The organism is Thermocrispum municipale DSM 44069, from assembly GCF_000427825.1.
GTDB lineage: Bacteria > Actinomycetota > Actinomycetes > Mycobacteriales > Pseudonocardiaceae > Thermocrispum > Thermocrispum municipale.
In genome coordinates, this window is the sequence record NZ_ATYT01000006.1 from 169,870 (window position 1) to 226,909 (window position 57,040).

Consider the following 57,040-nt stretch of genomic DNA (forward strand, 5'->3'; position numbering starts at 1 on the left):
AGGCCGAGGCGTGCTGCCGTCTTCATCCGGCGCGGACCGCCGAGTAGCCGGCCTCCTCGACGGCCGCCAGGACCTGCGCGTCGTCGATCACGCCGTCGGCGGTGACCACGAGCTTGCCGGTCTGCGCGCTGACCTGGATATCGGTGATGCCGGCGAGCTCGCCGACCTCCTCGCGGACCGACATCTCGCAATGCCCGCAGGTCATGCCCGTCACCTGGTACTCGTTCGCAGTCATCGATTGCCTCCTTGGTGGAGATACCCCCGGTGGGTATCATGTGCGAGCAACCGCATACCCCTGCTGGGTATTCCCGCAAGGCGGGTCGGGGGCGTCGAGGAGTGATCCCGATTGATAGACGGGATACGCCACCGGGGTATGCTGTGGAGCGTGGAGACCGCGACCGACGAGCCCTGCCGCAGCCGGCACTGGTTGCAGCTGTCCGTCCTCACGGCGCTGCTGATCGTCGGCCTCCTCGGCATGCACGCGCTCGTCAACGGTGCCGGGGTCATGGCCATGAACGCTTCCGTGGCTTCGATGGGGCACGCGTCCCCGGCGTCGCCCGGCATGACCGACGCGGCGGCCATCGCCTCCTCATCGTCGGCATCCGGACCGCATGGCATGGGCCCCGGCTCCAGCGGATGCGCAGAAGCCATGGGCAGCGTCGGCGGCTCCACCTGCGTCCCCGGGCCGACCGCCAAGAGCATTCCGGCCCTCCCGGCTCCGCTCCCCGCGAGCCTGCCCTATCTCGGCCCCGCGCCCGAGCCGGTGCCACCGCCCGAGACGCCCCGCCGGCTCGCTCTCTCGCACCTGGAACTGTCGATCTATAGAATGTGAGCAGCGAGGAGCGTCGACGCGGCGCTCCTCGCCCTTCGGGGCAAGTCGATGACCCTGCCCCACATGCGACGACATCGCGCCCTCGTGTCCCTGACCCTTTTCTGGGGGCCTACGAGTCCTGCGTCTCCGATCACCCGTGATCGTCGAGCACACCGGCTCGATGCCGTGGCCCCGCTCACCATCGACACAGAAGGACTTATCAGCCATGCACTCCAACCTGAACCGCCGCCAATTCCTCGCCCGCAGCGCCCTGGCCCTCACCGCCGCCGGCCTCGCCGGCTGCAGCTCCAGCAAAACGACCTCGTTCGTCAAACCCGGTAGCGCCGCGGTCAAAGCGGCCGAGGCCGAGCGCCGCCGCACCGGAACCGTCGTGCAGCGCGCGCTGACCGCCGAGCCGGTCACCCTCGACCTCGGCGGGAAAACCGCCAAGACCTGGGCCTACCGCGGAGCCTCCTCCGGACAGCCGCTGCGCGGCAACGTCGGCGACACCCTGAAGGTCGCCCTCACCAACGACCTGCCCGACCCGACCAGCGTGCACTGGCACGGCCTGGCCCTGCGCAACGACATGGACGGTGTCCCTAACCTCACCCAGAAAACCGTCCAGCCCGGCGGCTCGTTCGCCTACGAGTTCATCCTGCCCGAACCGGGCACTTTCTGGTTCCACCCGCACGTCGGCGTACAGCTCGACCGCGGCCTGTACGCGCCGCTCATCATCGACGATCCCAACGAGAAGGCCGACTACGACAAGGAATGGATCATCGTCCTGGACGACTGGCTCGACGGCGTCACCGCGACCCCCGACCAAGTCCTCAAGGAACTCAGCCAGGGCATGATGGATCACGGCGGCATGGACATGGGGCCGATGCGGATGGGCAACACCCTGATGGGCGCGACCTCGCCGCTGCTCGGCGGCGACGCCGGCGACGTCTACTACCCCCTCTACCTGATCAACGGCAAGCCCGCGAACGACCCGCAAACCTTCACAGCCAAGCCCGGGGAGCGGATCAGGCTCCGGATCATCAATGCCGGCGGCGACACCGCCTTCCGATTTGGCGTCGCCGAGCACCCGCTCACGATCACCCACTCCGACGGGTTCCCTGTGGACCCGTATGAGGCCGAGAGCGTCGTGCTCGGCATGGGGGAGCGCTACGACGCGGTCATCACCGCCGGCGACGGAGCGTTCGCCGTCATCGCCGAGGCTCTCGGCAAGCAGGACCAGGCCCTCGCCGTCCTGCGCACCGGATCCGGCACCGCCCCGACGACGAAGACGAAGCTCCCGCAGACCAAGATCCCCGCCACTGCGGGTGATCTCAGGGCAGCGAGCACGGTCGCTCTTCCCAAGCGCGACGTCGACCGCACGGTCGCGCTCGAGCTGACCGGGGGCATGGAGAAGTACGACTGGGCGATCAACGGCAACCGCATGGACATGGAGCAGCCGATGCGCGACGCCCTCGGCATCAAGGAGGGCGAGCGGGTCGCCCTCGAGTTCAAGAACTCGACCACGATGTGGCATCCCATGCACCTGCACGGGCACACCTACCAGCACCCTGACGGCGGGCCCCGCAAGGACACCTCGATCGTCCTGCCCGGCAAGACGCTGCGCGTCGAGTTCGACGCCGACAACCCCGGGCGGTGGCTCACGCACTGCCACAACGTCTACCACGGGGAAGCCGGGATGATGACGACGATCGCCTATCAGGAGAACTGATCGGCCAACCGGTGCAGTAGCGCCGTTCGTCAAGACCTTGATCCGAGTCGTCGAGCTGAACGATGCCTTCGGATGGACAGCTCATGAGGAGCATGTGCGCAAGATTCGTGCGACGGCAGGGCCGCTGACGATCGAGCAGAAGATCGCGATCCGCAACGTGTTCCTCGAGCAACCTCCTGGAGCGCGAGGCGAAGAAGAGGAGGGTCAGGACAGATGGGGAAACGGCCTAGAGAGTTCAGCAGGTCTTCTCTCAGGATGGTTGTCTCAAGGACAGATGCTCACGCCCAGGGTCTGTAGCCTGGACCGCACCACGTCTGGCCCAGACAGTCTGCGAGTGCGAGTCGAATCCCCATTGAATCGCCAGTCGACTGCTGAGTCGACTCATCATTCATAAATGTCACGAACGTGTGGAGTCGGGCTACTTCGACCGCTCGCTCAACGTCTACGGGTGCGAGGGGGAGCCGTGTCCTCGCTGTGGCTCACCCATTCGACGGGAACGGTTCATGAACCGTTCGTCGTATTCATGCCCGCGTTGCCAGCGGCGCTCGCCGCGGCGATGACCTGGTCGTGCCAGCCGGCATCTGGCTGAGCAGCAGCCCACGCATCTAGCCGAACGGCAGCCGCAGCCCTCGAGCTGCGGCTGCCGGCTTCGAAGCCGGCTTTCGGGACAGCCGACCTACCGACCCGTGCCCGCGCCACCGTCGGGCGGCGTCTCGGGGCTGGACGCCGTCGACGAGCCGCCACCCGGCGGATCCTCCGGATCACACGGCTCCTCCGGGCACTCCGGCTCGCTCGGTGTGGCGGTCGTCGTAGTCGTCGTTGTGGTGGTCGTCGTCGTAGTCGGCTTGCTGGTCGTCGTCTTGGTCGGTTTCGCCGAACTGGTCGTGCTCACGTCGTCGTCCGACGTGGGCAGATCCTCCGACGTGCTGTCCGGGGCATCCGTGGTCGCGGTGTCCCCGGGCGTCGTCGTGGTCGTTGTGGTCGTCGTCGGCGTTCGGTCGCCACCGTGCGCCGCCCCGCTGATCTTGATCGTGGTCTGGTCCGGGGACGGGTTGCCCGCGATCAACCCACCACCGGTCTCGCCGTTGGGCTCGCGCTGGAACTGCTGCACGTTCTGTTCGGCGACCGGGGTCGTCGAACCGGCCAGCACCGCGATTCCGGCGAAAGCCGTCGCGGTGAACACGCCGCTGGCCAGCAGCGCCAGATAGCTCGCGCGCCGGGGCCGGGTCTCCTCGGCGGGCGGTGCGACCGACACTTGCGTCTCGCCGGTTGGCCCAGACGGGCTCATAGGCTGCTCCTTGTGGCGGCTAGGCTGAAAGCGGGGGAACTGTATCACTACCGGGTGAGCACAATTCCTGCCCCGTGTGCTCGAGCCGCTCCGGAGCGTTACCACTGGAGGAGACGAGGATGCCCGAGTCCGGTGACCGCACGCGCTTGACCGCATGGGTGCGCGGCCACGTGCAAGGCGTCGGATTCCGGTGGTGGACGCGGTGCCGCGCGCTCGAATTGGGCCTGGTGGGGACGGCTACCAACCTCGCCGACGGCCGTGTCGAGGTCGTCGCCGAAGGTCCGCGGCAGGCATGCGAGGAACTGCTCGCCGCGCTGCGTGGCGGATCGACACCTGGCCGGGTGACCTCGGTGGTGGAGCAGTGGTCCGAACCGAAAGGCGGCTACCAAGGCTTCACGGAGCGTTAATCGGTGAGCACTTACCGTCGTCGGCCTTGGTGGCGTTCACCCACACGACGCCCGACACGCCGCACGGTTCGTTCTGCCGGAGAACCCGCAGGTACCATTCCGCAGTTGAGGTCGCCCCGGCCACGTTGACACGTTCGCCGGTGCGCGAACCGGCACACGATGAAGGGGCCGCAGCTCGTGCACCTGAAAAGCCTGACGCTGAAGGGCTTCAAGTCCTTCGCTTCGGCTACCACGCTGCGCTTCGAGCCGGGCATCACGTGTGTGGTCGGCCCGAACGGCTCGGGCAAGTCCAACGTGCAGGACGCCCTGCGCTGGGTGATGGGCACGCAGGGCGCCAAGGACCTGCGCGGCGGCAAGATGGAGGACGTCATCTTCGCCGGCACCGCGGGACGGCCCCCGCTCGGCCGCGCCGAGGTCACGTTGACCATCGACAACTCCGACGGCGCCCTGCCGATCGACTACACCGAGGTCTCGATCACCCGGCGGATGTTCCGCGACGGCGCCGGCGAGTACGAGATCAACGGCTCGAGCTGTCGGCTGCTGGACGTGCAGGAGCTGCTGTCGGACTCCGGTATCGGCCGCGAGATGCACGTGATCGTCGGCCAGGGGCAGCTCAGCGAGATTCTGCAGGCCAAGCCGGAGGAGCGGCGCGCGTTCATCGAGGAAGCCGCGGGCGTGCTCAAGCACCGCAAGCGCAAGGAGAAGGCGCTGCGCAAGCTGGACGCGATGCAGGCGAACCTGAACCGCCTGAATGACCTCACCGCGGAACTGCGCCGCCAGCTCAAACCGCTGGGCAAGCAGGCCGAGATCGCGCGGAAGGCGCAGGCGGTGCAGGCCGAGCTGCGGGACGCGCGGCTGCGGCTGTACGCGCACGACCTGGTCACCCAGCGCGAGGCGCTGGCCAAGGAGCAGGCCGACGAGGAGCGGATCCGCAGGCAGCGCGCCGAGGTCGAGCAACAGCTGCAGGTCGCCTCCCGGCGTGAGGCCGAGCTGGCCGAGGCGCTCGCCGAGGACGAGCCACGACTGGCCGCGGCGAAGGACACCTGGTACAAGCTCAGCGCCCTGGCCGAGCGGCTGCGCGGGACCGTCCGGCTGGCACTGGAGCGTAAGCGGCATCTGTCGACCGAGATCGACGACGGCTCGAGCGGCCGCGACCCCGAGGAACTGCTGGCCGAGGCCGAGCAGGCGGAGGAGAAGGAGCTCGAGCTCAACGCCGCCGTGGAAGTGGCTCGTGCCACGTTGTCCGAAGCCGTCACGCATCGCGAGGAACTCGAGCAGGCGCTGCAGGCCGCCGAACGAGCGCACATGGCCGCGGTGCGCGCGGTGGCGGATCGGCGCGAGGGCGTCGCCAAGCTGACCGGCCAGGTCGAGGCGCTGCGCAGCAAGACCGGTGCCACCGCGGAGGAGATCGAGCGGTTGACCGCGGGCATCGACGAGGCGGTGGCACGCGCCGAACAGGCCGCCGAGGAGCTGGAACTGGCCAAGGCGGAGGGTGGCGACTCCGATGTGGACGGGGCGGAGGCCGCTGAGCGACTCGAGCAGTGCATGCGCGCCAACGACGCCGCCAAACAGCGCGTCGAAGAACTGATCGCCGCCGAGCGCGCCACGGAGAAGGAAATCGCGACGCACCGGGCCACTGTGGAGGCGCTGTCGCGCGGGCTACGCCGCAAGGACGGCGTCGGGGCGCTGTTGAAGGCAGGCGACGAACTTCCCGGCGTACTGGGTTCGGTGGCGGCGTTGCTGACCGTCGAGCCAGGCTTCGAAGCGGCGATCGCCGCAGCGTTGGGCCCGGTCGCGGATGCGGTGGCGGTGCAGGCAGGCGAGGACGCGGTGTCCGCGTTGGAGTACCTGAAGACGCACGACTCCGGCCGCGCGGGCATCTTGCTGGGCGGCGCGGACGATTCCGGCTTGCCGGGTCGGCCGTCGTTGCCGTCCGGCGCGCGGTGGGCGGTGGACGTGGTACAGGCGCCGGAACGGCTGCAGCCCGCTGTGCGTGCCGCGCTGCACGATGTCGCCGTCGTGGAGGGTTTGGTCTCGGCGATGGCGCTGGTGAGCGAGCATCCCGAGCTGCGCGCCGTGACCACCGAAGGCGACGTTTTCGGGGCGCACTGGGCCGCAGGCGGGTCGAAGGCGTCCACCGAGTCGGTCATCGAGGTGCAGGCCGCCGTCGACGCTGCCCAGGACAAGCTGCTCGCCGCCGAGCGACGCCTGCAGCGCACCGCGGCGGAGTTGGAGGGTGCGCGCGCCGAGCAGCAGCAGCGCAAGGCCGAGGTGGCCAAGGCGCGTGAGGCGGTCGGCGAGGTCAAGGTGGCCAAGGCCCGGTTCTCCGAGCGGTTGAACCGGTTGCAGCAGGCGTTGCGCAATGCCGAGGCCGAGGTCGAGCGGTTGCGGACACAGCGCGCGAAGGTCGAGGCCAGCCGCGAGGAGGCGGTGGCCAAGCTGGCCGAGCTGGAACAACGGCTGGCCGCGGTGAGCGAGGATCCGATCGACGAGGAGCCCGACACCTCCGAGCGCGACGAGATCGCCGCCGCGCTGGCGGAGGTTCGCCAGCAGGAGGTCGAGGCCCGGCTGGCGCTGCGCACGGCCGAGGAGCGGGCTCGCCAGATCGCGGGCAAGGCGGAAAGCTTGCGTCGTGCCGCGGAGGCCGAGCGTCAGGCGCGGGAACGTGCCGAGCGGGCCCGGGTGGCGCGCCGGCGTGGTGCCGAGATCGCCGCTGCGGTCGTCGACGGCGGCGAGATCGCTCTCGAACGCATCGAGGTGTCGCTGCGCCGGGCCGCCGCCGAACGAGATGCGCTACAGCAGGCCCGCGAGGAACGCGAGGCGATGCTGGCCGGCGTCCGGACGAGCGTGCGCGAGCTGACCGGCCAGCTGGAGAAACTGACCGATGCGGTGCACCGCGACGAGTTGGCGCGCGCCGAGCAGCGGATGCGGCTGGAGCAGCTGGAAGCACGCATCGCCGAGGAATTCGGCATCGGGCTCGACGATCTGGTCGCCGAGTACGGGCCGGATCAGCCGGTGCCGCCCAGCCCGGCGGAGATGGCCGAGTACGAGGCCGCCAAGGAGCGCGGGGAAGAGGTTGCCGAGCCGCAACCGATCCCGTTCGACCGGGCGACCGAGGAGCGCCGCGCCAAGCGCGCCGAGCGCGACCTGGCCCTGCTCGGCAAGGTCAACCCGCTCGCGCTGGAGGAGTTCGCCGCGCTGGAGGAGCGCTACAAGTTCCTGTCCACGCAGCTGGAGGACCTGAAGGCCACGCGCAGGGATCTGCTGTCGGTGATCGAAGAGGTGGACGACAAGATCCTCGAGGTCTTCACCTCGGCGTATCACGACGTGGCGCGTGAGTTCGAGACGGTGTTCGGCACGCTGTTCCCCGGTGGTGAAGGCCGGATGGTGCTCACCGACCCGGACGACATGCTGACCACCGGGGTCGACGTCGAGGCGCGGCCGCCGGGCAAGAAGGTCAAGCGGCTGTCGCTGCTGTCCGGTGGCGAGAAGTCGCTGGTGGCGGTCGCCATGCTGGTGGCGATCTTCCGCGCGCGGCCGTCGCCGTTCTACGTGCTCGACGAGGTCGAGGCGGCGCTGGACGACACCAACATGCGGCGGCTGATCGGCTTGCTCGAGCAGTTGCGGGAGACCTCGCAGCTGATCGTGATCACGCACCAGAAGCCGACGATGGAGATCGCGGACGCGCTGTACGGCGTGAGCATGGCCAACGACGGCATCACGCGGGTGATCTCGCAGCGGCTGCGGTCTGCGGAGAAGGCGTCAGCGTAACCCGTCGAGCGCCTGCCCTGCGACGATGGTGGTCGGCGCGGATGCGAGGATGACGAGCGTGACGGACAACGTGTGGTTCTGGGTCATCCTCGTCGTCGTTGTGCTGCTGACCGTGGCGCTGGTCGCGGGGCTCACGCTTTCCCGCCGCCGCAAGATCCGCCTCGCCGAGGAACGTTCGGCGAAGGAGGAGAAGCCGGCCGGCGGCAGATACACCGCGGGCGGTGGCATCGCGCTGGCGCCCGGTGGCGTGAAGGAGCACCAGCCACCGGAGCACCCCGCCGGCGAACGCACGGAGGTCGACGGCCAACCCGGCGTGGGAGACGACGCCTCGGTGCCGCGCGACAGCCTTCGCCGCGGGATCGTCGACGTCAAGCTGCCGGAGGGCACCGAGGGCGCCGCGGCTGAGGGAAGCGCAGCGGCTCCGAGCAAGACGGAGGCCCCGGCCAAGACGGAGGAGCGCGACGCCGGTCCTGCCGCGGTCGAAGCCGAGCCGGAGCCGGCCGCGAAAGCCGGGCCGGCAGCCCCGGAGGCTCAGCCGGCACAGGCCCCGGTTTCGACCGAGGAGCCCGCACCGGCCGCGGGACGCATCGAGCGGCTGCGCGGACGGCTGGCGAAGTCCCGGTCGGCGTTCGGCCAGAGCCTGCTGGGCCTGCTGGGCGCGGGCGACCTGGACGAGGATTCGTGGCAGGACGTCGAGGACACCCTGCTGGTCGCCGACCTCGGCGCGGCGACCACCACGGAGATCGTCGAACGACTGCGCACCGAGCTGGTCAGTCGCGGTGTCCGGACGGCCGATCAGGCGCGCGCCCTGTTGCGCGAGGTGCTCATCGACGCGCTGAACCCCCAGGCGGAGAGGGCCGTCCGGGCCTTGCCGCACGAGGTGGACGGGAAGAAGCATCCGGCGGTGGTGCTGGTTGCCGGCGTGAACGGCACCGGCAAGACGACCACGACCGGCAAGCTCGCGCGCGTGCTCGTCGCGCAGCAGCACCGCGTCCTGCTCGGTGCGGCTGACACGTTCCGTGCGGCTGCCGCCGATCAGTTGCAGACGTGGTCCGAGCGGGTCGGCGCCGAGGTCGTGCGCGGCAAGGAGGGTGCGGACCCCGCCGCGGTGGCGTTCGACGCGGTCAAGCGCGGCATCGACAGCGGCGTGGACGCGGTGTTGATCGACACCGCAGGCCGCCTGCACACCAAGTCGACGCTGATGGACGAGCTCGGCAAGGTCAAGCGTGTCGTGGAGAAGCAGGCGAAGGTCGACGAGGTGCTGCTGGTGCTGGACGCCACCACCGGCCAGAACGGACTGACCCAGGCGCGGGCGTTCCGTGAGGTCGTGGACGTCACCGGCATCGTGCTCACCAAGCTCGACGGCACGGCCAAGGGTGGCATCGTGTTCCAGGTCCAGCGCGAGCTCGGGGTGCCGGTGAAGCTGGTCGGCCTCGGGGAAGGACCTGACGACCTGGCCCCCTTCGAGCCGGAAGCCTTCGTCGACGCGCTGCTCAACTGACCGGCGGCGTTCTGGTCAATCGGCGAGCGGCGCCATCAGGGACGCGCTCTTCGACTGACGAGCGGCGCTATCAGGGACGGGCTCTTCGACTGACGAGCGGCGCTACTAATGATGCGCAGCCCGCCGCGCGGCGCTATCAGTGACGCACTGCTCGACTGACCAGCGGCGTTACCAGCGATGCGCTGCTCGACCGACGGGCGGCGCGCTGCGCTGGTGCGGCGTGCCTTCGTGCGTCGCGAGGGGCGGCCTCTGTGGAGAGCTGCCTCCCGATGTGGGCACTTTGTGCCCGGTCTCGTCGGACCATGCGAACACCGCTGATGCGGCTCGGCCGGCTCCCGACCGGCACATCGTCGCCCTTCAGCCGCCGCGAAGCGACAATCGCCGGCGCATTCTGTGAATTTCGGCGATTCCGATGCCCTGCTGGCCCGCTGCACCGCTGCAGGGCGGTGTCCCGCTGCGCTGCCGCCGCGCCGCTGCAGAGCGGGTGTGTCCCGCTGCACCGTCGTACTGCTGCAGAGCGGGTGCGCCGTTGCCTTCCCCCGCGGCGTCGCAGTGCCATCCAGGCCACAAAGAAGCTCGGTGGGACGAGCTCCCTCGTCCCACCGAGCCACGAAGTCCGGCTACTCCTCGCCGCGACCACCTTCGACCGCGAGCCGTTCCTCCTCCTCGTCATCGAAGGCGCTGGCCTGGGCGCCCCGCGACTGCGGGTCGAACAACCACGTCAGTGCCCACAGCACGATGCCGAGGCCGATCATGCCTGCGGCCACCAGGTACTCGTCCGGGTTGCGCTCGGTCCACGGCCCGACCAGAAAGGCGCAGGCCAGCGCGCCGAGCACCGGGATGAACGTCGGCGCCTTGAAGTGCTTGTGCTTCACCGGCTTGCGGCGGAGCACCAGCACGGCGATGTTGACCACGGTGAACACGCCCAGCAGCAGCAGCGACGTCGTGCCGCCCAGCAGCGAGAGGACGTCGCCCGCTTCGTCCTCCGGCGTCGCCGGGTCGTCGGTGAGCACACCGGTCACCACGATGATCAGGGCGAACGCGATCAGCGTGGTGAAGATGATGCTGATCCACGGGGTACGGCGGAACGGGTGCACGGTGGCCAGCGGCCTGGGCAGCACCCGCTTCTTCGCCATGCCGTACAGCAACCGGCTGGCCATCAGCATGTTGATCAGCGCCGAGTTGGCCACCGCGAACATCGTCATGAACGGGAAGATGTCCTCGATCGGCAGGTCAGGCGCACCCGCCCGGACCACCTCGAGCAGCGGCGTGTCACTGGCGGCCAGCTCGCCGACCGGCACCACGGCGACCGCCGCGATGGACACCAGGATGTAGATGACGCCGGTGATGCTCAGACCGCCGAGCATGATCTTCGGGAAGATCCGCACCGGGTCCTTGGTCTCCTCGGCCATGTTCACCGAGTCCTCGAAGCCGACCATGGCGAAGAAGGCCAGCGTGGTCGCCGCCGTAACGGCGATGAACGCCGACTTGTCGTCGGCGGTGTCGAACACCGTGACGCGGCTGAAGTCGGCGTTCCCACCGCCGATGGCGATGAAGCCGATGACGATGACGGCCAGCAGACCGAGCAGCTCGACCAAGGTCAGGAAGACGTTGAACTTCACGCTCTCGCCGACGCCGCGCAGGTTGATCAGCGCGACGAGCGTCATGAAGCCGAGCGCGAGAAACATGATGCCGGTGTCGCCCCAGTCGAGGCCGACGCCTTCGGCCAGGTTCGCCGCGAACGACCGGGACGCGGTGGACGCCGACGTGATGCCGGAGGACATCACGGCGAAGGCCACCAGGAACGTCACGAAGTGGATGCCGAACGCCTTGTGGGTGTACAGCGCTGCACCCGCCGCCTGCGGGTACTTGGTGACCAGCTCCATGTAGGCGAACGCGGTCAGTGTCGCCACGATGAACGCCACCAGGAACGGGGCCCAGGCCGCGCCGCCGACCTCGGCGGCCACATCGCCGGTCAGTGCGTACACCCCGGTACCCAGGATGTCGCCGACGATGAACAGCAGGAGCAGCTTGGTGCCCATGACCCGCTTGAGCGGAGGCTGGCCGCCCGGCCCTCGCTCCGTGGATGCCGCCGTATCGCTCACGTCATGCCTCCCTCTTGCCGCACAGATGCGGGGGACACCTTATGTGATCACCGCAATACCCGATATTCGACGCCAGCACTCTTTACCCATCTGCAAGGGTCGGCATTTCGATACCCGGACTTCGGCCGACGAGAACCCCGCGGGTCAGCGACTCCTTGCCGTACTTCTGCCAGATCTGATCCATCGCCTCGTCCACCGATCCGTCCGAGCCGGGAAACAGCGGCAGTTCCAGTTGCCTGCCGCTGCCCCCGTCGAGGTTGGCGACGGTGATGCCCAGCAGCGTGATGCCGCGATCCACGATCATCGGCATCGCCTCGGCCAGCAGCCCGCGCAGCACCGTCAGCAGCGTTTCGCCGTGCGCGGTCGAGATCGGCAGGGTCCGCGACCTCGTCGCGCGGGTGAAGTCGCCGAAGCGCAGCCGGAGTACGACCGTGCGCCCCGTCCGGCCCGCCGCGCGCATCCGTCTGCCGACCCGGTCGACCAGTCCGACGAGGATCGCGTCCAGCTCGTCCGGCGATCGGGTGCGGCGTCCGAGTGCCCGCTGCGATCCGATCGACCCCCGCCTGCGCCGCGTCACGACTCGCCGCGGGTCACGGTTACCGGCCAGGGCGTGCAACTTGTTACCCACCGCCACGCCGACCTGGTGTTTCAGTGCTGTCCGCGACGCCCGGTGCAGGTCGCCGATCGTCGTGATTCCCATGCCGCGCAGCTTCTCCGCAGTTACCGGACCGACGCCCCACAACCGTTCGACCGGCAGCGGGTGCAGGAACGCCTCTTCCTCGCCCGGCTCGACCACCAACAAGCCGTCGGGTTTCGCCTCCGCGCTGGCCACCTTCGCCAACGACTTGGTGCGGGCGACGCCCACCGTGATCGGCAGCCCCACTCGGCGGCGCACCTCCGCTCGCAGACGCTGGGCGATGTCCCGCGGCCGCCCCGCCACCCTGGCCCGCCCGCTGACATCCAGGAACGCCTCGTCGATGGAAATGCCTTCGACCACCGGGGTGGTGTCCCGAAACACGTCGAACACGGCCTTGCTCGCATCGACATAGGCCTGCATGCGAGGCGGAACCACGACGGCGTCGGGACACAGCCGCTTCGCCTGCCTGCCGCCCATCCCTCCGTGCACCCCGCACGCGCGTGCCTCGTAGCTGGCGGCCAGCACGACACCCCCTCCGACGATCACCGGGCGATCGCGCAGGCGGGGGTCGTCGCGTTGTTCGACGGAAGCGAAGAACGCGTCGAGATCGGCGTGCAGGATGGAAGCAGTCATCGAACATATGTTCGCATGGATGGGCCTTCGATTCAGCGTCTGATCGAGCGACGGTGGCAATCTGACGTCGTGAATGACGCATTCATGTCATCCCTGCCGACAGCGGGGCGCGCCACCTGGGGAATCAGCGTGGTCGACGTCGTCTCAGGCCGGCGGTTGGCCGGGCGCGGCGAACACCGCAGGCTGGCCACGGCCAGTGTGGGCAAACTCTTCCTGCTGCTCGAGGTGGCCGACCGGCTCGTGTCGGGTCAGCTGCCGCCGCACCATCTGCTCGACCGGCGCGCCGTGGAGCCGGTGGCGGATTCGGGTCTGTGGCAGCACTTGGCGACCGACCTCCTGCCGGTGGTGGACGCGGCCGCCCTCGTCGGCGCGGTCAGCGACAACCTGGCCACCAACGTGCTGCTCGACCTCGTGGGGCTCACAGCAGTCCAGGAGTGGCCGAAGCGCCTGGGCCTCACCGACACCGCCCTGCACGACCAGGTGCGGGACATCCGACGGCCGAGCGATCCACCGACGCTCTCGACCGGCACGGCGGCCGAGCTCACCCAGTTGATGCGCGTGCTGCACACCGGTGACCTCCGCGCGGCTGCTCGGGTGCTCGAGTGGCTCGAGCTCGGCACGGACCTGTCGATGGTCGGGTCGGCGTTCGGGCTCGACCCACTGGCGCATCAGCGCCCGGACCGTGGCGTCCGCTTGATCAACAAAACCGGCACGGACGACGGCATCCGAGCAGATGTCGGCCTCGTTCACGGTCCACGGCGCACCGTGGCCTACGCGGTGCTGGTGAACTGGACGCCCGACGGCCCGAACGACCCACACCGCGACGCCGTGCTGGCAGGTATGCGCGAGGTCGGGGCGCACCTCCGGGCCGACGTCTGACCCATCAGCCCAGCAGCCGGCGGATGCGCCGCGCTCGCTCATCAGGGTGTTGGTTCGGGCACGAGGCGCACGTCGTCCCGACCGGGGTGCGATCGATCAGGCAACACGATGCGCGACGGACCACCAGATGCGGCCCGACCTCGGCGAAGCGCGGCCTCGGCAACTCCGGTCCGACAGCCTCGGCCACCTCTGCCGCCAGCCGCACGGCCCGCTCCTGATCAGCAGCAGCTTGCCCGGCGGACAACAACCTGTTGGCCACCGAATCGGTCGCGATGGCCCACAGTGCAGGTTCACCGGCCCCGGAGACAGCGGCCACGGTCTTCGTGACAGCGCCGAACACGGCATGCAACCGCCGGCCGAACTCTCCGACGCCACCCGCCAACGGCCGGTGCGAGGAGGCCTCGACGAACCGACCGTCCGGCAGGATCCGCAAGGTCATCGCCTCCAGCGACGGATCGACCGGAACACCGTTGAACAGCCGCTCGAGCGGTTGCGCCAGCAACACCGACGACACCGAGTACCACCACACCGTCCCCAGGACCCGCTCGGGAGCCTGCCCGTAGAGCCGTCGCGCGAGGTCCAGCTGGGCGCGCAGCCACTGGTGGTCCACCACGATCGAGGCCGGCTGGATCTCGCTGATGACGCCCTCCCGGTCACCTGTTCGGCGGTGGTGCGAGCACGCACGAAACCTGGTCGTAACAGCATGCCGCCCGTGGTTCACACGCGAGAAATCGTCGATGCGTTCAGGCGCAACACCGACCTCGCATGCTGACGGCCATTGTCCGGTACGCGAGTGTCGCGAGGAGACACCATGGAAGGAAACACCGCCTGGTTGCTCACCAGCGCAGCGCTGGTGCTGCTGATGACGCCAGGCCTGGCGTTCTTCTACGGCGGCATGGTCCGCTCGAAGAGCGTGCTCAACATCATGATGATGTGCTTCGGCGCCATCGGGCTGATCGGCGTGTTGTGGGTGCTCTACGGGTACGGCCTGGCCTACGGCGACGACGTCGGCGGGCTGTTCGGATGGTCGAACGACCTGCTGGGGATCACCGGCCTGCTCGACTTCGATCCGGAGGCCGACCCGACCGGCGGCACGGTGGACGTGGCCTTCCAGGCGATGTTCGCCATCATCACGGTGGCGCTGATCGCGGGTGCGATCGCCGACCGTGCGCGGTTCGGCCCGTGGCTGCTGTTCGCCGGCCTGTGGGCCACGCTGGTCTACTTCCCGGTCGCGCACTGGGTGTGGGGTGACGGCGGCTGGATCGGCGAGATGGGGGCGCTGGACTTCGCCGGTGGTACCGCGGTGCACATCAACTCCGGTGCGGCCGCCCTGGCGCTGGCGATCGTGCTCGGCAAGCGCAAGGGCTGGCCGAAGGAGCCGATGAAGCCGCACAACCTGCCGTTCGTGATGTTGGGCGCCGGCCTGCTGTGGTTCGGATGGTTCGGCTTCAACGCCGGCTCCGCGTACGCCGCCGACGGCGTCGCCGGTGTCGCGTTCGTCAACACGGTGACCGCCACGTGTGCGGCCATGCTCGGCTGGCTGCTGGTGGAGCGGCTGCGCGACGGCAAGCCGACCAGCCTGGGTGCCGCTTCGGGTATCGTGGCCGGTCTGGTGGCCATCACGCCGTCGTGCGCCTACGTCGACACGTGGGGCGCACTGGCCATCGGCGGGCTCGCCGGCCTGATCTGCCCGCTGGCGGTCGCGCTGAAGTACAAGCTGGGCTACGACGACGCGCTCGACGTGGTCGGTATTCACTTCGTCGGCGGGTGGATCGGCACCGTCAGCCTCGGGTTCCTGTCCACCGCCCGGGTCACCCCGGACGGCGTGGACGCCCTGTTCTACGGCGGTGGGGCCGGTCAGATCTGGCCGCAGATCGCCGGGGCGCTCGGGGTCACGGTCTACTCGCTGGTGGCCGCGCTCGTCATCGGTTTCGCCATCCAGAAGACCATCGGCTTCCGGGTGGACGAGGACGTCGAGGTCTCCGGCATCGACGAGGCCGAGCACGCCGAGGTCGGTTATGAGCTGGGGATCGGCCGGGGTGGTCGGTCGGGTGGCTCGTCGATCGCCGCGGCGAGCAAGAAGCTGGAGGAGAGCACGGCATGAAGCTGATCACCGCCATCATCAAGCCGTTCACCCTGGACGAGGTCCGCTCCGCGCTCGAGCAGCTCGGTGTGCTGGGCATGACGGTCTCCGAGGCGCAGGGCTACGGCAGGCAGAAGGGGCACACCGAGGTCTACCGGGGTGCCGAGTACGCCGTGGACTTCGTGGCGAAGCTGCGGGTCGAGGTGCTCACCGACGAGGCGAGCGCGGAGAAGGTCGTCGACGCCATCGTGCGCGCGGCGCAGACCGGCAAGATCGGCGACGGCAAGGTGTGGGTCACGCCGGTGGAGCAGGTCATCCGGGTCCGCACCGGCGAGCGTGGCGCGGACGCGCTGTAATCGCCGCACGTGGACGTCGGCGAGCTGGTCGCGGCGGCCGAACGGCTGCTGGGCAGGCGCCATGGCCGGCTGGTGGCGGGCGAGCTGCGTGCCGCACTGGTCGAGCTGTACGAATTCTGGCTGAGCAAGGCAGCGGCGGCGGCCGGTGTCGGCACCCCGGACGGACCCGGTGGTGTCGCACTGGTCGCCGTCGGCGGCCTGGGCAGGCGCGAGCTGGTGCCGTACTCCGACCTCGACCTGGTGCTGTTGCACGACGGCACCGTCGCCACGGCGGAGCTGGACCGCGTCGCCCAGGCGCTGTGGTACCCGTTGTGGGACGCCAAGGTCGGCCTCGACCACGCGGTGCGGACCGCTGCCGAGGCGTTGTCGGTTGCCCGCGACGATCTCCGCACCGCCATGGGGCTGCTCGAGTTGCGGGTGATCGCCGGTGACGAGCAGCTGGCCGCCGGGCTGGCCGCCTCGGCCAAGCAGCAGTGGCAGCGGGTGGTCAGGCAGCGCTTCGCGGACCTGGCTGCGGCGGTGCGCGAGCGGTGGCGACGCAGCGGGCAGATCGCGCAGTCCGCCGAACCGGATCTGAAACACGCAGGCGGCGGGTTGCGGGACATCGCCGTGCTGGAGGCGTTGTCGGTCGCTCAACTGACCGATCGGCTCGACGGCGAATTGGCGCAGGTCAAGCGCCTGATGCTGGACATCCGCACGGAACTGCGCCTCGAACTGCGCCGCAACCGGGACGTGCTCGGCGCGGAGCAGGCGGACAAGATCGCCGGTGACTTGGGGTTCGGCGATCGGTCCGCCTTGCTCAAGCAGCTCTATGCCGGTGCCCGCGCGGTCCGCTACACGCTCGACGTGGCGCTGCGGACCGCGGAACGTCCGGGTGGCCGGCAGCGTCGTCAGCCCCTCGCCGAGGGCGTCGTGCTGCACGGGAGCGAGGTCGCGCTGGCGCGTGGCGCGGCCCCGGGCAAGGATCCGGCGTTGTTGCTACGGGTGGCATCAGCCGCCGCTCGCACGGGCAAGCCCGTCGCACACGGCACGCTGCGGACCCTGGCGGACTCGGCTCCCGAACTCCGACAACCGTGGCCCGCTCAGGCGCGCAGCGAACTGGTTGCACTGTTGGGTTCGGGCGAGGGGCTCCTCGACGCGGTCGAGGCGCTGGACAACTTGGGTTTGTGGACCCGTCTGCTGCCCGAGTGGGGAGCGGTGCGTGACCTGCCCCCGGCCGAGCCCGTGCACAGCTGGTGCGTCGACCGGCACCTGGTGCAGACCTGCGTCGAGGCGTCGAAACTGACGACCAGGGTGCCCCGGCCGGATCTGCTGTTGATCGGGGCGCTGCTGCACGACATCGGCAAAGGCCGCGGCGCGGATCACTCGGTGATCGGCGCCGAGATCGCCCGCCACATGGCGGAACGGCTCGGCCTGTCCGCTCCCGATGTCGACATCGTCACCGGGATGGTGCGGCACCACCTGCTCCTTCCGCACGTGGCGACGCGCAGAGACATCACCGAGCTGGAGACCGTGCGACGGGTGGTCGACACCATCGGCGGCAGCGCGCTGCTGCTCGATCTTCTGCACGCGCTGACCGAGGCGGACTCGCTGGCCACCGGGCCGGGGGTGTGGACGCCGTGGAAGGCCAGGCTGGTCGGGGAGCTCGTCGCCCGCTGCCGCGAACTGATCCGCGGTGAGGAGCCCGCCGGGCCCGATCCGCTCACTCCCGATCAGCAGACGCTGGCCAAGCGGGCAGGCGAATCCGGCCGACCGGAGGTGCTGGTGTCCTCCGACGGCCCGGTCGCCACGGTGACGGTCGCCGCCCCTCGCGACGTGTCGTTGCTCGCGCCGGTGGCGGGAGCGCTGGCTTTGTCGTCGCTCGAGGTCGGCGCGGCCACGCAGTTGGAGGACAGTGGCGTCGCGGTCGCTGTGCTGCACGCGTCGCCGCGTTTCGGGACTCCGCCGGATGCCGCGTTGCTACGGGAGAAGATCGTCCGGGCCGTCACCGGCCGTCTTCCGCTGGCCGAGCAGCTCGCCGTCAAGGAACGCGACTACGACTCCGGCACGGACCGGGTGGAGCCGACCGTGCTGTGGTTCGACGACGAGGCGGAAGGGGCCGACGTCGCGTTGCTCGAGCTCCGGGCGGCCAACCGCATCGGGCTGCTGCACCGGGTGGCCAGCGCGCTGCGTACGGCGGGCGCGAGTGTCAGCTGGGCCAGGGTGGCGACGTTCGGGGCGTCGTGCGTGGACGCCTTCGCGCTGCGTTCCACGGCGGGCAACCCGCGAGATGCCGCATGGCGCCGTTCGGTGGAGCGAGCCGTCCTGGCCGCAGCGCGCTGAGACCGTGTGCGCGCAGGTCGGGCGCACCCGCGGTGTTGATACCGTTGCGGTTGGGCCGTTATGCCCGTCACCAACGACCGCTGGAGTACACACCCGTGTTCGACACCCTCTCCGACCGGCTTACCTCCGTCCTGCAGAACCTGCGTAGCCGGGGCAAGCTGACCGATGCCGACATCGACGCGACCGCCCGCGAGATCCGTATCGCGCTGCTCGAGGCGGACGTCGCGCTGCCGGTGGTGCGCACGTTCATCTCGCGCATCAAGGAGCGGGCCAAAGGCGCCGAGGTGCACCAGGCCCTCAACCCGGCCCAGCAGGTCATCAAGATCGTCAACGAGGAACTCGTCGCGATCCTCGGTGGCGAGACGCGCAGGCTGAACCTGGCCAAGAACCCGCCGACGGTGATCATGCTCGCCGGTCTGCAGGGCTCCGGTAAGACCACCCTGGCGGGCAAGCTCGCGATGTGGCTGCGCAAGCAGGGACACTCGCCGCTGCTGGTGGCCTGTGACCTGCAGCGGCCGAACGCGGTCACCCAGCTGCAGGTGGTCGGTGAGCGGGCCGGTGTCGCGGTCTTCGCGCCCGAGCCGGGCAACGGTGTCGGTGATCCGGTCGACGTCGCCGCGCGCAGCATCGACGAGGCCCGCCGCGGGCAGCACGACGTGGTCATCGTCGACACCGCGGGCCGGCTCGGCATCGACGAAGAGCTGATGAAGCAGGCCGCGGACATCCGTGACCGGGTGCAGCCCGACGAGACGTTGTTCGTGGTCGACGCGATGATCGGTCAGGACGCGGTCACCACGGCCGAGGCGTTCCGGGACGGTGTCGGCTTCACCGGTGTCGTGCTCACCAAGCTGGACGGTGACGCCCGCGGTGGTGCCGCGCTGAGCGTCCGGGAGGTCACCGGCCAGCCGATCCTGTTCGCCTCCAACGGCGAGAAACTCGAGGACTTCGACGCGTTCCACCCGGACCGGATGGCCTCGCGCATCCTCGGCATGGGCGACATGCTCACGCTGATCGAGCAGGCGGAGAAGGCCTTCGACCAGCAGCAGGCCGAGGAAGCCGCGGCCAAGATGACCGCGGGCGAGCTCACGCTGGAGGACTTCCTCGAGCAGATGCTCGCGGTGCGCAAGATGGGGCCGATCGCCAACCTGCTCGGCATGCTGCCCGGCGCCGGCCAGATGAAGGATCAGCTGGCCGCGATCGACGACAAGCACCTGGACCGGGTGCAGGCGATCATCCGCGGCATGACGCCCGCGGAGCGGGCCAACCCGAAGATCATCAACGCCTCGCGCAGGCTGCGTATCGCCAAAGGGTCCGGCGTGCAGGTGCGCGAGGTCAACGACCTGGTCAACCGGTTCTTCGAAGCCCGCAAGATGATGCAGCAGATGGCCGGCGGGTTCGGCATGGGCGGCAAGCGGGTGAGCAAGACCCGCAAGGGCAAGAAAGGCAAGAAGGGCAAGAAGAAGGGGGCCACGCAGCCCAGGATGCGCGGCGGTTTCCCCGGTCTGCCCGGCGGCATGCCGCCGATGCCCGGTGGGATGCCCGGAGGCATGCCGGACCTGTCGAAGCTGGGTGGCATGAACGACCTGCCGCCGGGATTCGACCCGAGCAAGCTCAAGTTGCCGAAGAAGACCGACGAGAACTGACCGGGGGGCGTGCCGATGACGTCGTCGCTGCCGCCGTTGCACCTGTCCGGTGTCGTACTGCCCGAGGGCCACAAGCGCGACATCTGGGTCACCGATGGCCGGATCTCGTTCACCGAGGTACCCGGGTCCCGCACGGTCGCCACCGACGTGTGGATCCTGCCGGGGCTGGTCGACGCACACTGCCACATCGGTATCGGCCCTGGTGGGCCGCTGGACGACCTGGCCGAGGCGGAACAGCAGGCGATCGTCGAGCGCGACGCAGGCGTCTTCCTGATCCGGGACTGCGGCGCCCCGATCGACACCCGCGAGCTGCAAGGCAGGGCGGATCTGCCGCGCATCATCCGCGCAGGCAGGCACCTGGCCAGGCCGAAGCGTTACCTGCGTGGGTTCGCCGTCGACCTGGACGAACCGGAACAGCTTCCCGAGGTCGTCGCCGAGCAGGTCGCCTACGGCGACGGCTGGGTCAAGCTGGTCGGCGACTGGATCGACCGGGAGATCGGGGATCTGGCGCCGTTGTGGCCGGATGATGTGCTGGACCAGGCGATCAAGGTCGCGCACGAGGCGGGCGGCAAAGTCACCGCGCACGTGTTCGGCGAAGCCGCGTTGCCCGGGTTGCTGGCCGCGGGCGTGGACTGCATCGAACACGGCACCGGGCTGACCGACGAGACGATCGACGAGATGGTGCGGCGCGGCGTCCCGTTGGTGCCGACGCTGACCAACATCGCCAACTTCCCGGACATCGCCGCGCAGGCGGTGAAGTATCCGGTCTACGCGCAGCACATGCTGGACCTGCACCGCAGGAACCCGGAGGTCATCGCGGCGGCCATCGATGCGGGCATCCAGATCTACGCCGGGACGGACGCGGGCAGCGTCGTCAAGCACGGCAGGATCGTCGACGAGATCGAGCTGCTGCACGCCGCCGGGCTGAGCGCCACCGAGGCGATCGGTGCCGCGTCGTGGCGGGCGCGTGAGTGGCTGGGCTACTCCGGTGTGGTGGACGGCGGCGAAGCGGACCTGCTGGCGTTCGACGCGGACCCGAGGGAGGACATCGGCGTGCTGCGCCGTCCGGTGTGCGGCGTCTTGCGCGGCGCGGTGGTGCGGTGACCGTCGATCCGGACGTGCCGGTGACCGAGATGGAGGAGCGGCCGCCAGGTCATCGGTGGGGCTTCGGGGCTTTCCTGCTGGTCGAGGCCGTGCTGCTGGCGACCGCGGCACTGGTGTCCGCGATCCTGCGGGAGGGCCGCGCTCCGGGTGAGACGGTCCCGATGCGCGACATTCTGATCGGCACGATCACCCCGACGGTGGTGGCCGCGGGCGTGGCGATCCTGATCACCCGGGTGCGTGGCAACGGCCCGCTCACCGACCTGCGGCTGGAGTTTCGCTGGGACGACGTGCGCACCGGCTTGCGGTTCGGCCTGCTCGGCCTGGTCGTCACCACCATCGGCGTGGCGGTGTGGACCCAGGTGGTCGGGGAGGAGAACGCCCGGTCGGCGATCGGCACCCTGATCCAGCAGACGCCGCTGTCCGTGCAGGCCGCCGTGGTGTTGTTCCTCTACCTGTGGCTGATCGGCCCGATCTGCGAGGAGATCATCTTCCGCGGCTTGCTGTGGGGAGCCGTCGAGCGGCTGCACTGGGGCAAGGAGCGTTGGGGGAGGGTCGCCGCGTTCGTGTTGTCCACCGCCGTGTTCGCAGCCAGCCACCTCGAGCCGCTGCGCACCACCCTGCTGATCGTCATCTCCATCCCGATCGGCCTCGCCCGGCTGGTGACCGGGCGGCTGCTCGGCAGCATCGTCGCCCACCAGGTCAACAACTTCCTGCCGGCACTGGCGCTGCTGCTCACCGCGCTCGGTGCGATGCAGGTGTAGTGGGTACTGTCAGCGCCGGTCGGGCCATCTGGCAGAATGACTGCTTGCTGCTTCGGCCGGACCCTCTCACCGCGCCCGGAGCCCCAGAATCCTGCGACTGCAGCATCCGCCCCCACTCGGATCGCGCGCGGTCGACGAAACCGAAGTGCGAACGAACGAGGAGTCCCACACCCGTGGCCGTCAAGATCAGACTGCAGCGCCTTGGCAAGATCCGTGCCCCCTACTACCGGATCGTGGTAGCCGACGCGCGTACCCGTCGGGATGGCAAGGCCATCGAGACGATCGGTATGTACCACCCGAAGGAGGAGCCGAGCTTCATCGAGGTGAACTCCGAGCGGGCCCAGTACTGGTTGAGCGTCGGCGCGCAGCCGACCCAGCCGGTGCAGCGCATCTTGGAGATCACCGGTGACTGGCAGAAGTTCAAGGGCCTGCCGGGTGCGGAAGGCAAGCTGAAGGTCGCCGAGCCGAAGCCGTCCAAGGAAGAGCTGTTCGCCAAGGCTCTCGAGGAGGCGGGCGGCCGCCCGGAGGCGGACGCCACCGAGGGCAAGAAGAAGTCGGCGAAGAAGGACAAGGCCGAGGGCAAGAAGGGCAAGGAGGCCAAGGCCAAGGAGTCCAAGAAGGACGAGGCGAAGGCCGAGTCCGGCGACGAGGGTAAGGCCGACAAAGAGTGAGCTTCCTCGCCGATTCGCTCGAGCACTTGGTGCGGGGCATCGTCGACAACCCGGATGACGTCCGGGTGGAGCTGATCACCACGCGGCGCGGCCGCACGCTCGAGGTGCACGTCAACCCGGACGATCTCGGCAAGGTCATCGGCCGTGGTGGCCGTACCGCCACCGCGCTGCGCACGGTGATGAGCGGGATCGGCGGCCGCGGCGTGCGGGTCGACGTCGTCGACACCGATCGCTGAGGCGTCTGCCGCTGGCGTGGAGGTCGCGTGGAGGTAGTCGTCGGCCGGGTCGCCAAGCCACACGGCATCGGTGGGGAGGTCGCGGTGGATGTCCGCACCGACGTCCCCGAGGTGCGGTTCGCCGAGGACGCCGTGGTGCGGGCGCGCACCCGTGACAAGAAGTCCCGGCAACTCACCGTGCGGTCTGCCCGGCCGCACGGCAGCCGTTTGCTCGTCCGGTTCGACGAAGTCGTGGACCGGACGACCGCCGAGGGCTTGCGGGGCGCCGTGCTGCTCGCGGACACCGACGATCTGCCGCCGACCGAGGACGAGGACGAGTTCTACGACCACGAGCTGAGCGGGCTCGCGGCCGAGCTGGCCGACGGCACACCGCGCGGCACGGTCAAGGAAGTCGTGCACACGCCGGGTGGGGAGCTGCTTGCGGTCGAGTTCGAAGGCCGCGAGGTGCTCGTGCCGTTCGTGCGCGCGATCGTGCCGAAGGTGGACCTGAGCCAGGGCAAGGTCGTGCTGGACCCGCCGGAAGGACTGTTCTAGTCGTGCGGCTCGACGTGGTGACGATCTTTCCCGAGTACCTGCAGCCGCTACGCACGGCGCTGCTGGGCCGGGCGTTGGATCGCGGCCTGATCAGCCTCGGGGTTCATGATCTGCGGAACTGGACCTACGACGTGCACCGCGCGGTCGACGATGCGCCGTACGGCGGCGGGCCGGGCATGGTCATGAAGCCGCAGGTGTGGGGTGAAGCCCTGGACGCGGTGTGTACCGAGCAGACACGGCTCATCGTGCCGACGCCTGCGGGTACGCCGTTCACGCAGGAGATGGCGCGCGAGTACGCGCAGGAGCAGCACCTGGTGTTCGCGTGCGGCCGCTACGAGGGGATCGACCAACGGGTGGTCGAGGACGCCGCGCGCCGGATGCCGGTCGACGAGGTGTCGATCGGCGACTACGTGCTGGTCGGTGGCGAGGCCGCGGTGTTGGTCATGGTGGAGGCCGTCGTGCGGCTGCTACCCGGAGTGCTGGGCAACCCGGTGTCGGCCGAGCAGGACTCGTTCAGCGACGGCTTGCTGGAGGGCCCGTGTTACACCCGGCCCGAGGTGTGGCGGGGTCTTGCCGTTCCCGAGGTGCTGCGCTCGGGCAACCACGCGCGTATCGAACGCTGGCGGCGTGACCAGGCGTTGCGCCGCACGGCCGCCCGTCGGCCGGACCTGATCGCCCGGCTCGCCGACCAGCTGGACGAGGACGACCGGGCGGTGCTTGCCGAGTTCCACGCGACGAAAGCCGAAGGCGAGGCGCAGGCCGACTGACGCCTCGATCCACCCGGATGCGGCGGGCAGGTTCAGGTCTGCAATACTTGGCTGGTTGCTGCACGCGGCCACCGAGCCGCGGCGCCGAATCAATCCTGAGGCATCCGGCATCAACGGTCGAGCATGCCGTAGCACGAATCCGAGCACGAGGACGGACGAGACGATGAACACCCTGGACGCGCTGGAAGCTCAGTCGCTGCGGGACGACATCCCGAGCTTCCGGCCAGGAGACACGGTCAAGGTGCATGTCCGCGTCATCGAAGGCAACCGCGAGCGCGTGCAGGTCTTCGAGGGCGTCGTGCTGGCCCGCAACGGTGGTGGCATCCGCGAGACCTTCACGGTGCGCAAGATGTCGTTCGGCGTTGGCGTGGAGCGCACCTTCCCGGTCCACTCGCCGAACATCGCCAAGATCGAGGTCGCCAAGCGCGGCGACGTGCGGCGCGCGAAGCTGTACTACTTGCGCAACCTGCGTGGCAAGGCCGCCAAGATCAAGGAGCGTCGAGAGGCTCCGTCCGCTTCCTGACGCGGGTCGTTTCGTTCCCGTAATCTGAGTGCGTGGTCAATCTGGCGCGTCGGGGGAGCCGCAACGCTCGAGCCGAGACGAGAATCCTCCGCGCCCAGAGCTACACGTTCAACGACCCCATGTGGGGCCCCCGGCCCAAGCGCGGCGCGCACCGGATCCGCCGGCCGCCGCGCAAACGGTCGTTCTGGAAAGAGCTGCCCATCCTCGTGGTGGTGGCCCTCGGCCTGACGTTCGCGATCCAGACATTCATCGCCCGGCCGTACATGATTCCGTCCGGCTCGATGGAGCTGACGCTGCACGGCTGCCCGGGTTGCACGCCGGACCGGGTGCTGGTGGACAAGATCACCTACCGGTTCTCCGACCCGCAGCCCGGTGACGTGGTGGTGTTCAAGGGCCCGGGCCCGTGGGTGGGGGACGAGCAGATCGAGGAGAGCACCGGAATCGCCGGTTTCTTCCGTGAGCTCGGGTCGATGATCGGGCTCGCGGCGCCGGACGAGCGGGACTTCGTCAAGCGGATCGTCGCCGTCGGCGGCCAGACCATCAAGTGCTGTGACGCGAAGAACCGGGTGCTCGTCGACGGCAAGCCGCTGGACGAGCCGTACCTGTACTTCGAGCCGGGCAGAGGCACGCGTCAGCAGGAGTTCGCCGAGGTCACCGTGCCCGAGGGGTCGGTGTTCGTCATGGGCGACAACCGCAACAACTCCAGCGACTCGCGCGTGCAGGGCGGCGGGGGCGTCCGGGGCACGGTTCCGGTGGAGAACATCATCGGCAAGGCCCAGTTCATCGTGTGGCCGCCGGGCCGCTGGGGCGGCATCAGCGACTACAACCCGCAGTCCGGCTCGGGGTGACGGTGGTAACCGACGGTCACCGAGGTGTCGCACGGAAGGTGGCGCTTCGTCTCCCGTAATGTGGCGGACGTGGGTGATGACGTGTCCGACGAAGCTTCCGCCGAGGGGCCGCAGGAGGAGCCGGAAGAGCAGCGCGAGGACAAGAAAAAGCGCTCGTTCTGGAAAGAACTGCCGATCCTGCTGTTGATCGCGATCGTGCTGACGTTCCTGATCCAGCAGTTCATCGCGCGGCCGTACATGATCCCGTCCGGATCGATGGAGCGGACGTTGCACGGTTGCACCGGGTGCACGCCGGACAAGGTCTTGGTGAACAAGATGGCGTACCTGTTCGACGACCCCGAGCCGGGCGACGTCGTGGTGTTCCGTGGGCCGCCCGCGTGGGTGAACGACATGCAGATCACGCGCAGCGACGGGATCGCCGGGTTCTTCCAGGAACTGGGGTCGATGATCGGGCTCGCGCCACCGGACGAACGAGACTTCATCAAGCGCGTCATCGCGGTCGGCGGACAGAAGGTGCGCTGCTGCGACAGTCGGAACCGGGTCCTGGTGGACGGCAAACCGCTGGACGAGCCGTACCTCTACTATCCGCCGGGTATGCCGCACAAGCAGCAGTCGTTCAAGGAGTTCACGGTGCCCGACGGGCATGTGTTCGTGTTGGGCGACAATCGGAACAATTCGGCTGACTCGCGCTTCCAGGGCGGCGGTGGAGTCCGGGGTACCGTGCCGGTGGACAACGTCATCGGCAAAGCCCAGCTCATCGTCTGGCCGCCCGCTCGGTGGGGAGGCGTGAGCGACCACAACCCGCAGGGTGGGACGTGATGGCTCGACACCGTAGAGCCCCTTGGTGGCCGGACCGGGTGCTCATTCGCCGGGACTCCGGGAAGTGGGGGTTGCAACGTGCGCTCGACCGCCGTGGGCTCGGGCCGGTTGCCGGTGTCGACGAGGCCGGGCGTGGCGCGTGTGCGGGGCCGCTGGTGGTCGCCGCGTGCGTGTTGCGGCACTCGGACGCCCAGCGGCTGCCCGAACTGACGGATTCGAAATTGCTGACGCCGATCGCGCGGGAGCGGGTGTTCGAGCAGGTGAAGCGTCGCGCGGTCGCGTACGAGGTCGTCGTCATCCCGCCGCAGGAAGTCGACCGGGACGGCGTGCATGCGGCCAACGTTGCGGGCATGCGCCGAGCGATCGCGCGGTTGAATCCGCATCCGGGGTACGTGCTGATCGACGGGTTCCGTGTGCCCGGTCTGACGGCGCCGAGTGTTCCGGTCGTCAAAGGCGATCGGGCCGTGGCGTGTGTTGCGGCGGCGTCGGTGCTGGCGAAAGTGACGCGAGATCGTCTGATGATGCAGCTGCACGAGCGGTATCCGCACTACGGCTTCGACGAGCACAAGGGGTACAACACGCCCGAGCACGGGGCCGCGCTCAGCGCGCACGGGCCGTGTGAGGAGCATCGGTGGTCGTTCGCGAACGTGGCCATGGCGGGCATGCAGCGAGGGATNACGCCACCGCGGCGGGTGCAGCGCAGTGCGGCATCGATCCGTAACGCTGCGTGTGCCGTGGAACCGTTGGATGCCGAGACGTCCGAGGTGGGCCAGAATGGGAGCTTGGAGCTCGTCAGACAGCTAGGAGGAGCCGCAACCGGATGAGCGCGGAGGACCTCGAGAAGTACGAGACCGAGATGGAGCTCTCGCTGTATCGCGAGTACCGCGACATCGTCGGTCAGTTCACCTATGTGGTGGAGACCGAGCGGCGCTTCTACCTGGCCAATTCGGTCGACGTGCAGGTACGGGACGCCGCGGGTGAGGTCTACTTCGAGGTGCGGATGTCCGACGCCTGGGTGTGGGACATGTATCGGCCCGCCAGGTTCGTCAAGAACGTTCGAGTGATCACGTTCAAGGACGTCAACGTCGAGGAGCTGGAGAAGCCCGACTTGCGGCTGCCGGAGGGCGGTCCCTTCCCGCCGTAGGGCCCTGGCGCCCTGACCGGATGCAAGGCCCTCTGCAGCGATCGCGCGGGCCCTGCCGTCGCGCGGTTCGGCGCCGTGCGCCTGCCGACTCCACCGTTCCGGTGCTCCGTCGTGCGTGGCTGTCGAACCCCTGCCGTCGGGCGGTCCTCTTCGAGCACCTGCCGGCCCGGTCGTCGGGTCGTTCCACCGTGCGTTGCTGCCGGTCCTGCTGTCGGGGCTGTTCGGCCTGGTGCGGGTTTCGGCGCCCTGCTATCGGGCTGTTCGGCCTGGTGCGGGTTTCGGCGCCCTGCAGTCGGGGCTGTTCGGCCTCGTGCGGCTTTTGGCGCTCTGCTGCCGCGCCGTTCCGCCTCGCGCGGTGACCGGCCTCGTCGCCCGGCCGTTCGCGCTCCTGCGCGCGCCTCCGGGTTGTCCACAAGCTCCAGTTATCCACACCCGGCCGGGTTCGCGCTGTTGCCGCTGCGAGCTGAAGTCCATCGTGGTTGGTGGATGTCAGCGAACTGGGGGTAGCGGTGGGCTCAGTCCAAGAACGTGCGCGAAGTCAGCGATCGCTGGCTCGGCAAGGCGAACAGTTGGCCGCGGAATACTTCGAGCAGCGCGGGTGCACCGTGCTCGCGCGTAATTGGCGATGTCGCGAGGGCGAGCTGGACATCGTCGGCTACGACGGTCGCACGTTGATCGTCTGCGAGGTCAAGACGCGGTCCGGTTTGCGCTGCGGCACGCCGGCCGAATCGGTCACTCCGGGAAAGATGGCGCGGATCCGACGCGCGGCGAGTAAGTGGTTGAGCACTTTCGGGGTCCCGCCAGGGCCGGTGCGATTCGACGTGGTGTCGGTGTTCATGCCGCCTGGCCAGAGACCGCGGCTGCGGCACATTCCGGGAGCGTTCTGATGCCGGTGGCACGTGCGTGGTCGATGGCGCTGGCCGGTCTGGAGGGACGGCTCGTCGAGATCGAGGCCGATATCGGTTCGGGTTTGCCGGGCACGAAAATGGTCGGCTTGCCCGATACCGGGGTGCGCGAGGCGAAGGACAGAGTGCGATCGGCCATCCGGAACTCCGGACTGCCATGGCCGACGAGCCAACTGACGCTCGGCTTGTCGCCGGCGAACCTGCCGAAAGTCGGCTCCGCGTACGACGTGGGCATCGCCGTGGCGGTGTTGGCCGCCTGCGGGGTCGTACCGGCGGAGAAGCTGGCGTCCGCCGTGTTGATCGGGGAGCTCGCCCTCGACGGTCGGCTGCGGCCGGTGCGTGGCGTGCTGCCGAGTTTGCTCGCCGCCCGTGCGCACGGTCTGAAGCTGGCTGTTGTCCCGGAGGCGTCGTTGGCGGAAGCCGCGCTGGTGGACGGTATCGACGTCGGGGGAGCACCGGACCTGTCGGCAGTCGTGAACTGGTTGCGCGACGTAGGGCCACTCAGTGCTCCGCCGGACGCTCCCGCAAGTCCGCGGAAAGAGGAGCCGCCGCCCGACCTCGCCGACGTTGCGGGTCAGTCGGATGCGCGCTGGGCACTCGAGGTGGCTGCCGCGGGTGGACACCACCTGCTGATGGTCGGCCCACCCGGTGTCGGGAAGACGATGCTGGCCCGTCGTCTACCCGGTCTGCTCCCTCCGCTGTCGGACGACGAAGCCTTGGAAGTCGCCGCGGTGCAATCGGTGGACGGAAGCCTCGATGCCGGAGCGTCGTTGGTTCGGACGCCGCCATTGGTCGCACCGCATCACTCGATATCGCTCGCCGGGCTGATCGGTGGTGGCCCGGGAATCGCCATGCCTGGTGCAGTCAGCAGGGCGCACCGAGGGGTGCTCCTACTGGACGAAGCCTGCGAATTCGGACCGCACCGGCTGGAAGCATTGCGCACGACGTTGGAGGAAGGCGAGGTGCGGCTGTCGCGCGCTCGCGGTTCGGTGGTGTACCCGGCGCGATTTCAGCTGGTGTTGGCCACCAACCCGTGCCCGTGCGCTCCAGCGCGCGACGAAGACTGCACGTGCTCCCAGCAGACTCGTCGCCGTTATCTGGGCCGGTTGTCCGGCCCACTGCTGGACCGGGTGGACATTCGCGTGCACCTGCGGCCGATCTCGGTGGCGGAGTGCTATGGCGCCGATCGTCGGGAGACCACGGCCGAGGTTCGCGAGCGGGTCATCGTCGCTCGCGAGCGGTCCCGGGCGCGATGGGCTGCTTATGGGTGGCGAACGAATGCCGAGGTTCCCGGTCCGAAATTGCGTACCGAGTTCGCTTTGCCGAGTCGAGCGACCGAATTGCTGCGGCGTGCTCTCGCGCGAGGTCATCTCACGGCCCGCGGCGCCGATCGGTGTCTGAGGCTGGCCTGGACGCTGGCCGACCTCGCCGGGCTGGAGGTCCCGACCAGTGCCGAAGTCGCCATGGCCATGGACTTTCGTGAGCGGGTGCCGGCATGAGGACCACTGAGGAGTGGTTGGTGAGGGCCTACCTACTGCGGGTCGCCGATGCCGCTACGGCCTCGGACTTCGGAGAGCGGGGTACCGGCGTGAGGGTTCCCGAGGTGCGGTGGCTGCCGTGGGTCGCCGATGCCGCTGTGGCGTCGGACTTCGGAGAGCGGGGTACCGGCGTGAGGGTTCCCGAGGTGCGGTGGCTGCCGCGGGCCGCCGATGCAGCCGGGGTCGTGGATCGCCGTGAAGGGTGCCGGCATGAGGCTCACTGAGGAGCGGGTGGCGCGAGCCTACCTGCTGCGAGTCGCGGAACCACCTGCGGCGGCCCTCGCTGCATTTGTCTCCGCGCACGGTCCAACCGAAGCAGCCGAGCGCGTGCGTGCCCGGCAGGTTCCGCCGGCAGTTGCGCAGGAAACGGAAGCGAGAGCCCACCTCACGGTGACCGCCGCCGATCTTGAGCGCGCACAGGAGAAGCTGGGCGCCCGACTGATCACGCCCGAGGACGATGAGTGGCCTTCCTGGCCGTTGCTCGCGCTGACGGTCGCCGGTGCTCGCGGAATCAAGGGGATGAGCGCTCCGATCGCTTTGTGGGCCCGCGGTGGCGGACGCCTCGACGGGGCCGTCAAACGCTCGGTGACGATGGTCGGATCCCGGGCAGCCAGCAGCTACGGCGAACACATTGCATCCGATTGGGCGTTCAGCCTGGCCACTGAGGGGGTCGCAATTTTCTCCGGTGCTGCTTACGGGATCGATGCGGCGTCTCACCGTGGCGCACTCGCCGCCGCAGGCGTGACCGTCGCCGTTCTTGGTTGTGCATTGGATGCCGGTTACCCGGCCGGCCACGGGCGACTGCTCAACAAGATCGCCGAGCGCGGTCTGGTGTTGAGCGAGTACTCCCCGGGAACACCGCCCGCTCGGCACCGGTTCCTGGTCCGCAACAGATTGCTTGCCGCGCTGAGTGCAGCGACTGTGGTTGTCGAAGCAGGATTACGAAGCGGGGCGCGCAACACCGCGAACACGGCTCGACTCCTCGGCAGACCCGTCATGGCGGTGCCGGGCCCGCTGATCTCCCGCAATTCGGCTGGCTGCCACGACCTCATCCGCAATGAGCGGGCGGCTTTGGTGACGTCCGCAGCACAGGTGCTCGAGGTCGTCGGCGCGCTGGGCGCGGACCTTGCCGCGGAGAGCGAACCCCCGCCGCGAGCGACCGATCAACTCACTGGCGATGCCCTGCTCGTTCACGAGGCGCTGGCGGACACTCCGAAGACCGTCGAGCAGCTGGTGGTGGACGCCGGAGTTGCGGAGCGAGCGGTGCGCTCCGTGCTCCCTGCGTTGGAAGTCGAGGGCTTCTGCGAGCGCACGGAGGCCGGTTGGAGGCTGGCTCGCGCCCCGACTCGGGCGGATCCCACCTGGAAAGGCTGAGCCCGCTGTCGACCGCATGGTTTTGTTCCGGCCCTCCGGCCCGACGCTCGGGCTGCGCGGGCATGCCCGGTTTGCCCATGTGGGCTCGGGAGTGCGGGCGGCCACGCCACTGCTGGCGAGGCCGGTCCGAGCGGCCGGGCTCGCGGAGCCGCCCCGGCCCAAGCGACCACTGCGCAACAGCCCGGACGGTCGAAGTGTTGCGATCAAGTTGTTGCGAAAGATCACTCGGCTGGGTGCAGGCGGTCGGGTTGTTGCTGGGAGCGTGCGACACGAAGATCCGGATACTTGACGCCCGGCAGTGCTTACCCCAGGTTGATGAACATGGGGACCAGGTCCCCGGCGACCAGGCCGGACCTTCAGCGAGCGCGGGACGCGTTGCCCGCCGCGTGCGAGCGGATCGTGGCGGCATTCGAGCGTCATCTCCGCTCCGAGCGCGGGTTGTCACCGCATACGGTTCGGGCCTACGTAGGGGATGTCGTCTCGCTCCTGGCGCATCTGCACGGCATCGACCTTGCCGCGCCGCCGAAGCCTCGCGCCGCGCCAGAGGGCTCGCCGCCCCACGACGGATCTCAGCCAGAAGATCCAGGCGACGTGGAGGCGGTGTCAGACGACGCGAGCATCGAGGGCCTTGACGTCCGCGAACTGCGGAGTTGGCTGTCGAGCCAGCACACGGCGGGAGTCGCGCGCACGACACTGGCAAGGCGAGCGGCCTCGGCTCGAACGTTCACCGCGTGGGCGGTGAAGCAGGGCTACCTGGAGACCGATCCCGGCGAGCGCCTGGAGGCACCGCGTCCGCATCGCAAACTGCCCACCGTTCTGAGCAAGGATCAAGCCACCGATCTCATGCGGGCATCAGCGCTCGGGGCTGAGCAGGACAACCCCGTGGCGCTGCGTGACCACGCCATCGTCGAGCTGCTGTACGCGACGGGCATTCGCGTGGCGGAGCTGTGTGCGCTCAACATCGACCAGATCGACTTTTCCCGGCGCCTGCTGCGCGTGATCGGTAAAGGCAACAAGGAACGGGTGGTGCCGTTCGGTCAACCGGCGGCCGCCGCGCTGCAAGCGTGGCTGGATCGTGGCCGGCAATCACTTGCGCGGACACACGCCAGCGATGACGATGCTCCCGTGTTCGTGGGGGTTCGGGGTGGACGAATCGATCAGCGCACGGTGCGCAAGGTGGTGCATGACGCCACCTCGGCCGTGCCGGGCGCGGCGGACATCGGACCACACGGTTTACGCCACTCCGCGGCGACTCACCTACTGGACGGGGGTGCGGACCTTCGCAGCGTTCAGGAGTTACTCGGTCACGCTACGCTAGCGACCACCCAGCTCTACACTCATGTCACCGTTGACCGGCTGAAGGCAATACATGACCGAACGCATCCCAGGGCCAGGTGAGCGCACCCGCGCCGCAGCGGCTCGCTCGGCCGTGGAGCCCGATGCCGCTGGGGACCGGGCAAAGCGTGACGTACCTGCGCAGGTTCGAGCTGCGGCCATGACCAAAGCGGAGGCCAACGGCCAGTCCGACGAAGCCATCGACGCGTTGTGGCGACAGTTCGCCGAGAACCCGACGCGTAGCCTTCGCGACCGCCTTCTGCTGCACTACGCTCCGCTGGTCAAGTACGTGGCAGGCAAGGTCGGCACCGGATTGCCCACGCACATCGACACGGGTGACCTCGTCGGGTCGGGAATCTTCGGCCTGGTCGACGCCATCGAGAAGTTCGACCCCAGCCGAGGCTGGAAGTTCGAGACCTACGCGATGCAGCGCATTCGCGGCGCGATTCTCGACGATCTCAGGTCGCAGGACTGGGTGCCGCGGGCGGTGCGCAGCCGGGCTCGCGAGGTCGAGCGAGCGATCGAACGACTGAGCGGCAAGCTCAATCGCACCCCCACCGACGAAGAACTGGCCCGCGAACTGGACATCACGGTCGACGAGCTCCGAGACCTCTACGGACAACTGCGGCTGACCAGCGTCGTGGCGCTGGAGGAACTCCTCTCGCCGGGGCGGGAGTCGGCATCCCTCGTCGAAGCCTTGCAGGACGAGGACGCGCCGGACCCGGTGTCCGTGCTGGTCGACCGGGACAACCGCAGGCAACTCGCCGACGCGATCGCCCAGCTGACCGAGCGTGACCGGATCATCGTCAGCCTCTACTACTTCGAGAGCCTCACGCTGGCTGAGATCGGCAAGGTCCTCGGCGTCACCGAATCGCGCGTCAGCCAACTGCACACGCGCGCCGTGCTGCGGCTGCGCGCCAAGCTCACCGAGCAGGCCTCCGTCTAGCCGGTCCACGGCTTCAGCCGAACAACCGACCGCGACCTGACGAGCTGGAGAGGATCCAGATACTGCAGTTCGGGCACCGTGCGCAACGCACCCCAGTGCAGGCACGCCGCTTCCGGACAGCCCTCGTGCCCCGACTCGAGCGTGCCGATGCGTTGACCCTCGTAAACCTGATCACCCACCTTCACCTCGGCACGCACGGGTTCATATGTCGTGTGCACTGCGTCGTGCTCGATCGAGATGACTCCTCGCCCTGCCAGCTTGTCCGCGTAGACCACCACGCCCGCGCTTGCGGCGAGCACCGGTTGCCCGCGGCGCCCTCCGAGGTCGACCCCACGGTGGCCGGCACCGAAGGGGGTGTCGGGAGGGTCGAAGCTGCGGACCACCGGGGGAGTTGGGTGCAACGGCCACGCAAACCTGCCTCGGGTCGGCGTCCCAGGGTCGCCGGCTGACGACCGAATTGCTGGGCGAGCAGACGACCGTGTGGCCGGGTCGGCTGAGGAACGCGTTGCTGGGTCAGCTGACGACCGTGTGGCCGGGTCGGCTGCGGAACGCGTTGCCGGGTCGGCTGCGGAACGCGTTGCCGGGTCGGCTGAGGAACGCGTTGCTGGGTCAGCTGACGACCGAGTGGCTGGGTCGGCCGATGGTCGCGTCGCTGGGTCGTCGTCAGCTGTCGTGTGGCGAGCCCGGCCGCCGCGTGCGACGTCGGTGTCACTCGTGTAGGCACGTAACGACACCTGTTCCGGCGGCGGGTGCAATGCCGTCGGTGCGTCCAGGACGGCGGTGGCCGCAACAAAGCTCGAAACCGCACTGCCACTCATCGCGACCGCAACGGCAAGACACAGCGCAACTGGCCACGGGACGAAACGCTGCCGACCGCCACCGGTGCGGTGCACACCTTGATGCCGTGCGAGGAAGTTCGTCATGCCGCGAGCATCGCCGGTTTCGACCAGCCGACGGGAGCCGTTTCCTCTTCCGTTGTGGATAACCGGGTGGGTGTGGACAACTGCTCGCGCGAGCGCCGCATGCGGCCCCTAGGGACGACGCGTTGTTCGGGCGATACTCGGAGTGGACAAGACCGACGCACGCCAGTCGCTCCGGCACGGTTCACCCCTGGTGGGGAGGCCTTCCGCATGACGTTCGCCCAGCTCGGACGTCTTCAGCCGCGCCCGGTACACTGCACGACAGCGGCTCGCACTGCGAGCTGACTTCGCGTGCGCGTGCAATGCCTCAAGGCAACGGCGCTCTGCGGTCCCCGCCGCCAACGTCGGAGGGGTCAGAGTACCGGCACCGCACCAGGGCCGCCGTCCACCCGGACGGTGGCGACAACCGACAGGCGGGCTCCGGCGTCGACCGGGCCCCACGAGCAGAAGAAGGTGCTTTCCGGCCATGGCCGTCGTCACCATGAAGCAGCTGCTGGACTCGGGTGTCCACTTCGGGCATCAGACCCGCCGCTGGAACCCGAAGATGAAGCGCTACATCTTCACCGAGCGCAACGGCATCTACATCATCGACCTCCAGCAGACGCTGTCCTACATCGACAAGGCGTTCGAGTTCGTCAAGGAGACCGTCGCGCACGGCGGCACGATCCTGTTCGTCGGCACCAAGAAGCAGGCGCAGGAAGCGATCGCCAACGAGGCGCTGCGGGTCGGTATGCCGTACGTCAACCAGCGCTGGCTGGGCGGCATGCTCACCAACTTCCAGACCGTGCACAAGCGGCTTCAGCGGCTCAAGGAGCTGGAGTCCATGGAGCAGACGGGTGGCTTCCAGGGTCTGACCAAGAAAGAGATCCTGATGCTGACCCGCGAGAAGGACAAGCTGGAGCGCACGCTCGGCGGCATCCGGGACATGTCCAAGGTGCCCAGCGCGGTGTGGGTCGTCGACACCAAGAAGGAGCACATCGCGGTCAGCGAGGCGCGCAAGCTCAACATCCCGGTCGTGGCGATCCTGGACACCAACTGCGACCCGGACGAGGTGGACTACCCGATCCCGGGCAACGACGACGCGATCCGGTCGGCTTCGCTGCTGACCAAGGTGATCGCCGAGGCGGTTGCGGCAGGGCTGCTGGCCAGGGCCGGCGCGCGCAACGGCGCGGTCGCCGACGGTGAGGACAAGCCCGAGGTGGCAAGCGACGAGCCGCTCGCTGAGTGGGAGCAGGAGCTGCTCACCAGCGACAAGCCCAGCGAGACCGCTGCCAGCACCAACTGACCGAAGCCACGAGAGGGACACACGGACACATGGCGAACTACACCGCGGCGGACGTCAAGCGCCTCCGCGAGCTGACCGGCGCCGGCATGATGAACTGCAAGAAGGCGCTGGAGGAGAACGACGGCGACTTCGACAAGGCGGTCGAGTACCTGCGCATCAAGGGCGCCAAGGACGTCGGCAAGCGTGCCGAGCGCTCCACCGCCGAGGGCCTGGTGGCCGGTAACGGCGGGGCCCTGGTCGAGCTGAACTCGGAGACGGACTTCGTCGCCAAGAGCGAGGAGTTCGTCTCGCTGGCGGACAAGATCGTCGAGATCGTCAAGGCCACCAAGGCCAACGACGTCGAGACGGTCAAGGCCGCGGAGCTGGACGGCGGCACGGTCGAGTCGGCCATCCAGGCGCTGTCGGCCAAGATCGGCGAGAAGCTGGAGCTGCGGCGCGTCGCCTTCTTCGAGGGCAAGACCGAGACGTACCTGCACCGGCGGGGCGCCGGCCTGCCGCCCGCGGTCGGCGTGCTGATCGAGTACGAAGGTGACGATGCCGAGGCCGCCCGTGGCGCGGCCATGCAGGTGGCGGCGCTCAAGGCGCGTTACCTGACCCGCGACGAGGTGCCTGCCGACGTCGTGGAGAAGGAGAAGGCGATCGCCGAGAAGACCGCCATCGAGGAGGGCAAGCCCGAGCGGGCACTGCCCAAGATCGTCGAGGGCAAGGTCAACGCCTACTTCAAGGACAACGTGCTGCTCGAGCAGCCGTCGGTGACCGACAACAAGAAGACCGTGAAGCAGCTGCTCGACGCTGCGGGGGTAACCGTAAGCCGGTTCGTCCGGTTCGAGGTCGGCCAGGCCTGACGTCGAGGCGGCATAGATCGTGAGTAACGTTTGTGCCCCGTCCCGAGACCTCGGGGCGGGGCACAAATGCGGTAGGAGGCGGCGTGGGCACTGACGGACGGGGGACGAGCACGCGGGGCTATCGCAGAGTGCTGCTCAAACTCGGTGGCGAGATGTTCGGCGGCGGGTCGGTCGGCGTGGACCCGGACGTGGTGCACACCGTCGCCGTGCAGATCTCCGAGGTGGTACGCAGCGGCATCCAGGTAGCGGTCGTGATCGGCGGCGGGAACTTCTTCCGTGGCGCCGAGTTGCAGCAGCGCGGCATGGACCGGGACCGGGCCGACTACATGGGCATGCTCGGCACCGTGATGAACTGCTTGGCGTTGCAGGACTTTCTGGAGAAGGAAGGCATCCCGACCAGGGTGCAGACCGCCATCACGATGGGTCAGGTCGCCGAACCCTACATTCCGCGCCGCGCCGAACGGCACCTGGAGAAGGGCCGCGTCGTGATCTTCGGTGGCGGTGCGGGTCTGCCGTACTTCTCCACCGACACCACGGCTGCACAGCGGGCGCTGGAAATCGGCTGCGAGGTCGTGCTGATGGCCAAGGCGGTGGACGGGGTCTACTCCGCCGACCCACGCAAGGACCCCAATGCCACCATGTACACCACCATCACGCACGCCGAAGCGCTGGAGAAGGGCCTGAAGGTGGCCGACTCCACGGCGTTCTCGCTGTGCATGGACAACAACATGCCGATCATCGTGTTCAACTTGTTGGTCGAGGGGAACATCGCCCGCGCGGTGCGTGGTGAGAGGATCGGCACGCTGGTCGCCACCCCGGCCAGTCGCGAGCAGCTGGACTGAAGGAGTCACCGTGATCGACGAGACACTCCTCGAGGCAGAGGAGAAGATGGAGAAGGCCGTAGAGGTCGCGAAAGATGACTTGACGTCGGTCCGCACGGGGCGCGCCGCTCCAGCCATGTTCGCGCGCATCACGGTGGACTACTACGGGGCGCCGACGCCGCTGAACCAGCTGGCCAGCATCAACATCCCGGAAGCGCGGATGGCGGTGGTCAAGCCGTACGACCAGTCGCAGCTCGGCGCGATCGAGAAGGCCATCCGGGATTCGGACCTCGGCGTCAACCCCACCAACGACGGCACGATCATTCGCGTGGTGTTCCCGCAGCTGACCGAGGAACGCCGCCGCGAGATGGTCAAGGTCGCCAAGAGCAAGGGTGAGGACGCCAAGATCGTCGTCCGTGGTCTGCGGCGCAAGGCCAAGGAAGAGCTCGAGCGGCTGAAGAAGGAGGGCGAGGTCGGCGAGGACGACGTCTACCACGCCGAGAAGGAGCTGCAGACGTTGACCGACCAGTACGTCCAGCAGATCGACGAGCTGGTCAAGCGCAAGGAAGCCGAGCTGCTCGAGGTCTGAGGTGCCTCGACAGCCGTTGGATTCCGAGCGCTCAGCTCGCGTGATCGATGTGAACGACTCCGCGCAGGAGTCCGCAGGCCGGAAGCCGTCGCGCGCCGGACGTAATCTGCCTGCGGCCATCGGGGTCGGGGTACTGCTCGGTGCGGCGATCCTGGCGTCGCTGCTGATCGAGCGACACTGGTTCATCGCCATCGTGTCGATCGCGATGCTGATCGGGAGCTGGGAGTTCAGCCAGGCGCTGCGCGCGGCCGCCGGCATCCGAGTCCAGCTGATCCCGGTTCTTGTCGGCGGTCAGGCGATCGTGTGGTTGTCCTGGCCGTTCGGTGTGGTCGGCATCGTGGTGCCGCTCGTGCTCACCGTCCTGTTGTGCCTGCTCTGGCGCTTGCCCGGCGGCACGGACGGCTACCTGCGCGATGTCGCCGCGTCCGCCCTCGCCGTCGTGTACCTGCCTCTGTGCGGCGCCTTCGCCGTCCTCCTGCTGTTGCCGGAGGACGGCGCCAACCGGGTCATCGCGTTCATGCTGGGGGTGGTGGCCTCGGACGTGGGCGGCTACGCGGCGGGTGTGCTCAAGGGCAAGCATCCGATGGCGCCCTCGATCAGCCCGAAGAAGAGCTGGGAGGGCTTCGCCGGTTCACTGATCGCCGGCGTGGGCGTCGGCATGCTGTCGGTGCACTTCCTGCTCGACGGCCAGGTCTGGCAAGGCGCCTTGTTCGGCGCGGCGATCGTGCTGACCGCCACCCTCGGCGACCTCGTGGAGTCGTCGATCAAGCGTGACCTGGGGATCAAGGACATGGGCACGCTGCTGCCCGGACACGGAGGGCTCATGGACCGGTTGGATTCCATGCTGCCCTCCGCTGTCGTCGCGTGGGGCATGCTGGCGTTGTTCCTGCCCGCCTGATCTCAGTCCTCGTCGTCGGACTCATCGGGGTCGTCGATCTCGCCGAGCATTCCGTACAGCGCTTTGCGCAGCTGGTTGATCATGGCCACCGCCTTCTTCCGCTGCGCCGGTGAGCCGACGGTCGCCACCTGCATCAAGGCGCCGCGGAGCGCTGCCGCCGCCTGGTGCAACTCGACCTCGGTGGGTTCGACGTCGATCTGCTCCCACGGCGGGGCACCGAGATTCTCGGCAGCTTCCTTACCCTCGTCGGTCAGTCGGAACAGGCGCTTGCCACCCTTGCCGCCGACGTCCTCGATCAATCCCTCGTCGTTGAGCAGCTGCAGCGTCGGATAGATCGAGCCGGGACTCGGCTTCCAGAACCCACCGCTGCGCTCCGCGATCTCGCTGATCATTTCGTATCCGTGCATCGGCTCGTCGGCTTCGGCGAGCAAGGTCAGGATGGCCGCACGCACGTCGCCGCGCTTTCCGCGTCCACGCCGACGTCCCCGGCCGTGCCAGCCGGGACCCCAGGGGCCGCCGAACGGGCTGGGGGAAGGGCCGAACGGTCCGAACGGGCCGCCCGGATGGCGTGATCGCCATGCCCGTGGGTCGTCCCCGTGCAGCGCGGCGAGCCGGGCGACGCGACGGAGTTTTTCTTCCTTCATCATCAATACCTCCAATCGGTTTCGACTGTTAACGATATATCGGAAACGATCGAGATGCAACGTCGCATGGTGAAATGGGTCGCCTGGGGGCGTCGTCGCTGGTCAGCGCGGCGTCGTGCGACACTGGAGGGCGTGTCTTCGCCACTGCCCTTGGTTTTCGATGCGCCCAAACGTGGCCTGCCGCCTCGGCACCTGGCCGACCTCACGCTTGCCGAGCGCACGGAAGCGGTGGCGGCGCTGGGGGAGAAGCCGTTCCGGGCCAAGCAGCTTTCGCGCCACTACTTCGCGCGCCTGAACGTCGACCCGGCACAGATGACCGACATCCCGGCGGCTGCCCGTGAGCGGCTGGCCACCGAGCTGATGCCGCAGCTGCTGACCGAGGTTCGTTCGGTCGAATGCGACGACGGAGCTACGCGCAAGACGCTCTGGCGCGCGCACGACGGCACGCTTCTGGAAAGCGTGCTGATGCGCTACCCGGATCGTGCGACGCTGTGCATCTCCAGCCAGGCTGGTTGTGGCATGGCGTGCCCGTTCTGCGCGACGGGGCAGGGCGGATTGCAGCGCAACCTGTCCACCGCGGAGATCGTCGACCAGGTTCGCTCGGCTGCGGCGGTGATGCGGGACGGGGTGCTGCCCGGGCCGGACGGCAAGCCGGCGCCGGGGCGCCTGTCCAACGTCGTGTTCATGGGCATGGGCGAGCCCCTGGCCAACTACAAGCGGGTGGTGGCCGCGGTTCGGCGCATCACCGATCCCACGCCGTCCGGCCTGGGAATCTCGCAGCGCTCCGTGACGGTCTCGACCGTCGGATTGGCGCCGGCGATCCGCAAGCTGGCCGACGAAGGGTTGCAGGTGCGGCTGGCGGTGTCCCTGCATACCCCGGACGACGAGCTGCGCGACACGTTGGTCCCGGTGAACAACCGGTGGTCGATCGACGAGGTGCTGCAAGCGGCGAAGTACTACATCGATCGCACGTCGCGGCGGGTCAGTATCGAGTACGCCCTGATTCGTGACGTGAACGACCAGCCGTGGCGCGCCGACCTGTTGGCGAAGCGTCTGCGCGAGCACCTGGGGTATCTGGTGCACGTCAATGTCATCCCGTTGAATCCGACGCCGGGCTCGAAGTGGGACGCATCCCCCAAGGATGTGGAGCGTGAGTTCGTTCGCCGGGTCAACGAAGGCGGCGTGACCTGCACCGTTCGTGACACCCGCGGCCAGGAGATCGCCGCTGCGTGTGGGCAGCTCGCCGCGGAGAACTGAGCCTGGGGGCGGGGTCGTCGCCTACGACGTCACAGCGGAGAGCCAAGGTTGCGGACTGCCATCTGCCGACGATCCGCCCACTGAGCCCGCGGGACTTCGAGCCTGTCGGGGTCCGCGGCCGCTCGGCCTCGGTGTGCGGGGATCGGCTGTCGGATTGGGCGGCTCGCTGCGGTCCTGAGTCTGCGTGATCGGCTGTCGACTCGGTGCGACGCGACGTTCTGCTGACAGCAGAACGCGCTCCGCGTGGCCGAGCCGAATGCCAGGATGATCGCATGGCTGAAGCGCGCATTCACCCTCTGACGCCGTCCGTGCCGGAGCCGACGGAGACCGCCGCGTTGTGGCGTGAGCGGCTCGGCAAAACGTTGCGCGCTGTCAGAGAGTCCCGGCAGGCGAGGCTGGTCGACGTGGCCGAACGGGCCGGCATCTCGCCGCAGTACTTGTCGGAGATCGAGCGTGGGCGCAAGGAGCCGTCGAGCGAGATGATCGCCGCGGTGGTCGGCGCCCTCGGTGTCGATCTGGATCATGTCCTGGCGGACGTTCTCGAGCGAGCGGGTCGGCGCGTACGCCCGGCGAGTCGGGTGGCATCGCTGCGCCGTCCGGGTCGCACACGGGCGGCCGGTCGCTTCGAGATCGGCCAGAAACAGACGCCGACGCTGCGGGCGATTTCGCCGCCGGCAGGGCCGGTATTGATGGCCGCCTAGGCGGCAGCCGGCAGGTTTCGTGGCGGGGCCCGGCCGGATCGAGAAGGCCAGTAGTCGACGGCCGTGGCCGTGTGGCGCCGCACAGGCCAGTTGCTTGGGTAGCTGCCACGAGCGGCCTCCAGGTGGCTGCCACGTGCGGCTTCTCAGTGACTGCCCACGAGCGGCTTCTAGGTGGCTGTCACGCGCGGTGCTCACACGGCGGCTTCCGTTTGTTGAACCTGCCGCCGCGGGAGCTCGGACTCCGAGAGCTCGAGCTCCCGCGCTGAGGGGGCCTGTCGGTACCACGGCGCTCCCCAACGTTGCCGCTGTGGCCGTTTGGCGTGCCGTGGCTGGTGGAGCCTGCGCTCCTCGTCGCAGTTGCGACTGAGGGCCGCTCCTCGTCGCGGTCACGGCCGCTTGCTCCCGTGCCCTCGTCACGTAATCACGGCCGGTTGGTCAGCACCATGTCGGCCAACCCGTACTCCACCGCTCCGGCGGCGTCGAAGACCCGGTCGCGATCGGTGTCGTGCCGGAGCTGTTCGACCGAGCGCCCCGTGTGCTCACTCAAGATCGCCTCGAACTGGGCGCGGACGCGCACCACCTCGTCGGCTTGCAGGATGAGATCCGGGATCGAACCACGGCCCTGCGCGGCGGGCTGGTGCAGTACGACGCGCGAGTGCGGCAGCACCGCGCGGTGCCCCGGCTCGCCGCCGGCCAGCAGCACAGCGCCCGCGGCCACCGCCTGCCCGACGCACGTGGTGTACACCGGCGCCTTGATGTAGGTCATGGTGTCGTAGATCGCCAGCATCGCGGACGGATCGCCGCCCTCACAGTTGATGTAGAGGTTGATGCTCTCCTCCGGGGACTCCGCCTCCAGATGCAACATCTGCGCGATCAGCGCGTTGGCCACCCCGGAGTCGATCGCGGTACCGAGGTAGACCACCCGCTCGCTCAGCAGGTGCGAGTAGACGTCCATGATCCGCTCGCTGCCCGCGGTCCGGGTGATCACGTTGGGAATCGTGTACGTGCTCATCAGTCGGCCACCATCCCGAACTTGGCCCTCCGCAGCGGGCCTTCCACCTGGGCGAAGTCCTCGACGATGTGGTCGATGAAGCCGTACTCGAGCGCCTCTTGCGTGGTGAACCACCGGTCGTGCAGCGAGTCGGTGAAGACCCGCTCGAGGTCCTGACCGGTGTCCTGGGCGATCAGTCCGAGCACGGTGTCCCGGGTGTGGCGCAAGTCATCGGCCTGCACCTCGACCTCGACGGCCGAGCCGCCGATCCCCGCCGAGCCCTGGTGCATCAGGATCCGAGCGTGCGGCAGGGCGTAGCGCTTGCCCTTGGTGCCCGCGGACAGCAGGAACTGGCCTGCGCTGCATGCGAGCCCGAGGGCGACGGTTGTGACGTCGCACGGCACCAGCTTCATCACGTCGCGGATGGCCAGCATCGACGGCACGGAGCCGCCGGGTGAGTGGATCCACAGCGCGATGTCCTTGGTCGGGTCCTGCGCCGCGAGCATGAGGATCTGCGTGGTCAGCGCCGTGCCGTTGTCGTCGTCGAGCTGGCCGTCCAACACCAGCACGCGGTGCCGCCGCAGGTCCTCGCGCATCTGTTTGTCGAAGATTCGCGGGATTTCGTCGTCGCTCATGGCCCGATCCTGCGTGTGCTTCGGGCGGCGGCGCCGGTGAATCTGCTCAGGGCTGCTTCGCTCACGGCGGACGGGTGGAGCTCACGGCGGACGGGTGGAGGTCACGGCGGACGGGTGGAGCTCACGGCGGACGGATGGACCGACCGGCCTGGGCGCAGGGTGTTCGTCGCCACTGCGTGCCTCGGGCCGAACGGGGGTATCCGGAAGGTGACGACCGCCACCGCGACAACGTGGGCGGCTTTCACCTAAGGTTAGCCTTAGCTAAACCGTCCAGGGAGGTCCCGTGACAGTAACTACGGCCAGGCGAGCGATCGTCCGGGATTCGCTGGCCATGCCTGCCGTGGTGGTGTCGACCACCCAGCTCAACCCCCACATGGTACGGGTTCGGCTGCACTGTGACGAGATCGAGAAATTCGACTACGCGGGACCGGACCATCTGGTGCGCGTTTTCCTCCCGCCGAGGCCCGGCGCCGAGCTGCACCTTCCCATCGGTGCCCGCTGGTGGCCCGAGGTGTGCGCCATGCCGGAGGCCGTCCGCCCCGTGGTGCGCAACTACACCGTGCGCGCCATCGACCGGATCACCGGCGAACTCGACATCGACTTCGTCCTGCACGGCGACGAAGGCCCGGCGTCCTCCTGGGCTCGGCGCGCCGTCCCGGGCGACAAGATCGGCATCCTCTCCGACGGTGCTCGGTTCGAGCCGCCTGCGACCACGCGCCGCCTGTTGTTGGTCGGCGACGAGACCGCCCTGCCCGCCATCAGCGCCACGCTCGAGCAGCTCCACCCGGAGATCGAGGCCCTGGTGCTGCTCGAGGTCGACGACGTCGACTGGGAACTCGAGCTGTTCTGCCCGCCGAATGCCGAGATCCGGTGGCTGCACCGCGCGCCGACCGCAGCGCCCCGGGGTCTCCGGGTGCTGAACGAACTGCGATCGGCGACGGTGCAACCGCAGGACTGCTACGCGTGGGTGGCCGGCGAATCGAGCCTGGCCACCTCGGTGCGCAGACACCTGGTCAACGAGCGCGGGTTCGGCAAGGACCAGGTCTACTTCTGCGGCTACTGGCGGCAGCCGGAGATCACGCCTCGCTGAGCGCGGGCTGCGGCCGAGGAACTCGCCGCCGCGCGCCGGCGATCCGCTGACTGAACAACAGTCCCACGACGATCAGTCCGAGCCCGATGATCTGGCGAGCGCTGAGCAGCTCGCCCGCGATCGCGGTCCCGAGCAGCACGCCGGTAGCCGGGTTGAGCAGTCCGATCAGGCCGACGGCCGATGCGGGCAGGTGGGCAAGACCGTTGAACCAGGCCGCGTAGGCGATTGCGGTGGACACCAACCCCACGTACACGTAGCCGGCGATCGCGGCGCCGTCCAGCGGCGGGAGCCAGCCCTCGACGGAGATCGCCACCGGCGTGAGCAGCAGCCCACCCGCGACCAATTGCCAGGCCGTCGACGTCAGGGCATCGACGTCGCCGGTGTTCCACCGCTTGGCCAGGATGAAGCCCAGCGAGGACATCAGCATCGCCGACGCCGATGCGACCACGCCGATCGGATCGACGTCATGAACCGCGGTGAACACCATGAGACAGGCGCCGGTGATGCCGATCGCGGCCCCGGCCAGTGCCCTGGCCGTCGGCTTCTCCGACGCCAGGGGCCAGGCCAGCAGGATCAGCGCGGCGGGGGACAGGGCCATGATCGTGGAAGCCAGGCTGCTGGGCAGGGACTGCGCCGCGACGTAGATCAGCACGAAGAACGCGCCGACGTTGAGCGTGCCGAGGACCAGCGATTTCCACCACCAGGACCCATGTGGCAGCCGGGGGCGGAAAGCGAGCAGGATGAGACCAGCCGGCAGCGCGCGCAGCATCCCGCCGAGCAGGGGATGTCCGGGAGGAATGAACTCGTGAGCGACGAAGTACGTCGAGCCCCACGCAATCGGAGCGATCGCGGTGACGAGGCTCCAACGCAAGGTATTTTCCATGGAAACCAAGATACTTTCCAAGGAAAACACCGCAACGAGGCGTCCCAACCAATGGACCACGTAGCGCGTATCCAGGCTGCCTGGGCCGACGTGTGGCCGGAGCTCGACGTCAGCCCGATCGGAGTCATCGGTCGTCTGCACCGCGTCGGCTTGCTGCTCACCGACCAGCTACGACTGATTTACCGGCGCTTCGGGCTCAGCGAGGGCGAGTTCGACGTCCTGGCGACACTGCGCCGGGCAGGGGAGCCGTTCGAGCGCGCACCGGGCGAGATCGCGGCGCACACCATGGTCACCACCAGCGCGGTCACCAAACGCATCGATCGCCTGGAGTGCGCGGGCCTGGTGACCCGCCGCCCGAGCGAGGAGGACGGCCGTGGCCGGGTCGTGGCATTGACACCGGCAGGCCGCGACCTCATCGACCGGGCCGTGGTGGAGCACCTGCGCAACGAACGGCGGCTGCTGTCCGAGCTCACCCCGGAGCAGGTCAAGGAGCTCGAGCAGTTGCTCACCATCTGGCTGGAGAAGTTGGAGCCGCCGCGGCCCTGCTGACTACACGAAGTACCGCAGCCAGACGTAGACCCAAGCCAGCGCGACGCTCCAGATCGTGACGATGATGCCGTATTTGGTGAACTGCCAGAAGCTGATGTGGTGACCGCTGCGGGCCGCGATGCCGATGGCGACCACGTTCGCGCTCGCGGCCACTGCCGTGCCGTTACCACCGAAGTCGGCGCCCAGCGCGAACGCCCACCACAAGGCGTCCGCGGTGGCCGGGTCCGTGATGCCGTCGGTGATGCCCTGCACGATGGGCGCCAGCGTCGCGACGTACGGGATGTTGTCGAAGAATGCGCCGAAGACCGCCGAGCCGAACAGCAAACCGGTCGCCGCCAGCAGGTAGTTGTCGCCGAACACGGTGGCGGTGTACTCGCCGACGGTGGCGATGACGCCGGTGTGCACCAACCCGGCGACCATCACGAACAGGCCGAAGAAGAAGATCAGCGTCGGCCATTCCACCTCTTCCATCACGTCGTTGACGTCGGCGTTGGTGACCAACAGCATCAGGCCGGCGCCGACCAGAGCCACGATCGCGGGGTCGAGGCCGACCACGGTCTGCAAGCAGAAGCCCAGCACGACCAGCGCGAACACCGCGAGGCAGCGACGCAACATCCGCATGTCGGTGATCGCCCGGCGCTCGTTCAACGCCATCACCGAAGCGACCCGCTCCGGGTGGTACTCGAACGAGTTGCGGAACAGCCAGCGGGTGAGCAGCACGAACAGCGCGAAGATCGCCACCACGACCGGCGCCATGTGGATCAGGAAGTCGTTGAACGTCAGGCCCGCCCGGCTACCGATGATGATGTTCGGCGGATCACCGATCAGCGTGGCCGCACCGCCGATGTTGGACGCCAGGATCTCCGCGATCAGATACGGCTGAGGGGAAATTCGCAGCCGGTTGCACACGACCATGGTCACCGGCGCGACCAGCATGATCGTGGTGACGTTGTCCAGGAACGGCGAGCCGATCGCGGTGATCAGCATCAGCATGACCATCAGCCGGTACGGCTTGCCGCGCGACTTCTTCGCCGCCCAGATCGCCAGGAAGTCGAACAAACCGGTCTGCTTGACGATCCCGACGATGATCATCATCCCGAACAGCAGGAAGATGACGTTCCAGTCGATGCCTTCGTGTTCGGAGAAGAAGACCTCGGAGCCGGGAATCAGGCCGAACACGGCCATGACACCCGCCGCGATCAGCACCACCTTGACCTTGTTGATCTTTTCGGTGGCAATGAAGAAGTACGCGACGATGAAGATCGAGAGTGCCGCGATGGCACTCATCGGCTCGCTCCGAATCCGCCGTTGTCGTCCGGCCCGAACACGGCGAGGCTGGTGATCAGCCGCTCAAGCGTGATGCCACCGGTCAGCCTGCCGTGCGAGTCCACGACGGCGACCAACGGGCTGTGGGCACGCGCCATGAGCGCGGCGACCTCGAGCAATGTCGCGTCTGATTGCACGGTCACCGGCTTCGGCACGGGTTTGGGGATGCAGTCGCCGACCGTCCGTTCGCCGAGTTCCATCCAGAACTGATCGGCGTGTTCCTCGTCGATGGTGCGCGTCAGCGCCGGATCTTCCTGGAACGCGTCGGGTACGGCCAGGCGCAGCACCTGGGTTCCGGGTAGGACGAAGGACGGACGCCCTTTCGCATCGACTACCACCAAGCCAGGGAGCCTGCGCACGGCCATCAGGCGCACTGCACGGGAAACGACGTCGTCCGCGGTCACGGTGGGCACGTTCTGGGCGATGTCGCCAGCCTGCATCGGGGTCTTCCGTCCGTTTGTGGTCACGGGCATCCCGGGGCCTCAGTCGCCCGGGATGCCATTCAATCGTTAGCCGGGCGAAGGGTGCATCGGTGCGAACACCCATACTCGATCGGGTAAACCATGTATATCCGGCGCCGCCGGGCAGCGCAGGACGCGGGTCGCGCCTCGGCGAAACTGGGTGTTGCCCCGTATGGACAGCCGCCGAGCCACCGGCGAAGCTCGGCTGAAGACCAAGGAGGGCCGCCCATGTCGCTGTTCGGGCGGATATTCCTGCTCAACGCGATCGTGCTGGTGGTGGCCGGTGCCGCGCTTCTGCTCGGACCAGTCACTGTATCGACACCAGTGCTGCTCACGGAAGTCCTGATCGTCGGCGCGGGTGTGCTGGTGGTGCTGGTGGCAAACGCAGTGCTGCTGCGGGTCAGCCTGGCTCCGCTGCACCGCTTGACGCGCGCGATGAGTACGACGGACTTGCTCAAACCGGTGCCCCGGCTGCCCGCTCGCGGACGCGGTGAGGTCGCCGAGCTGATCCGGACGTTCAACGCCATGCTCGACCGGCTGGAGGCCGAGCGAGGTTCCAGTGCGGCCCGTGCGCTGTCGGCGCAAGAGGCCGAGCGGCGGCGGGTGGCGCAGGAGCTGCACGACGAGGTCGGGCAGACGCTGACCGCGGTGCTGCTGGAGCTCAAACGGGTGGCCGATCATGCCGACGAGGACGTCCGCCAGGAGCTGCACCAGGTGCAGGAGACCACGCGCAGCAGCCTCGACGAGATTCGTCGCATCGCCCGCAGGTTGCGGCCAGGTGTGCTGGAGGAGCTGGGGCTGACCAGTGCGTTGAAGGCGCTGGCGGCCGAATCGACCATCACCGTCAAGCGCCGCATCGACCCGGACATCCCACCGTTGGACCCGCAGGTCGAACTCGTCATCTATCGCGTGGCGCAGGAAGGACTGACCAACACCGCCCGGCACTCCCGGGCCACCCGCGCCGAACTGCACCTGATGGTCGACGACGACGCGATCGTGCTGCTGGTCCGTGACAACGGGCGCGGGCTGGGCGACAGCCCGGAAGGCGCGGGCATCCGCGGCATGCGGGAGCGAGCGCTGCTCGTCGGCGCCCAGCTGGACTTGACTTCTGGCGCAGGTGGCGGCACCGAGGTGTGCCTCCGCGTCCCCGTTCGTGAACTGGAGCGCAGGTGAGCACCACGACGTCGAAGATCCGCATCCTGCTGGCCGACGACCACCAGCTGGTGCGTCGCGGCGTGCGGATGATCCTGGACAGCGAGCCGGACCTGGCGGTGATCGCGGAGGCCGGCGACGGGGCGGAAGCGGTCGCCAAGGCCAAACAGGAGCGGCCGGACCTGGCGATCCTGGACATCGCGATGCCCCGGATGACCGGCCTGCAGGCGGCTCGCGAACTGACCAGGCAGATTCCCGGCATCCGCGTGCTGATGCTGACCATGTACGACAACGAGCAGTACTTGTTCGAGGCGCTCAAGGCAGGTGCGTCCGGGTACGTGCTCAAGTCGGTGGCCGACCGCGACCTGGTGGAGGCCTGCCGGGCGGCGATGCGCGGCGAACCGTTCCTCTACCCCGGGGCGGTCAGCGCCTTGATCCGCAGCTTCCTGGACCGCGCCGAGGAGGACGAGCCGCCCCGAGTGATCACCGAGCGGGAGGAAGAGGTCCTCAAGCTCGTCGCCGAGGGCCACTCGTCCAGGGACATCGCCGCCATGCTGCACATCAGCGTCAAGACGGTCGAGCGGCACCGGGCCAACCTGCTGCAGAAGCTCGGGCTGCGGGACCGGCTGGAGCTGACCCGCTACGCCATCCGGGCCGGGCTCATCGAGCCCTGACGTCAGGCGAGCAGGTCCTTGATCAGCGTGGCGACCTCGTCGATCTCGATCAGGAACGAGTCGTGCCCGTACGGCGAGGAGATCACCCGCGCCGGGCCGGACGTCGGGATGCCGTCGGCGAGCTCGTGCGACTGGTACAGCGGGTACAACCGGTCGCTGTCGAACCCGGCGACGATGGTGCGTGCGGTGATCCGCTTCAGCGCTTCGCCGACGCCGCCACGGTCGCGGCCCACGTCGTGCAGGTTCATCGCGCGCGTCAGCACCACGTAGCTGTTCGCGTCGAACCGCCGAACGAGCTTGTCCGCGTGGTGGTCGAGGTAGGACTCGACGGCGAACCTGCCACCGGTCAGCGGATTCTCGTCGTCCTGCGGTGATCGGCCGAACCGGACCGCCAGCTCGTGCTCGCTGCGGTAGGACAGGTGTGCGATCCGGCGGGCGATGCCCAGACCGGCGTGTGGGCCGCCGCCGGCAGGCGCGTCGTAGTAGTCGCCGCCTCGCCAGTTGGGGTCGGACAGGATGGCGTGGATCTGCGGGCTTGCCCAGGCGATCTGCTCGGCCGAGCTCGCGGCGGGACAGGCCAACAGCAGGGCGGTCGCGACACGATGCGGGTAGCCTGCCGCCCACTCCAGCGCGCGCATGCCACCCATCGATCCGCCGAGTACCGCGGCCCAGCGCTCGATGCCGAGATGGTCGGCCAGCGCAATCTCCGCGTTGACCTGATCGCGGATGGTGATCTGCGGGAAGCGCGACCCCCACGGACGTCCGTCCGGAGCCGGCGACGCCGGTCCGGTGGAGCCCTGACATCCGCCGAGCACGTTGGGCACCACGACGAACCATTCGTCGGTGTCGAGCGCCCGACCCGGCCCGATCAGACCGTCCCACCAGCCCGGGCTGGGATGTCCCGGTTCGACCGGTCCTGCCGCGTGGCTGTCGCCGGTCAACGCGTGTTCGATCAGGACGGCGTTGGAACCGTCCGCGTTCAACCGACCCCACGTCTCGTAGGCGAGTACGTACCCAGGTAGCTGTTCACCCACCTCGAGCCGAAACGGCTCGGGGTGGGTGTAGAACAACCGGCGACCAAGCGGATCCCCCGCCCGCCACGCACCGGTGGCAGGCGGGGGGAGGGAATGACCAGGTGTCACAGCGCCGCCTTGGCGGCCCGGAAGCCGGTCTCCAGATCCGCCTTGAGGTCCTCGAGTCCTTCCAGCCCGACCGACAGCCGCACCAGACCCGGGGTCACGCCGCTGGCCAACTGCTCCTCCGGGCTGAGCTGGCTGTGCGTGGTGCTGGCCGGGTGCACGATCAAGCTGCGTACGTCACCGATGTTGACCAGCTGGCTGTGCAGCTCGGTGCCGTCGACGAACGCCCGGCCCGCGTCCACACCGCCGCGCAGCTCGAACGACACCACGGCACCCGCGCCCTTCGGCAAGTACTTCTGCGCGGCCGCGTAGAACGGGCTGGACGGCAGACCCGCGTAGAACACGCGCTCCACCTCGTCCCGCTGCTCCAGCCACTCGGCCAGCGCCTGGGCATTGGACACGTGCCGCTCGATGCGTAGCGACAGCGTCTCGATGCCCTGCAGGATGAGGAACGCGTTCAGCGGGGCGATCGCCGCGCCCGTGTCACGCAGCAGCTGCACCCGGGCCTTCGCGGCGTACGCGCCCGGGCCGAGGGCCTCCCAGTACTTCAAGCCGTGGTAGCTCGGGTCGGGCTCGTTGAAGCCGGGGAACCGCTCCGGGTGCGCGCCGAAGTCGAACGTGCCGCCGTCGACCAGCACACCGGCGATCGTGGTGCCGTGGCCGCCCAGGTACTTGGTGGCCGAGTGCACGACCACGTCGGCGCCGTGCTCGATCGGGCGCAGCAGGTACGGGGTCGGCACGGTGTTGTCCACGATCAACGGCACACCGACCTCGTGCGCGATGTCGGCGACCGCACGGATGTCCAGCACGTTGCTGCCCGGGTTGGCCAGCGATTCGCCGAAGAACGCCTTGGTGTTCGGGCGGACCGCCGCGCGCCAGGCGTCCAGGTCGTCCTGGTCGTCGACGAAGCTGACCTCGACGCCCAACTTGGGCAGCGTGTAGTGGAACAGGTTGTAGGTGCCGCCGTACAGCGACGGGCTCGACACGACGTGGTCGCCCGCGCCCGCGAGGTTGAGGATCGCCGCGGTGGTGGCCGCCGATCCGGACGCGAACGCCAGCGCGGCGACACCGCCCTCGAGCGCGGCCACACGCTGCTCGAGCACGTCCTGCGTCGGGTTCATGATCCGGGTGTAGATGTTGCCCGGCTCGGCGAGGCTGAACAGGTCCTCACCGTGCTTGGTGTCCCGGAAGACGTAGGACGTGGTCTGGTAGATCGGGGTGGCCCGGGAACCGGTGGTCGGGTCGGGTTGGGCACCTGCGTGGATCTGCTTGGTCTCGAACGACCAACCGTCGGCCATCGGCGTCTCCTCCAGTCGTGGCTGTACTGGATACGACGCTAACGATCGCGCCGGTGAGAGCCTACCGCGTCCACGATGCGAGAAGAGGTTTCCACCATTCGAGCGATCGGGTGGCACCCGCCAGGTCAGCCGCCTGCATCGGCCGGCGTGGCTTCGTGTCCGGACTCCCCAGGCGTGCGCCGTTGCGCTTTGAGCTGCGCTTCGTGCAGGTGCGGCATGCCGTTGGTCAGCTTGCGCGCTTGCTGCTCGAACTCCTTGAACGGCTGGTAGTAGGTCTCGTCGTAGTCCTCGACGACCTGGAACGTCCACCGGCCGGGAAGCACGTTGCGGCCCACGAGTTCGCGCTTGAGGCGCTCGGCCAGCTCGGTGTGCCCTGCCCGCTCCAGCCCCTCGACGGCCTCGCCGACCTTGAAGTCGGCCGACCCGGTGAGTTGATGGAACGCGTACAGGTGCCCGCGGGCGACCTCGACCGTCTCGAGTGCCTCGGTCAGTTTGCCGACGGCGTCGACCGTTTCCTCGTCGAGGCCGTCGGGCAGGCAATCGCTCAGGCGTGGATCACTCATGCCCGGCCGGATACCCGGTCGGGCGGAGTTCGATTCGCGGTCAGCGGCGCCAGGCGGTGCGGCGCTTGCGCAGGTCGAGAACCAGCGCGCCGGCGATGACCGCGGCCAGCCCGACCAGCCACACGTCCTCCACCCGGCCGACGTGGTTGCCGATCAGCATCAGCAGCAAGATGGCGACGATGGCCCACCCCATCACCTGAACCAGGTTCGGGAAGCTGCCGTGCCAACCCCACTCGGCCGACGGCTCGTCCGCCGGGTCGACGTTGGACCTGGTTTCCAGTTCCTGTCCAGCCACCGGGTGCTCCTCCTGCCTGCTGCCCGTGCCACGGGTGCTTTCCGCCCGATGATCGCACACCAGGCGCGGGGTGCGTGCCCGGTGTCGGCCAGAATGAAGTGGTGACCACACACGGTGTCCACGACCGCCGCAGCGTGCTCGTGCTCGGCTCCACCGGATCGATCGGGACCCAGGCGCTGGACGTCATCGCCGACAACCGGGACCGGTTCCGTGCCGCCGGGCTCGCGGCGGGCGGCAGCAACCCGACATTGCTGGCCGAGCAGGCGATCGCCCACCAGGTGGACGCCATCGCCGTGGTCCGCCCCACCGCGGTGGAAGACGTGCAGCTGGCGCTGTACGCGGAGGCGCAGCGGCGCGGATACGCGGCGGGACAGATCCGGCTGCCGCGCATCTTCGCCGGCGAGCACGCCTGCGCCGAGCTGATCGACGCGGTGCGAGCGGACGTCGTGCTCAACGCCGTGACCGGATCGTTGGGGCTGGCGTCGACGCTGCGGGCACTGGAGACCGGTGCGACGCTGGCGCTGGCCAACAAGGAGTCGTTGGTCGCCGGCGGCCCGCTGGTGCTGTCCGCGGCCCGACCGGGGCAGATCGTGCCTGTCGACTCCGAACACTCGGCGCTGGCGCAGGCGCTGCGCGGCGGCCGGGCGGAGGAGGTCGACGCGCTGGTGCTCACCGCATCCGGTGGGCCGTTCCGTGGCCGCACGCGGGCGGACCTGGAGAACGTCACGGTGCAGGAGGCGATGGCCCACCCGACGTGGGACATGGGGCCGGTGATCACCGTGAACTCGGCGACCCTGGTGAACAAGGGCCTGGAGCTGATCGAGGCGAAACTGCTGTTCGACGTGCCCTACGACCGCATCGAGGTGGTCGTGCACCCGCAGTCGATCGTCCACTCGATGGTGCGATTCACCGACGGCTCGACGATCGCCCAGGCGAGCCCGCCGGACATGCGACTGCCCATCGCGCTGGCGCTCACCTGGCCGGACCGGCTCCCCGGCGCGTCCGCTCCGTGCGACTGGAGCAAGGCTGCGACCTGGACTTTCGAGCCGTTGGACAACAAGGCGTTCCCGGCCGTCGAACTGGCCCGGGAAGCGGGCTTGATGGGCGGGTGCGTGCCGGCGGTGTACAACGCGGCCAACGAAGAAGCCGTGGCGGCCTTCCGAGCGCAGAACGCCGGCTTCACCTCGATCGTGGACACTGTGTCGGAGGTGGTGAGCGCGGCCGACGAGTGGCGTCGTGAACCACGCGACATCGACGACGTGCTCGCGGCGGAGGAGTGGGCACGTCAGCGGGCCCGGGGAAGGAACTCATAGCGTGGTCTACATCTTCGGCGTGATCCTGTTCGCGCTGGGCATCTGTGTCTCGATCGCCTTGCACGAGGCGGGACACCTGGCCACCGCGAAGATGTTCGGGATGAAGGTGCGGCGGTACTTCGTCGGGTTCGGTCCCCGCCTGTTCTCGTTCCGTCGCGGCGAGACCGAGTACGGCCTGAAGGCGGTGCCGCTCGGCGGCTTCTGCGACATCGCGGGCATGACCGTGCTGGACGAGGTGACCCCGGACGAGGAGCCGCGCGCGATGTGGCGCTACCCGGTGTGGAAGCGCACCGTGGTGCTGGCCGCCGGGTCGTTCACCCATTTCATCCTGGGCTTCGTCGTGTTGTACCTGCTGGCGGTCAGCATGGGGCTGCCGAACCTCAACGGCACCCCGGAGCTGGCCCAGGTCAGCTGCGCCAAGGACGCCACGACCCCGGAGGCGCTGCGCGACCTCAGCTGCGCGCCGGGCGACCGCGCGCCCGCGAAGGAAGCGGGTCTGCAGCAAGGCGACGTGATCGTCGCCGTCGCGGGCAAAGAGGTGTCGAACTACGGCGAGGTGCAGGACATCGTCCGCGAGCACGAGGGCCCGCTGAAGCTGACCGTGGAGCGGGACGGCAAGGAAGTGCCGATCACCGTCGAGGTGGTGCAGGTCAAGCGGCCGAAGTTCGACCCGCAGACGGGTAACCCGGTGGTCGAGAACGGCAAACCCGCGCTGGAGACCGTCGGCATGATCGGGGTCAGCTTCCCCCGCCAGTACGAGTACGGAGTGTGGGACGCGGTCCCGGCCACGCTGACGTTCACCGGCGACATGTTCGCCAAGACCTGGGACGCGCTGCTGCGCTTCCCGGAGCGCATCCCGGCCGTGGTGGAGTCGATCTTCGGCGAGGAGCGCGACCCGGACACCCCGGTCTCGGTGGTGGGAGCCAGCCGGATCGGTGGCGAAGCGGTGGAAGCGGGCCTGTGGGAGTTGTTCCTGCTGCTGCTGGCCAGCCTGAACTTCTTCATCGGCGTGTTCAACCTGCTGCCGCTGCTGCCGCTGGACGGCGGACACATCGCGGTGACGTGGTACGAGAAGGTGCGTGACTGGGTGCGCAAGCTGCGGGGCAAGCCCGCTGGTGGCCCGGTCGACTACAGCAAGCTGTCCATGGTGACGATGGTGCTGGTGGTGGTCGGTGGTGCGGTGGTGTTGCTGACCGTCACGGCGGACATCGTCAACCCGATCCGGCTGTTCCCCAACTAGCGGCGAACACCGAGGGTGAGCTGGGTCGCCGGGGGCGGCGTGGCCGTGGGCGACGTCGGTATCGTGGGGGCCGTGACCATCGACCTCGGAATGCCCGGCACACCACCCCCCGTGCTGGCGGAACGACGCAAGACGCGGCAGCTCATGGTCGGTTCGGTCGGCGTCGGCAGCGACTACCCGGTGTCGGTGCAATCGATGACGACCACCGTCACCGCCGACGTGAACGCCACGCTGCAGCAGATCGCCGAACTGACCGCGGCGGGCTGCGACATCGTGCGGGTCGCCTGCCCGTCCGCGGACGACGCGGCGGCGTTGCCCGCGATCGCCAAGAAGTCGCAGATCCCGGTGATCGCCGACATCCACTTCCAGCCGAAGTACGTCTTCGCCGCCATCGAGGCCGGGTGCGCCGGGGTGCGGGTCAACCCTGGCAACATCAAGAAGTTCGACGACAAGGTCGCCGAGATCGCCCAGGCGGCCAAGGACCACGGCACGCCGATCCGCATCGGCGTCAACGCGGGCTCGCTGGACCCGCGGCTGATGAAGAAGTACGGCAAGGCCACCCCGGAGGCGCTGGCCGAGTCGGCGTTGTGGGAGGCGTCGCTGTTCGCCGAGCACGACTTCCACGACCTGAAGATCAGCGTCAAGCACCACGACCCGGTCACCATGATCCGGGCCTACGAGATCCTGGCCGAGCAGTGCGACTACCCGCTGCATCTCGGTGTGACCGAGGCCGGTCCCGCGTTCCAGGGCACCATCAAGTCCGCGGTCGCCTTCGGCGCGCTGTTGCGGCAGGGCATCGGCGACACCATCCGGGTGTCGCTGTCCGCGCCGCCGGTGGAGGAGGTCAAGGTCGGGCTGCAGATCCTGCAGTCGATGAACTTGCGGCCGCGCAAGCTGGAGATCGTCTCCTGCCCGTCCTGCGGACGTGCTCAGGTCGATGTCTACAAGCTGGCCGACGAGGTCACCGCGGGCCTGGAGGGCCTCGAGGTACCGCTGCGCGTGGCCGTCATGGGCTGCGTGGTCAACGGACCCGGCGAGGCGCGGGAAGCCGACCTCGGGGTGGCTTCCGGCAACGGCAAGGGGCAGATCTTCGTCAAGGGCGAGGTCATCAAGACCGTGCCGGAGCACAAGATCGTGGAGACCCTCCTGGAGGAGGCCATGCGCATCGCGGAAGAAGCGGCCGAGTCCGGCGAGGCCCTCGGCGACGGTGCTCCCACCGTCTCGGTCAGCTGAGCCTCCCCGTCCGCGCGCGTACCGTGAGGGCGTGCCCAACGAGTTCGTGACGCGTGAGCCGCACCCCGCGGTGCGGCCGTACGTTTCGCGCTACGTCGGCTACCGGCAGGACGACGTCACGCTGGCCGTACACCGCGGCCTGCCGTCGCGACATGTCTCTGCAGCGATCAGTCTGGCCGACCCGCTGCGCTTCGCCGAACCGAACGCCCGGCTACAAGCGGCCCTCGGCGGATTGCACACCAGCCCGGTCCTCATCGAGCAGGACCGGACGCAGTGCGGCATCCAGCTGGAGATCAACCCGCTCGGGGCGCGTGCCCTGGTGGGTGTGTCGAGCGCGGAGTTGTCCGGTGTGCTGACGGACATGACCGAGGTGGGCCCCGCGGCGCTGACGCACCTTCCGGAACGCCTGTACGAAGCCAAGACCTGGTCCGAGCGGTTCGCGGTGCTCGATGCCGCGTTGCTGGCGGCGGTGCGGCAGGTCTCGGCCGACCACCAGGTGGCACCGGAGATCGCCTGGACGTGGCGTCGGATGGCGACCGGAGCGGCGGTTGTCGGTGAACTCGCCGAG

General features: G+C 68.7%; 56 protein-coding genes and 2 pseudogenes (1 of these 58 cut by a window edge). 42 read left to right on the forward strand and 16 right to left on the reverse strand.

Annotated features, from left to right (window positions below):
* Positions 1–22: 22 nt before the first annotated feature.
* Positions 23–235 carry a heavy-metal-associated domain-containing protein gene (locus YWM_RS0107725; protein ID WP_028850241.1) on the reverse strand — a complete coding sequence of 71 codons (213 nt, stop codon included), beginning with the start codon at positions 233–235 and terminating at the stop codon, positions 23–25.
* Between the two features lie 150 nt (positions 236–385).
* On the opposite strand from YWM_RS0107725, the gene YWM_RS0107730 reads away from it, so the two are divergent.
* The 3 genes and pseudogenes from YWM_RS0107730 to YWM_RS25615 all read left to right on the forward strand — a co-directional run.
* Positions 386–832 (forward strand): hypothetical protein, encoded by a 447-nt coding sequence (locus tag YWM_RS0107730; protein ID WP_156914695.1) that lies wholly within the window; start codon positions 386–388, stop codon positions 830–832.
* 205 nt (positions 833–1,037) lie between these two features.
* Entirely contained in the window at positions 1,038–2,540 is a 1,503-nt protein-coding gene (locus tag YWM_RS0107735) for a multicopper oxidase family protein (protein ID WP_028850243.1), read from the forward strand.
* A 410-nt stretch (positions 2,541–2,950) separates the two neighbouring features.
* Positions 2,951–3,100: pseudogene (locus YWM_RS25615) on the forward strand (zinc finger domain-containing protein); the annotation flags it as partial.
* A 116-nt stretch (positions 3,101–3,216) separates the two neighbouring features.
* On the opposite strand, the gene YWM_RS26590 reads toward YWM_RS25615, so the two are convergent.
* Positions 3,217–3,828: a hypothetical protein gene (locus YWM_RS26590; protein WP_211232450.1), complete on the reverse strand. Its 612-nt coding sequence runs from the start codon at positions 3,826–3,828 to the stop codon at positions 3,217–3,219.
* 119 nt (positions 3,829–3,947) lie between these two features.
* Between YWM_RS26590 and YWM_RS0107745 the strand changes: the two genes are divergently transcribed.
* The 3 genes from YWM_RS0107745 to ftsY all read left to right on the forward strand — a co-directional run bounded on the left by YWM_RS0107745 (position 3,948) and on the right by ftsY (position 9,507).
* The gene (locus YWM_RS0107745) at positions 3,948–4,235 is read left to right on the forward strand and encodes an acylphosphatase (RefSeq protein ID WP_028850245.1); all 288 of its coding nucleotides are present in this window, start codon (positions 3,948–3,950) and stop codon (positions 4,233–4,235) included.
* A 177-nt stretch (positions 4,236–4,412) separates the two neighbouring features.
* On the forward strand, positions 4,413–8,006 hold the full coding sequence (smc, locus tag YWM_RS0107750) for a chromosome segregation protein SMC (RefSeq protein WP_028850246.1): 3,594 nt from the start codon (positions 4,413–4,415) through the stop codon (positions 8,004–8,006).
* A 49-nt stretch (positions 8,007–8,055) separates the two neighbouring features.
* Positions 8,056–9,507, forward strand: a complete 1,452-nt coding sequence (gene ftsY, locus YWM_RS0107755; protein ID WP_211232451.1) for a signal recognition particle-docking protein FtsY — start codon at positions 8,056–8,058, stop codon at positions 9,505–9,507.
* Positions 9,508–10,127: 620 nt separating this feature from the next.
* Here the strand turns inward: ftsY and YWM_RS0107760 are convergent.
* The gene (locus YWM_RS0107760; RefSeq protein WP_028850248.1) at positions 10,128–11,612 is read right to left on the reverse strand and encodes an APC family permease; all 1,485 of its coding nucleotides are present in this window, start codon (positions 11,610–11,612) and stop codon (positions 10,128–10,130) included.
* A gap of 82 nt (positions 11,613–11,694) precedes the next feature.
* A complete protein-coding gene (gene dinB, locus YWM_RS0107765) occupies positions 11,695–12,882 on the reverse strand; it encodes a DNA polymerase IV (RefSeq protein ID WP_043660083.1) in 1,188 nt (395 codons plus the stop codon).
* A gap of 69 nt (positions 12,883–12,951) precedes the next feature.
* On the opposite strand from dinB, the gene YWM_RS0107770 reads away from it, so the two are divergent.
* A complete protein-coding gene (locus YWM_RS0107770; RefSeq protein WP_028850250.1) occupies positions 12,952–13,761 on the forward strand; it encodes a serine hydrolase in 810 nt (269 codons plus the stop codon).
* 4 nt (positions 13,762–13,765) lie between these two features.
* Here the strand turns inward: YWM_RS0107770 and YWM_RS0107775 are convergent, their stop codons facing one another.
* Positions 13,766–14,374 carry a (2Fe-2S)-binding protein gene (locus tag YWM_RS0107775; protein ID WP_245565959.1) on the reverse strand — a complete coding sequence of 203 codons (609 nt, stop codon included), beginning with the start codon at positions 14,372–14,374 and terminating at the stop codon, positions 13,766–13,768.
* Between the two features lie 198 nt (positions 14,375–14,572).
* On the opposite strand from YWM_RS0107775, the gene YWM_RS0107780 reads away from it, so the two are divergent.
* The 20 genes and pseudogenes from YWM_RS0107780 (at position 14,573) to YWM_RS0107875 (ending at position 33,670) form a co-directional block, all read left to right on the forward strand.
* Positions 14,573–15,865, forward strand: coding sequence for an ammonium transporter (locus YWM_RS0107780; protein ID WP_028850252.1), 1,293 nt, complete (start codon positions 14,573–14,575; stop codon positions 15,863–15,865).
* On the forward strand, positions 15,862–16,200 hold the full coding sequence (locus YWM_RS0107785; protein WP_028850253.1) for a P-II family nitrogen regulator: 339 nt from the start codon (positions 15,862–15,864) through the stop codon (positions 16,198–16,200). The genes YWM_RS0107780 and YWM_RS0107785 overlap by 4 nt, the downstream gene beginning before the upstream one ends.
* 9 nt (positions 16,201–16,209) lie before the next feature.
* Positions 16,210–18,522 (forward strand): [protein-PII] uridylyltransferase, encoded by a 2,313-nt coding sequence (locus YWM_RS0107790; protein WP_043660087.1) that lies wholly within the window; start codon positions 16,210–16,212, stop codon positions 18,520–18,522.
* A 95-nt stretch (positions 18,523–18,617) separates the two neighbouring features.
* Complete coding sequence (gene ffh / locus YWM_RS0107795; protein WP_028850255.1) at positions 18,618–20,165, forward strand: signal recognition particle protein; 1,548 nt, start codon at positions 18,618–18,620, stop codon at positions 20,163–20,165.
* A 15-nt stretch (positions 20,166–20,180) separates the two neighbouring features.
* The gene (locus tag YWM_RS0107800) at positions 20,181–21,269 is read left to right on the forward strand and encodes an amidohydrolase family protein (RefSeq protein ID WP_211232452.1); all 1,089 of its coding nucleotides are present in this window, start codon (positions 20,181–20,183) and stop codon (positions 21,267–21,269) included.
* A gap of 29 nt (positions 21,270–21,298) precedes the next feature.
* Positions 21,299–22,030, forward strand: a complete 732-nt coding sequence (locus YWM_RS0107805) for a CPBP family intramembrane glutamic endopeptidase (RefSeq protein ID WP_084612258.1) — start codon at positions 21,299–21,301, stop codon at positions 22,028–22,030.
* A gap of 173 nt (positions 22,031–22,203) precedes the next feature.
* On the forward strand, positions 22,204–22,701 hold the full coding sequence (gene rpsP, locus YWM_RS0107810; RefSeq protein WP_028850258.1) for a 30S ribosomal protein S16: 498 nt from the start codon (positions 22,204–22,206) through the stop codon (positions 22,699–22,701).
* Positions 22,698–22,937 carry an RNA-binding protein gene (locus YWM_RS0107815; RefSeq protein ID WP_028850259.1) on the forward strand — a complete coding sequence of 80 codons (240 nt, stop codon included), beginning with the start codon at positions 22,698–22,700 and terminating at the stop codon, positions 22,935–22,937. Before rpsP ends, YWM_RS0107815 begins: the two co-directional genes overlap by 4 nt.
* A 27-nt stretch (positions 22,938–22,964) precedes the next feature.
* Positions 22,965–23,471 (forward strand): ribosome maturation factor RimM, encoded by a 507-nt coding sequence (rimM, locus tag YWM_RS0107820; protein ID WP_028850260.1) that lies wholly within the window; start codon positions 22,965–22,967, stop codon positions 23,469–23,471.
* Positions 23,472–23,473: 2 nt separating this feature from the next.
* Positions 23,474–24,238: a tRNA (guanosine(37)-N1)-methyltransferase TrmD gene (gene trmD / locus YWM_RS0107825; RefSeq protein WP_028850261.1), complete on the forward strand. Its 765-nt coding sequence runs from the start codon at positions 23,474–23,476 to the stop codon at positions 24,236–24,238.
* Positions 24,239–24,401: 163 nt separating this feature from the next.
* Positions 24,402–24,761, forward strand: coding sequence for a 50S ribosomal protein L19 (gene rplS, locus YWM_RS0107830; RefSeq protein ID WP_028850262.1), 360 nt, complete (start codon positions 24,402–24,404; stop codon positions 24,759–24,761).
* A 119-nt stretch (positions 24,762–24,880) separates the two neighbouring features.
* Positions 24,881–25,609, forward strand: coding sequence for a signal peptidase I (gene lepB / locus YWM_RS22625; protein WP_156914706.1), 729 nt, complete (start codon positions 24,881–24,883; stop codon positions 25,607–25,609).
* 81 nt (positions 25,610–25,690) lie between these two features.
* A pseudogene (lepB, locus tag YWM_RS22630) lies at positions 25,691–26,416 on the forward strand (signal peptidase I); the annotation flags it as partial.
* 11 nt (positions 26,417–26,427) lie between these two features.
* A complete protein-coding gene (locus YWM_RS22635; protein ID WP_052344666.1) occupies positions 26,428–27,252 on the forward strand; it encodes a ribonuclease HII in 825 nt (274 codons plus the stop codon).
* Positions 27,249–27,572 carry a DUF2469 domain-containing protein gene (locus tag YWM_RS0107850; RefSeq protein WP_028850263.1) on the forward strand — a complete coding sequence of 108 codons (324 nt, stop codon included), beginning with the start codon at positions 27,249–27,251 and terminating at the stop codon, positions 27,570–27,572. The genes YWM_RS22635 and YWM_RS0107850 overlap by 4 nt, the downstream gene beginning before the upstream one ends.
* Before the next feature lie 569 nt (positions 27,573–28,141).
* Positions 28,142–28,459 carry a YraN family protein gene (locus YWM_RS0107855; RefSeq protein ID WP_245565960.1) on the forward strand — a complete coding sequence of 106 codons (318 nt, stop codon included), beginning with the start codon at positions 28,142–28,144 and terminating at the stop codon, positions 28,457–28,459.
* The gene (locus tag YWM_RS0107860) at positions 28,459–29,976 is read left to right on the forward strand and encodes a YifB family Mg chelatase-like AAA ATPase (protein WP_028850265.1); all 1,518 of its coding nucleotides are present in this window, start codon (positions 28,459–28,461) and stop codon (positions 29,974–29,976) included. The genes YWM_RS0107855 and YWM_RS0107860 overlap by 1 nt, the downstream gene beginning before the upstream one ends.
* Positions 29,977–30,225: 249 nt before the next feature.
* Positions 30,226–31,389 carry a DNA-processing protein DprA gene (gene dprA / locus YWM_RS0107865; RefSeq protein WP_043660184.1) on the forward strand — a complete coding sequence of 388 codons (1,164 nt, stop codon included), beginning with the start codon at positions 30,226–30,228 and terminating at the stop codon, positions 31,387–31,389.
* 321 nt (positions 31,390–31,710) lie between these two features.
* Positions 31,711–32,787 (forward strand): tyrosine recombinase XerC, encoded by a 1,077-nt coding sequence (locus YWM_RS0107870; RefSeq protein WP_028850267.1) that lies wholly within the window; start codon positions 31,711–31,713, stop codon positions 32,785–32,787.
* Positions 32,759–33,670, forward strand: a complete 912-nt coding sequence (locus YWM_RS0107875) for a FliA/WhiG family RNA polymerase sigma factor (protein WP_084612245.1) — start codon at positions 32,759–32,761, stop codon at positions 33,668–33,670. Before YWM_RS0107870 ends, YWM_RS0107875 begins: the two co-directional genes overlap by 29 nt.
* Here the strand turns inward: YWM_RS0107875 and YWM_RS27045 are convergent.
* Positions 33,667–34,593, reverse strand: coding sequence for a peptidoglycan DD-metalloendopeptidase family protein (locus YWM_RS27045; RefSeq protein ID WP_342664935.1), 927 nt, complete (start codon positions 34,591–34,593; stop codon positions 33,667–33,669). The genes YWM_RS0107875 and YWM_RS27045 overlap by 4 nt on opposite strands.
* Before the next feature lie 463 nt (positions 34,594–35,056).
* On the opposite strand from YWM_RS27045, the gene rpsB reads away from it, so the two are divergent.
* The 5 genes from rpsB (at position 35,057) to YWM_RS0107905 (ending at position 39,028) form a co-directional block, all read left to right on the forward strand.
* Complete coding sequence (gene rpsB, locus YWM_RS0107885; protein ID WP_028850269.1) at positions 35,057–35,875, forward strand: 30S ribosomal protein S2; 819 nt, start codon at positions 35,057–35,059, stop codon at positions 35,873–35,875.
* Positions 35,876–35,904: 29 nt separating this feature from the next.
* A complete protein-coding gene (gene tsf / locus YWM_RS0107890; protein WP_028850270.1) occupies positions 35,905–36,720 on the forward strand; it encodes a translation elongation factor Ts in 816 nt (271 codons plus the stop codon).
* An 83-nt stretch (positions 36,721–36,803) separates the two neighbouring features.
* Positions 36,804–37,562 (forward strand): UMP kinase, encoded by a 759-nt coding sequence (gene pyrH, locus YWM_RS0107895; RefSeq protein ID WP_028850271.1) that lies wholly within the window; start codon positions 36,804–36,806, stop codon positions 37,560–37,562.
* A 10-nt stretch (positions 37,563–37,572) separates the two neighbouring features.
* On the forward strand, positions 37,573–38,130 hold the full coding sequence (frr, locus tag YWM_RS0107900) for a ribosome recycling factor (RefSeq protein ID WP_028850272.1): 558 nt from the start codon (positions 37,573–37,575) through the stop codon (positions 38,128–38,130).
* Positions 38,131–38,179: 49 nt separating this feature from the next.
* Positions 38,180–39,028, forward strand: coding sequence for a phosphatidate cytidylyltransferase (locus tag YWM_RS0107905; protein WP_245565962.1), 849 nt, complete (start codon positions 38,180–38,182; stop codon positions 39,026–39,028).
* 2 nt (positions 39,029–39,030) lie between these two features.
* On the opposite strand, the gene YWM_RS22645 is transcribed toward YWM_RS0107905, so the two are convergent.
* A complete protein-coding gene (locus YWM_RS22645; protein WP_043660093.1) occupies positions 39,031–39,480 on the reverse strand; it encodes a PadR family transcriptional regulator in 450 nt (149 codons plus the stop codon).
* A gap of 324 nt (positions 39,481–39,804) precedes the next feature.
* On the opposite strand from YWM_RS22645, the gene rlmN reads away from it, so the two are divergent.
* Positions 39,805–40,929 carry a dual-specificity RNA methyltransferase RlmN gene (gene rlmN / locus YWM_RS0107915; RefSeq protein WP_043660095.1) on the forward strand — a complete coding sequence of 375 codons (1,125 nt, stop codon included), beginning with the start codon at positions 39,805–39,807 and terminating at the stop codon, positions 40,927–40,929.
* A 272-nt stretch (positions 40,930–41,201) separates the two neighbouring features.
* Entirely contained in the window at positions 41,202–41,630 is a 429-nt protein-coding gene (locus YWM_RS25635; RefSeq protein ID WP_084612248.1) for a helix-turn-helix domain-containing protein, read from the forward strand.
* A gap of 421 nt (positions 41,631–42,051) precedes the next feature.
* Here the strand turns inward: YWM_RS25635 and YWM_RS0107925 are convergent, their stop codons facing one another.
* Both YWM_RS0107925 and YWM_RS0107930 read right to left on the reverse strand, forming a co-directional pair.
* Entirely contained in the window at positions 42,052–42,642 is a 591-nt protein-coding gene (locus tag YWM_RS0107925; RefSeq protein WP_028850275.1) for a ClpP family protease, read from the reverse strand.
* Positions 42,642–43,256: a ClpP family protease gene (locus YWM_RS0107930; protein ID WP_028850276.1), complete on the reverse strand. Its 615-nt coding sequence runs from the start codon at positions 43,254–43,256 to the stop codon at positions 42,642–42,644. Before YWM_RS0107930 ends, YWM_RS0107925 begins: the two co-directional genes overlap by 1 nt.
* 283 nt (positions 43,257–43,539) lie before the next feature.
* On the opposite strand from YWM_RS0107930, the gene YWM_RS0107940 reads away from it, so the two are divergent.
* Positions 43,540–44,346, forward strand: coding sequence for a siderophore-interacting protein (locus tag YWM_RS0107940; protein ID WP_156914700.1), 807 nt, complete (start codon positions 43,540–43,542; stop codon positions 44,344–44,346).
* Here YWM_RS0107940 and YWM_RS0107945 read toward each other — a convergent pair.
* Complete coding sequence (locus YWM_RS0107945) at positions 44,333–45,229, reverse strand: EamA family transporter (RefSeq protein ID WP_028850278.1); 897 nt, start codon at positions 45,227–45,229, stop codon at positions 44,333–44,335. The two genes, YWM_RS0107940 and YWM_RS0107945, sit on opposite strands and share 14 nt — an antisense overlap.
* A gap of 51 nt (positions 45,230–45,280) precedes the next feature.
* Between YWM_RS0107945 and YWM_RS0107950 the strand changes: the two genes are divergently transcribed.
* Positions 45,281–45,778: a MarR family winged helix-turn-helix transcriptional regulator gene (locus tag YWM_RS0107950; RefSeq protein ID WP_028850279.1), complete on the forward strand. Its 498-nt coding sequence runs from the start codon at positions 45,281–45,283 to the stop codon at positions 45,776–45,778.
* On the opposite strand, the gene YWM_RS0107955 is transcribed toward YWM_RS0107950, so the two are convergent.
* Positions 45,779–47,065 (reverse strand): ArsB/NhaD family transporter, encoded by a 1,287-nt coding sequence (locus YWM_RS0107955; RefSeq protein ID WP_028850280.1) that lies wholly within the window; start codon positions 47,063–47,065, stop codon positions 45,779–45,781. It lies immediately after the preceding gene.
* Complete coding sequence (locus YWM_RS0107960) at positions 47,062–47,544, reverse strand: CBS domain-containing protein (protein WP_028850281.1); 483 nt, start codon at positions 47,542–47,544, stop codon at positions 47,062–47,064. The genes YWM_RS0107955 and YWM_RS0107960 overlap by 4 nt, the downstream gene beginning before the upstream one ends.
* Positions 47,545–47,793: 249 nt before the next feature.
* Between YWM_RS0107960 and YWM_RS0107965 the strand changes: the two genes are divergently transcribed.
* Together YWM_RS0107965 and YWM_RS0107970 are read left to right on the forward strand one after the other, a co-directional pair.
* Positions 47,794–48,738 (forward strand): HAMP domain-containing sensor histidine kinase, encoded by a 945-nt coding sequence (locus YWM_RS0107965; RefSeq protein WP_028850282.1) that lies wholly within the window; start codon positions 47,794–47,796, stop codon positions 48,736–48,738.
* Entirely contained in the window at positions 48,735–49,391 is a 657-nt protein-coding gene (locus YWM_RS0107970) for a response regulator (protein WP_028850283.1), read from the forward strand. Before YWM_RS0107965 ends, YWM_RS0107970 begins: the two co-directional genes overlap by 4 nt.
* Before the next feature lie 2 nt (positions 49,392–49,393).
* Here YWM_RS0107970 and metX read toward each other — a convergent pair whose 3' ends face one another.
* The 4 genes from metX to YWM_RS0107990 form a co-directional block, all read right to left on the reverse strand.
* The gene (metX, locus tag YWM_RS0107975) at positions 49,394–50,533 is read right to left on the reverse strand and encodes a homoserine O-acetyltransferase MetX (protein ID WP_028850284.1); all 1,140 of its coding nucleotides are present in this window, start codon (positions 50,531–50,533) and stop codon (positions 49,394–49,396) included.
* On the reverse strand, positions 50,530–51,828 hold the full coding sequence (locus YWM_RS0107980; RefSeq protein WP_028850285.1) for a bifunctional o-acetylhomoserine/o-acetylserine sulfhydrylase: 1,299 nt from the start codon (positions 51,826–51,828) through the stop codon (positions 50,530–50,532). Before YWM_RS0107980 ends, metX begins: the two co-directional genes overlap by 4 nt.
* Positions 51,829–51,953: 125 nt before the next feature.
* Positions 51,954–52,391, reverse strand: a complete 438-nt coding sequence (locus YWM_RS0107985; RefSeq protein ID WP_028850286.1) for a hypothetical protein — start codon at positions 52,389–52,391, stop codon at positions 51,954–51,956.
* A 40-nt stretch (positions 52,392–52,431) separates the two neighbouring features.
* A complete protein-coding gene (locus YWM_RS0107990) occupies positions 52,432–52,686 on the reverse strand; it encodes a DUF2631 domain-containing protein (RefSeq protein ID WP_028850287.1) in 255 nt (84 codons plus the stop codon).
* Between the two features lie 140 nt (positions 52,687–52,826).
* Here YWM_RS0107990 and dxr point away from each other — a divergent pair, with 140 nt between their 5' ends.
* The 4 genes from dxr to YWM_RS0108010 form a co-directional block, all read left to right on the forward strand.
* Entirely contained in the window at positions 52,827–53,999 is a 1,173-nt protein-coding gene (gene dxr / locus YWM_RS0107995; protein WP_028850288.1) for a 1-deoxy-D-xylulose-5-phosphate reductoisomerase, read from the forward strand.
* A gap of 1 nt (position 54,000) precedes the next feature.
* Positions 54,001–55,239: a M50 family metallopeptidase gene (locus tag YWM_RS0108000; protein WP_028850289.1), complete on the forward strand. Its 1,239-nt coding sequence runs from the start codon at positions 54,001–54,003 to the stop codon at positions 55,237–55,239.
* A 72-nt stretch (positions 55,240–55,311) separates the two neighbouring features.
* Complete coding sequence (gene ispG / locus YWM_RS0108005) at positions 55,312–56,472, forward strand: flavodoxin-dependent (E)-4-hydroxy-3-methylbut-2-enyl-diphosphate synthase (protein ID WP_028850290.1); 1,161 nt, start codon at positions 55,312–55,314, stop codon at positions 56,470–56,472.
* A 31-nt stretch (positions 56,473–56,503) separates the two neighbouring features.
* A protein-coding gene (locus YWM_RS0108010; protein WP_028850291.1) for a helix-turn-helix domain-containing protein crosses the window boundary here: on the forward strand, positions 56,504–57,040 show its 5' portion. 267 nt of this gene lie beyond the right edge of the window; only the first 537 of its 804 coding nucleotides appear in the window; it begins with the start codon at positions 56,504–56,506; its stop codon lies off the right edge, out of view.

Bases quoted from the DNA above. Each gene is read 5' to 3' on its own strand.
- YWM_RS0107780 (WP_028850252.1), top strand. From the start codon at position 14,573: ATGGAAGGAAACACCGCCTGGTTGCTCACCAGCGCAGCGCTGGTGCTG.
- YWM_RS27045 (WP_342664935.1), bottom strand. From the start codon at position 34,593: ATGACGAACTTCCTCGCACGGCATCAAGGTGTGCACCGCACCGGTGGC.
- YWM_RS25635 (WP_084612248.1), top strand. From the start codon at position 41,202: ATGGCTGAAGCGCGCATTCACCCTCTGACGCCGTCCGTGCCGGAGCCG.
- YWM_RS26590 (WP_211232450.1), bottom strand. From the start codon at position 3,828: ATGAGCCCGTCTGGGCCAACCGGCGAGACGCAAGTGTCGGTCGCACCG.
- ftsY (WP_211232451.1), top strand. From the start codon at position 8,056: ATGACGAGCGTGACGGACAACGTGTGGTTCTGGGTCATCCTCGTCGTC.
- YWM_RS0107925 (WP_028850275.1), bottom strand. From the start codon at position 42,642: ATGAGCACGTACACGATTCCCAACGTGATCACCCGGACCGCGGGCAGC.
- tsf (WP_028850270.1), top strand. From the start codon at position 35,905: ATGGCGAACTACACCGCGGCGGACGTCAAGCGCCTCCGCGAGCTGACC.
- YWM_RS0107960 (WP_028850281.1), bottom strand. From the start codon at position 47,544: ATGCAGGCTGGCGACATCGCCCAGAACGTGCCCACCGTGACCGCGGAC.
- YWM_RS0107805 (WP_084612258.1), top strand. From the start codon at position 21,299: ATGGAGGAGCGGCCGCCAGGTCATCGGTGGGGCTTCGGGGCTTTCCTG.
- YWM_RS0107965 (WP_028850282.1), top strand. From the start codon at position 47,794: ATGTCGCTGTTCGGGCGGATATTCCTGCTCAACGCGATCGTGCTGGTG.
- YWM_RS0107950 (WP_028850279.1), top strand. From the start codon at position 45,281: ATGGACCACGTAGCGCGTATCCAGGCTGCCTGGGCCGACGTGTGGCCG.
- YWM_RS0107955 (WP_028850280.1), bottom strand. From the start codon at position 47,065: ATGAGTGCCATCGCGGCACTCTCGATCTTCATCGTCGCGTACTTCTTC.
- YWM_RS0107785 (WP_028850253.1), top strand. From the start codon at position 15,862: ATGAAGCTGATCACCGCCATCATCAAGCCGTTCACCCTGGACGAGGTC.
- YWM_RS0107870 (WP_028850267.1), top strand. From the start codon at position 31,711: ATGGGGACCAGGTCCCCGGCGACCAGGCCGGACCTTCAGCGAGCGCGG.
- dinB (WP_043660083.1), bottom strand. From the start codon at position 12,882: ATGACTGCTTCCATCCTGCACGCCGATCTCGACGCGTTCTTCGCTTCC.
- YWM_RS0107800 (WP_211232452.1), top strand. From the start codon at position 20,181: ATGACGTCGTCGCTGCCGCCGTTGCACCTGTCCGGTGTCGTACTGCCC.
- YWM_RS0107930 (WP_028850276.1), bottom strand. From the start codon at position 43,256: ATGAGCGACGACGAAATCCCGCGAATCTTCGACAAACAGATGCGCGAG.
- YWM_RS0107725 (WP_028850241.1), bottom strand. From the start codon at position 235: ATGACTGCGAACGAGTACCAGGTGACGGGCATGACCTGCGGGCATTGC.
- YWM_RS0107860 (WP_028850265.1), top strand. From the start codon at position 28,459: ATGCCGGTGGCACGTGCGTGGTCGATGGCGCTGGCCGGTCTGGAGGGA.
- lepB (WP_156914706.1), top strand. From the start codon at position 24,881: ATGTGGGGCCCCCGGCCCAAGCGCGGCGCGCACCGGATCCGCCGGCCG.
- YWM_RS0107980 (WP_028850285.1), bottom strand. From the start codon at position 51,828: ATGGCCGACGGTTGGTCGTTCGAGACCAAGCAGATCCACGCAGGTGCC.
- YWM_RS0107985 (WP_028850286.1), bottom strand. From the start codon at position 52,391: ATGAGTGATCCACGCCTGAGCGATTGCCTGCCCGACGGCCTCGACGAG.
- dprA (WP_043660184.1), top strand. From the start codon at position 30,226: ATGAGGCTCACTGAGGAGCGGGTGGCGCGAGCCTACCTGCTGCGAGTC.
- rplS (WP_028850262.1), top strand. From the start codon at position 24,402: ATGAACACCCTGGACGCGCTGGAAGCTCAGTCGCTGCGGGACGACATC.
- YWM_RS0107850 (WP_028850263.1), top strand. From the start codon at position 27,249: ATGAGCGCGGAGGACCTCGAGAAGTACGAGACCGAGATGGAGCTCTCG.
- YWM_RS0107745 (WP_028850245.1), top strand. From the start codon at position 3,948: ATGCCCGAGTCCGGTGACCGCACGCGCTTGACCGCATGGGTGCGCGGC.
- rpsB (WP_028850269.1), top strand. From the start codon at position 35,057: ATGGCCGTCGTCACCATGAAGCAGCTGCTGGACTCGGGTGTCCACTTC.
- YWM_RS0107945 (WP_028850278.1), bottom strand. From the start codon at position 45,229: ATGGAAAATACCTTGCGTTGGAGCCTCGTCACCGCGATCGCTCCGATT.
- YWM_RS0107735 (WP_028850243.1), top strand. From the start codon at position 1,038: ATGCACTCCAACCTGAACCGCCGCCAATTCCTCGCCCGCAGCGCCCTG.
- YWM_RS0107875 (WP_084612245.1), top strand. From the start codon at position 32,759: ATGACCGAACGCATCCCAGGGCCAGGTGAGCGCACCCGCGCCGCAGCG.